This window comes from Burkholderia sp. GbtcB21 (genome assembly GCF_019091065.1).
Classification (GTDB): Bacteria; Pseudomonadota; Gammaproteobacteria; order Burkholderiales; family Burkholderiaceae; genus Burkholderia; species Burkholderia pyrrocinia_C.
On the sequence record NZ_JAGXKA010000001.1, the window covers coordinates 343,031 to 400,701 of the forward strand.

The window sequence follows — 57,671 nt, forward strand, 5'->3', positions numbered from 1 at the left end:
CTGCAATACAACCGGTATCGCTACTACGATCCCGCTACCGGAAGCTTTGTCAGCCAGGACCCGATTGGTCTCAAAGGAGGGCAAAACCCATACATGTATGCGCCGAACCCGTATTCATGGATCGATCCGCTTGGCACGGACTGCAAGAGCGATTTCAGAAAATGGGCACTGGAAAAGATCTGGACCGAAGCGAACCATCCGCTGCGGTTCCTTCTCGCGCGCGACGCGCAGGGAAACGAACTCAAGGCATTCACGCGGCCACCTTCACGTAAGCATGAGGACCTGATCAACTGGGCGAACGGTCCGACAATCGAAGCCGGTCACGTTACAAGCAAGCATTCCGGAGAGCCGGAACGCCTCGGGCTGCAAGATGCCTGGGAAAATCAAATGGACAACTGGTTCGGCGAAAAGCATGGTGTCATCGTGACTCGCCACGGCATCATCGAAATCGGCGGGGTTCCAGTCCATACGCGCTCGGCCGAGGAATGGGAATTGTACGGACATTTACCCACTGGCACGGTCGCAAATGCGCCGAAGAGCATCGGCTGGGCGCCGCCGTAATCGTGGGGTTGTGCAGCCTCCGTAATGCACGTCGCCACGACTATATTAGTTGACATAACGTGAATTATCGAATTTTTTGCTTGTAGTGGCTAGATTGAAATGTCCGCTTTTGGCTACATAGAAATGTCCGCTTTCGGGCCGCGTAAGCTGACCGGTCGCCGGGTATCCGGCGCCGGAGGCTGCGATGGCTGCAACGGAGCGGATCACGATGACGATGCGCGAGCTGGACCGATTCAAGGTCATTCAGGACGTCGCAGACGGCAAGCTCAAGCCTTGGCGTGCAGCGGAACGGCTGGAATTGACGACGCGGCAGATTCGCCGGCTGGTCGCCCGGCTTCGGGAATACGGCGCGGCGGATTTGGTATCGGGACACCGATCGAAGCCCGGCAATCGTCGGCTGGACCCAGGAGCCGCCGACCGGGCGCTGTCGATCATCCACGATCGCTACGCCGATTTTGGGCCGACGCTGGCCTGCGAGAAGCTCTGGGAATGTCACGGCATTCGGCTGGCCAAGGAGACGGTTAGGAAGCTGATGACGGAGGCAGGTTTATGGGTGCCGCGCCGGCAGCGACCGCCGAAGATTTATCTGCCGCAAGCGCGCCGGGCATGCCTGGGCGAATTGATCCAGATCGACGGCAACGACCATCGGTGGTTCGAGGAGCGGGCGCCAGCCTGCACGCTGCCGGTGTATGTGGACGACGCGACGAGCCGGCTGATGATGCTGCACCTCACGCAGACGGAATCGACCTTCAGCTACTTCGAAGCGACGCGCGCGTACATCGAACGGCACGGCAAACCTGGGGCGCCCGACAGCGACAAGCACAAGCGCGTTTCGCAGCCCGAGCTGCACCACCGCCATTCTCCGTTCATTGCCGCGTGCGGTCCCTGCCGGTTTCCCGGCGCCCATACCCCGCCCTTCACGCTCCGTCACCTCAGCCGACGAACGATCACCGCCGAGACCGCGACGACGGCCGAGATTGCTGCAGATAGCAGCAACACGTATCCGATCAGTCGCCAGAATTCTGCGACGCGCTGCTCCAGTATCCATGCGCGATAAGACGTCACGTTGCTCGCTGCGTCGGCATACGACGCGCGATAAACGAAAAGCGGCATGCACACGTCGTGCTCGGGTATCGGTGAAGTCAGCAATGATCCTGCCCGCAGCTGTCCCACGGACGCGCATTCCGCCGTATTCATTCCGTCAACGATTGCCGTGCTGATCGGGTGGTCGTAAATCGCGCCGATCCACGTAGCGGCACTCGACAGCAGTACGCAAAGACCGATGCCGGCAAGCCAGCGGCGCGGCATCGGAAAGCGGAAAGCGCGCCGGAGCGCGCTACCCACGCTGCTTCTCCTCGAAATACGGCTGACGTGCCGCGACGAGACGCAACTCGTCGAGCAACGCCGCGGCAGCACGCAACAGATCGTCGAGCGTGACGATGCCGACCAGTTGGCCCTCGTCGCCGACGACCGGAAGCCGGCGTATGCCATGCTGCCGCATGCGCTTTGCGAGCAGCCAGACATCTTCGTCGCCGTTTGCGATCGCGACGGGTTCCGACATGATGTCGCCGACGAACAGCGCACCCGCCTCCGCGTCCGGGCTCACCACGGCGAGCACGATGTCGCGGTCGGTCACCATGCCGACCGGCAGAAGGTGCCCTTCCCGTTCACGCACCACGACCAGATCGCCAGCGTGCGCATCGCGCATCCGTTCGGCTGCCTCGACGACCGTGATCGTTGCGAAACACGTGGCGACATCGCGAGTGCAGAGCATCGCAGCATTCATGTCATCTCCTGGTTGTCCCGGGCGACGCAAATCGTCACCGCGGCTCGGACATCCTTGACCGTCGATCAACGTCTGTCCTGCTCCTGACCGATCAAGCGATCGACAGTCGATCGACGACTTCGCGCACGCCCGGCGCCTGCCAGGCGGCATCGAACACAAGCTGCCGTTCGCTCAGCGAATCATGATCGTCGGCTCCTTTTCGCATCCGGTAAAACAACGTTAGGCGCAGTACCGCCGGCAAGAATTGATGCAGGTCAGTGTGAAAGCCCGTGCGAGCGCGCGGTAGATGTCGCGACCGGCGTCGCCCGACGCGCGGCCGTTACGGCCTCGCCGCGGCTTTGATCCGTCCGGCCCGGTTCAATGAGGCGCAGGACGATCCGGCGTCCGTGTGTCGACAGGCTGGCGTGCGCTTCCGCTATCGACGTCGTATCCAGCCGAACGAGACCACGCTCGGCCAGGCAGTAAAGATCGGCAGGGTCGCCCGGTCGGCACCGCGGCTCGCTCGCGAGAACCATCATGATCGCGATTTCATGGGGGCTCAACAGCCTGTCTGCATTCGTATCGGCAGGCCGTTCGCCATGAGGCGCGACAGATCCCGAGCGGGAAATGATCGGGTGATTGGCCGTGTCCTTGAAAGTCGAGGGCATGATGTGATCCGTATTGTGAACGTGAAGACGCAAACGGGACGAAACCGTGTCGACGTCGATCTTGACCGCCACGCACAACGCTCAATGTTCGCGCTTGTCGGCCAATCGTTCTTGATGCAGGTCAGCAATCGATCGAAGGTGATCGGGATGCACCCAAACTCCAGACGAAGCGCCTTCGCACGAACCTGAGTGTCACGTTGATCGCATGGCCCTGCTGGCGAGCAGGTCCGCGTGTCACCGTCGATAAAATCGAAAGTGCGAATGGAGGTGTTGTCTTACGAAAGCGGACAGCATGCGACGGATCCTGGCGCAGCACCTCGGATTGCCGTTCGCACCCTATCCTGACACTCGGCTGAATGCACTCGCCCTACGTCGGCGCGTATCAAACGACGCGCCCGCGCGGCGGATTCAGTACAGCAGAAACGCCGCCCGCGCTTGCGCGAACGCCGCCGTCTGCGTGTCGACGACCCGTTCGATGTCGTCGAGCGGCCGCCCCGCTTCCAGCATGTCGGCGACCTCGCGCGAACCGACCGACGCGCGAATCGCGTCGATACGGAACAGTCCGGGATACCGACGGTGCAAAACGAGTGCAAGTGCGAGCCCTATTTCGCCGGGTTTTGCCGCGCCGGGCAGTCGCGCAATGCGCACACAGTCGCACGGTACACCGCGATAAGGTCCTTCCGCCGGCACGAAGCGAACCGGCGCGAAGGTCGCGCCGAGCCGCATCGCACGAAGATCGTCGGCGAGTGCATGGCCGTCGATCCACGGCGCGCCAACCACGCCGAACGGCATCGCGGTGCCGCGCCCGACGCTGAGCGCCGCACCTTCGACGAGCCCCGTCTCGGGATACAGCGACAGCGCGCCGGTATCGCGCAGGTTCGGCGACGGCGGCACCCAGCCCAGCCCGGTGGCGTCGAAGCGCATCGCGCGCGCGTAGTGCGCCATCGGTACCACGGTGAGCGCGGCGCCGATTCGCAGCCGGTCATTGAACAGGCGCGCGAGTTCGCCGATCGTCATCCCGTGCTGAAGCGGCAGCGGGAAATAGCCGGTGAACGTGCGCGGCCCCGGATCCGCCACCGGGCCGCCGACGACGTCTGCGCCCAGCGGATTCGGACGGTCCAGCACGAGCACCGGACGATGCGCGGCAGCCGCCGCCTCGAGCGCATAACCAAGCGTGGCCAGGTAAGTGAAGAAGCGTACGCCGGCATCCTGCAGGTCGATCACCAGGACGTCGGCATCGGCGAGCAACTCGGGGGCGATCCGGCGGTGGCTGCCGTAGAGGCTGTGAACCGTCACGCCGGTCGCGGCATCGATCGTGTCGCCGAACGTTTCGTCCACGTCGGTGCCGAGCCCGTGCTCGGGCGCGAACAGCGCAACGAGCCGTGCGCCCGGCGCGTGCGCGAGCAGGTCGGCGGTGCGCGTGCCGAACCGGTCGAAGCCGCTGCGATTCGTGATCAGCGCAATGCGCTTGCCGGCCACGGCCGCGAATCCGTCCGCCGCGAGCACGTCGATGCCGGCCAGCACCGGTCCGTGCGATGCCGGCAGCCGGCCGCTACGGGCGACGGCCTCGGCCATCGTCGGTGCGCGCGCGGCGATCTGCGGCAACGTCGAGGGCCCCGCCCCGCTCGATACGATGCCGAGCACCTGCTCGCGCAACGGCGCGGCGGTGCCGGTTTCATCGGGATACAGCCGGCTCGTCAGCACGACCGCGAAGCGACGCGTCACCGGATCGATCCACAGGGCGGTGCCCGTGTAGCCGAGATGCTGCAGCGCGCCGACCGCGGGCAGCCGGTAGCGGTTCGCGACGAGCGGCGCCGCGACTGCCCAGCCGGTCGTGCGCAGGTCGCCTTCGGCATCGAGCGTGGCCGGCGTCTCGAGCGTCGTGATGCTGGCGCGGCTCAGCACGCGTGCCGAGCCGAGTGTGCCGCCGTTCAGCAGCATGCGTGCGAAGCGCGCGAGATCGTCCGCGCTCGCGAACAGGCCCGCGTTGCCCGCCACGCCGCCCATCGCGGCGGCGATCGGGTCGTGCACCCGGCCCCTGATCAGGCGGCCATCCCGGACGACCGTGGGCGCGACGCGCGCCAGCAACGACGCAGGCGGCCGAAACGCCGTGCTCGCCATGCCGAGCGGCGCGAATATGTGCATCGCGCACCACGCGTCGAGCGGCCGTCGCGACACGCGCTCGACGATCTGGCCGAGCACTACGTAGTTGACGTCGCTGTACCGTACGCGCGCGCCGGGCCGCGCATCGGGCGCCATCGCGACGATGTCGGCCAGCACCGCCGCGCGGCTGCGCAGCGCGCGAGACGACGACACGCCGGGCGGCAGCCCGGACGTATGCGCGAGCAACTGCCGAAGCGTGATGTCCGCCTTGCCGCGCGCGGCGAACGCAGGCCAGTAGTGTGCGGCCGGAGTATCGAGATCGAGCTCCCCGCGCTCCGCGAGCTGCATGACGGCGACGGCCGTCGCCACGGGCTTCGTCAGCGACGCGAGATCGAAAACGGTATCGGCCGTCATCGCTTCGACGGCCGTGCCCGTCACACGAAAGCCGCGGGCCACACGTACGCGCACACCGTCCGCATCGCCCGTCACGACGACCGCGCCGGCTAGATGGCGATCGGCAATCTCGGCGGCAATGACTGCGTCGATCGCGGCGGCCGGCGGTAGCGCCGCGGCCGGGTCGACTTCCGCCCGCGCGCAGACGGGCGCCAGCGCGAGCAGCAGCGCGCCGGTCAGCGCGGCAGCGCAGCGGGATCGTAGCGATTGCGCGGATTCCACAGCATCCATCCGTCCGTGCCGGCCGCATCCGCGGCGTCGACCTGCGCGCGAATCTCATCCGCATCGAATTCCCGGTGGTCGAACGCGTAGTCGCGAAACGCCTGCAGCCAGGGCCGAAAGCGCACGCCGGCGAGCCCCGTGCGGTGCATCGCTTCGGTCAGCGAACGTTCGACGATCTCGCCCGGATGATCGGTGGGTTTGCGGCAGCCGGGCAAGCCCCATGTAAAGCCCGACGGGTACAGCATCGGCGAAATGTAGTCGACCACCCCGCCCAATGCGCCAAGCCGTTGCCCGATGTGCGTGTCGTCCTCGTTCCAGCACACGTAGCCGAAGATGTCGGCCGACACATAAACGTTGTACGGCCGCAGCCGCTCGCGCGCCCCCGCCAGGAATCCCGTGATCGCGGCCACGCGGTTCGCTTCCGTATTGGGCTCGCTGAAGCGCAGGTTGTTCGCATCGGGAAAGCGCAGGTAGTCGAACTGGATCTCGTCGAAACCCAGCTTCGCCGCCTCTTCCGCGACGTCGAAGTTGTGTGCCCACGCCGCCTGCACGGTCGGATCGATCCATCGCAAATGCTCGCGATCGCGCCAGATCCCGCCGGCCGCATCGCGCACCGCCCAGTCCGGGCGGGCAGCCGCGAGCGGATCGTCCTTGAACACGACGATGCGGGCGATCAGGTACAACCCGCGCGCATGAAACGTGCGGATCAGGCCCGCCAGGTCGGCGACGCGCGGTGCCGGATCGCTTGCCGCGCCGATCGCTTCGCGTGCCGCGCTGCGATAAGGGGTCATTCCGCGATCGCCCTTCACGTCGATCACGAACGCGTTGACTGCCGTGCGGCCCTGCAGCGCGAGCGCCGCGTCGCGCAGCGTACGGTCCGCGATGCCATAGGCGGACAGGTAGACCGCTTTCGGACGCACGGGTGTCATGCGAATCGTATGCGTGACCCCGGCCGCCGTCAGTTCGACTTCGGTTCGTGCATAGCCCGGCGCACGCACGCTCAAGCGTGTACCGGTCGTCTCGACTTCCAGTGAAAACGCTCCGTCGCCGTCCGCGGTTCGGCTCACGCCGGACGCATAGCCGATCGCACCGGCCAGCGGGTGCCCGTTCGTGGCATCGACGACCGTGATCGCCACCGGTGCCGCCTGCGCGGCGAAACCGGCGAGCAACAGCAGGACGCAGGCGATCAGGCGGTCAATCATGGCTTCCCCCGGCGGTTTGCAGCAATCCGTTCATGCATCGTGCGTCGCATGCATCCGTCATCAGATAACGCGGCAGTGCCATTGCCGGGTCCGTGAGCCGAACGGGACGCGCACCGAGCGTGAAGGCGGCGACATAACCTTCGCGAGCGGCCAGTTGGTCGGTTTCTTCATCGTGGACGCCGAATGGCCAGGCCAGCAGCCGGATCGGCTTGCCGGTTTCGGACTCGAGCCGTTCGCGGGAGCGGCTCAACTGGACGGACACGAAGCGCCGGTAGTCGTCCGCGGTGCGCCGGGCGCGTTCGGTGTGAAAATTCGGATGCCAGTACGTATGGGACTCGATGTCGACTCCGCCGGATCCGCCAAGCGCGCGCAGCTGGTCCCACGTCATCGCGTAGCTGGCGTTGGAGATTGCCGACGGATAGACGAACAGCGTGACCGGTATTGGGTGCCGGGCCAGCAACGGGCGCAGTATCTCGTAGACGGAACGGTGACCGTCGTCGACCGTGATCGCGACCGCCCGCGCCGGCACCGCATCCGTCTGGCCGCCATGCCAGCGCACCACGTCGGCGAGCGGCACGATGCGATAGCCGCTTGCCTCGATCGCATGCAGCTGGTTGCGGAATGTCTCGGTACGCACCGTCATCGAATCCAGGCGCTCCGCTGCAAACCGGTGATAGACGAGAATCAGCACGCGTTGCGGCGCCGGCACGACGGCGTCGGCCGACGCGGCCGGCAGCACGCACGACAGAACGAACAGACAGACGATCAAGCGTAAGACCATGGCGCACCTCGGGGAATCGCTGCCCTATTCTTCCCGATCGCGCCGCGCGCTCGCTGAGCCAGGTCAACAACCGTTCGCACGACGACGATACCGCGCACGTGCCTGGCGGCATCCGCGTCAGGTTGCTTCGGCAACCAGTTCGGCATGAATCCGCTCGACATCGGCGCGTGTGCAAAGCGCCGTGCCGGGATGCTTGACCGAAGCAGCCGATGCCGCCAGCGCGGGCGCAGCGTTGACGGCGGTCAAGCAATGCCGCAAAGGCGCCGGATTGCGCTCGATCAACGACGCGTGCCGGCAGGCCCTTACAGTGAATCATTCGCCGTCGCGGAGCCTCGCCATGGACGAGCAGTCGCTTTGCACCACCGTGTTCGCCGAACGCTATGCGCAGTCCGGCGAAACGTCCCACGCGGCCGTATTCCGGCGCGTCGCCCATGCGCTGTCGCTCGCCGAACCGGCGGAGCTTCGCATGCAGGCCGAGCGCGCGTTCTTTCTGAATCTGATGCGCGGGGCGATCGGCGCCGGCCGCATCCTCGCGAACGCAGGCGCGCAGACGGGCGGAACGATGATCAACTGCTTCGTCCATCCACTCGAGATTCCAGCCGAGATGCCCGTGCAGGCCATCGACGCAGCGCTCGAGCGCGCACTCGACGACGCACGGCACACGCTGCTGATGGGGGGCGGAATCGGCTACGACTTCTCGCCGGTGCCGCCCGCGGACGCTTACCAGCGACGTCTCTCATCCGAACAAGGCGTGTGCGCGGCAATCGACCGCTTCGATGCGATGTGCCGCGCGCTGCCGTTCACCGGTCCGCGCCGGGGCGCGCAAATGGGTGTGCTGCGATGCGATCATCCGGACCTGGTCGCGTTCGTTACGGCCAAGCGCGGACGATCGCGCTGGTCGACGTTCAATCTGTCGGTCGGCATCACGGACGCGTTCATGGAGGCGGTCGCGTACGACCGGCCGTGGGCGCTCGTCCATGATGCGCCGCGCTATTGCGCGTCCGGCGCACCGTCCCGGCAGCCGGACGGGCGTTACCTTTACGCGACGGTTCCGGCCCGTACGCTGTGGCATGAGATCGTCAACGCCGCGCGCGACAGCGCCGAGCCCGGACTGCTGTTCCTCGATACGATCCGCGACGCGAATCCGCTGCGCGAACACGAGCGGATCGACGCGACGAACCCGTGCGGCGAGCAGCCGCTGCCGTCCCATGGCAGCTGTGTGCTGGGGCCGATCGACCTGTCGCGCTTCGTTCACCACCCGTTCGGTGTCGACGGCAAGCCGCGCTTCGACTTCGCGACGCTCGCCGACGCGGTGCGTATCCAGGTACGCATGCTCGACGATGTGCTCGACCTCACCGCGTGGCCGCTCGCCGCGCACGAGCATGAGGCGCACCGGAAGCGGCGCATCGGTGTCGGCGTAACGGGGCTTGGCGATGCGCTGACGATGCTGCGGCTGCGCTATGACAGCGCCGAAGCGCGCGCGTTTGCGCGCGGTATCGCGCTGACGATGCGCGAGCATGCGTTTGCCGCATCGGCCGCGCTTGCCGCCGAGCGCGGCGCGTTTCCGGCCTACGATCCGGCCGCCTATCTGGCCGGCCCCGCAAACCGCATGCTCCTGCCGCTGAAGGTGCATCACGCGATCGCACGGCACGGGCTGCGCAACAGCCATCTGCTGTCGTTCGCGCCGGCCGGCAGCGTGAGTCTCGCGTTTTGCGACAACTGTTCGAACGGGATCGAACCGGCCGTCGGCTGGACGCAGCGTCGAATGGTCCGCACCACGGACGGACGCGTCCGTCCGTTTCGTGTCGAGAATCACGCTTACCGGCTGTTTCGCGAACTGCATGGCGACAATGTCCGGCTGCCCGACTATTTCGTCACCGCGGCGGATATCGCACCGGCCGATCATGTCGCGATGCTCGCTGCGCTGCAGCCCTGCGTCGACGCCGGCATCTCGAAGACCGTGACGATGCCCGGCCAGTGTTCGCTTTCCCAGGTCGACGAACTGTTCTTTCTGGCGTGGCGCGAGCGGCTCAAGGGGATCACGGTGTTCCGGCCCGATCCGAAGCTCGCGTCGGTCGTCACCGATGACGCCGCGCAACAGCGCGACGGCGCCGTCTGTATCAACTGCTGAACGACACGATTGCCGGCCGGAAGCGTTCGGCAGTTCGGCACGAAGCGGGCAACCGTTCAGACGGGAGCGCCCGTTGTCGCCGCCGATTCTGCTTCCGCGGGCCGGCCCGGCTCGTCGGCATCGTCCGGCCCCGCAATGAGCGCCGTCAGCATGTCGTGATCGATCGACTCATGCAGCAACAGGCACTGGGCAATCCGTTCGAGCGCGTCGCGGTGCTCGCCGAGCGTTGCCGCGACCCGCACGTGCGCATCCTCGAGCAGCGCACGCACCTCCTCGTCGATCAGTTGCGCCGTGTGTTCGCTGCAACGGCCGTCGCCCGGCGTCCATGCGCCGGGCACCCGGCCCTGCGACGCAGCGTCGTCGAACGTCGACAGGCCGATCTTGTCGCTCATCCCGTACTGCATGACCATGTGCCGGGCGAGCGCGGTCGCCCGCTCGAGATCGTTCTGCGCGCCGGTCGACACGTCGCCGAACGCGATTTCCTCGGCCACCCGCCCGCCGAGCAATACGTCGAGCCGGTCGAGCAATTCGCTCCTGCGCAGCACGTAGCGATCCTCGGTCGGCACCTGCTGCGTATAGCCGAGTGCCGCGATGCCGCGCGGGATGATCGACACCTTCTTCACCGGATCGCAGTGCGCGCGGCTTTGCGCGACGAGCGCGTGGCCCGACTCGTGGTACGCAATGGTGCGCTTCTCCTGCTCGTTCATCACGCGGCTCTTGCGCTCCATGCCCGTCATCGCGCGATCGATCGCCTCGTCGAAGTCGGCCATCCCGATCGCCGGTTTGCCGAGTTCGGCCGCATGCAGCGCGGCCTCGTTGACGACATTCGCGAGATCGGCACCGACAAATCCCGGCGTGCGCGATGCCAGCTCGGCCAGATCGACTTCGGGGGCAAGCTTCACGCGCTTCGTGTGCACGGCCAGAATCTGCTTGCGTCCGTTCAGGTCCGGTCGGTCGATCGCGATGTGGCGGTCGAAACGTCCGGGGCGCAGCAGCGCGGGATCCAGGATCTCCGGCCGGTTGGTCGCGGCCATGATGATGACGCCGGAATTCGCCTGAAAGCCGTCCATCTCGACGAGCAACTGGTTCAGCGTCTGCTCGCGCTCGTCGTTGCCGGACATCAAGCCGACGCCGCGCGCCTTGCCGAGCGCATCGAGTTCGTCGATGAACACGATGCACGGCGCCTTTTGCTGCGCCTGTTCGAACAGATCGCGCACGCGAGCCGCGCCGACGCCGACGAACATCTCGACGAATGCCGAGCCGCTGATCGAGAAAAACGGCACCGCCGCCTCGCCGGCGACCGCGCGCGCGAGCAGCGTCTTGCCGGTGCCGGGCGCCCCGACGATCAGCACGCCCTTCGGAATCTTGCCGCCGAGCCGCTGATAGCGTTCGGGTTCGCGCAGGAACGCGACGATCTGCTGCAACTCGGCCTTCGCCTCGTCGATGCCCGCAATGTCGCTGAACGTGATGCCGGTTTCCTGCTGCACATAGACGCGTGCCCGGCTTTTTCCCATGCCGCTCAGGTCCCTTACCCCGCCCGGCCTGCGCATCATGAAGTTCCACACCAGTACGAAAGCGATCACCGGAAACGCCCACGTTGCAAGCGTCTCGATCCAGCTCGAATCCGGCATCCCGCGATAGCGGATGCCGGCGGCCGTCAGCGTGGCGACCAGGCGGTCGTCGGCTACCCGGCTCGTCGTGAAGCGCCACGGCGGTCCGGCCTTTTTCACGGCAATCGCGTCGGAGGCCGGCAGCATCGGGCCGGCTTCGGGCATGCGCAGTGCGCCCGAGATCGACGACTGACCGATGTCCAGATCGTCGACGAGACGCGCGTCGACCAGGCGGTGAAAGTCGCTGTACGAAATCGACGTCGCCTCCGGCTGACGCATCAGCAATTGAACCGCAATCAGTACGCCGAAGGCGATCGGGATCAGCAGCGCGGAATAGTCGATTGTTTTCTTCATTGCATTGATCCTGCACGACGGGCGCAGGCCAGGTCATGCATCGTCACGTGTCCATTGCGCGCGCAGCATGTCCTCGCTGTCGCGATAGTTGAGCGCGAGATTGCCGTGATGCGCATGCAGCAATGCTTCGCCCAGGCGCCGCACCATATGCATGCCCGTCGTCCGGATGACGAGCGTATCGCGGGATTTCTCGATTTCCATGATGCGTTCGAGCGCATGTTCGCTCGTCTCCAGATCCGCCTGATGCTCGAGCAGTTCGAGGATCGCCGACCGGTGCGCGCGCACGTAATCGCCATGCAATACCAGTTCGCCCGCCGGTGCGTTTTCCCGCATGCGCTTGCAGGCCGGGCATTCGAGTTGCCGCCGGTCGAGCGGAGTCGCGTACCAGGTCCAGCGGCCCTCGTCGCAGACGGCGCCGCAGCCTTCGCAGATCCTGTCGCCCTTCGGCCGCTTCGGATCGCGATAACTGTCCTTCGTATGCGGCGGCATGCGCTGGTCGCGGCGCAGGTAGTTTCGACCGGGGCCGGAATTTGAACGGTTCATTGCTGTTTCTCCCTGTAGTGGGCAGTACGAGCAAGCCGGTCAGGCAACGGTGAGCCGGTCGACGACTTCGCGAACACCCCTGACCGACCCTGCCGCGCCGCACGCGGCACGCCTTTCCGCCAGCGACGCGACCGTGCCCGTCAATGTGACGATGCCGTCGACCGCATCGATCGAAATCCCCGCGGATTCACGCTGTGCGCGTCGCGCGAGCGCTTCGGCAATCCGCGCGCCGACGTCCGGCACCGTATGGTCGGCACGCACCTGGATGCGGTTCGCCACGCCGACGACGCCGATCATCCGGCTCACCATCGCTTCCGCCGCACGGCTCTGGAACGCGTGATCCACTTCGCCGTCGAGCGTCACGCAGCCGTGATCAACCTCGACGCGAATCTTGTGATCGCGCAACGCGTCCTGCCAGCCGAGCGCGAACGTGATCGCGATCGCCAGCTCCTGATCGGCGCAGGCGTTCTCCGGCGGTGCAACGTTCAGTTCGAGTACCAGCGCACGCGCGTCCGCGACATGCAGCGCCGTTTTCTGCGCCTCGAGTTTCTGGGCCCAGCTGTCGACCGTGCCGCGCAATGTGACGATCCGGTCGCGGACGTCGACGTCGATCTGGCGCGCATCGATCGCCGGATTCCAGAAAAGCGCCTGCTCGACATCCTGCTTGAGTGCTGCATCGGACTTCATCGCGGTCTCCCGTCGGCCCGTGTCGATCGCGAGTCTTGCAATCGGATCCGTGCCGCACCGCATTCAGCATCGCGCATGGCGGCTCGGGCAGCTTGACGAGGATCAATCAACAGCGGGCGGCGGGCGTGCGACGGCTGAATTTGTCCGTTGATATGGATCGGTGCGCCAAACAATCGCGACACCGGATTCCACGAAAGCCGTGGCAACCGGAACGCTTCGCAAATTCCTCTTACGGTATCGGTGTTATCCAAGATGCTGCACGGCATCGCCGCAGGCATTGAGCCAGGTCAACGGGTTCACCGCCGCGCCGCTGTAGGAAACGTCCTACAACCCTTCCGCATCACCTACCTCATCTTCAATGCCGGCTGATTTCCCTGGCGCTGCACGGCATCCATACTTCCCATCAAGAACAACGAACACACGTGCCTCCCGGCGCAAAGGCAGCATCACCGTCGAGACCGGTGCATCGGTCTCCTGGCCCGTCCGGTGGGGTTCTCCCTTCACGAAGGCGGCAGACGCCAAGGCCGCCGGCAATACAGTCAGCGCGATCCTGCCCGACAGCAATTCGCCGCTGCCCCACGAATTGGAGCCGATCATGGAGAGCCATGCCAATGTCTCGACGACCATGCCGTTGCATCCGTTACGCCCGTTCATCCCGCTGCGTCCCGTCGAGCCGGCGGACCAGCCGAAGCGCGCCACGTCCCGCTGCTCGACGTGCACGTTGCGTACCGTCTGCATGCCGCCCGATCTTTCGCCTGACGATTTCGCGCGTCTCGACGCAATGATCTGCACGACGCGTCACGTCAGGCGCGGCGAAACGCTGTTTCGCGCGGGCGATGCGTTCAACAGCATCTATGCGGTGAGAACCGGTTCGTTCAAGACCACCATGATGCATCGCGACGGCGACGAGCAGATCACCGGCTTCCCGATCGTCGGCGAATCGCTCGGGCTCGACGGCGTGCACACCGGGCACCACAACGGCGACGCGATCGCACTCGAGGACAGCACGGTCTGCATCATTCCGTTCGGCCAGCTCGAGCAGATGTGCCGCGAAGTACGGTCGATGCAACATCACGTGTACCAGATGATGAGCGGCGAAATCGTCCGCGAATCCGCGCTGATGCTGCTGCTCGGCACGATGACCGCCGAGCAGCGCGTGGCCGAATTCCTGCTGAACCTTTCCACGCGCTTCAAGGCACGCGGCTACTCGGCCGCGGAATTCGTGTTGCGGATGACGCGCGACGAGATCGGAGAATATCTCGGGATGAAGCTCGAAACGGTCAGCCGCATGCTGTCGAAGTTCCAGCACAAGGGGCTCGTCGCGGCGCACGGCAAGCAGATTCGCATCGTCGATTCGGACGGTCTCGGGAAAGTCTGACCTCGCTGCGGGTGCGTCGCACGCAGGCTCCGGGGGCTCTCGGACCTCTGCACACTGGACATCCGACAGGCTCGCGCATGAGCGTTCCCGTTCAGCCGACGAGCCAGGCTTGGTCGGACCTTGCCCGGATCGCCGACCATGTAAAGCGCTTTCGAGTCAGGTCGATCGGCTGCGTCGTGCGTGCGCCGCCGACGGTCGCACGACGCCACTCGAAGCATGCCGCTACCCGTCGAATGCGGCACATCTTGCGACGACGCAGCCGCCGGAGACTCATTGGCCGTGGCCGCCCAGGTTCCGGATCACCTCCTCATAGCCAATTTCCTCCGAATCGGCGTTGCATCGGTTGGCATGGGCAAAGGCGCCGACCACGAGCGTTCCATTGACATGCGCAGCGTCATCGGAATTTTTGAAACCATCTTCCGAGTCGAACGCGCGTTGTCGCAGCTGTTCATACTCATTTCGATTGCTGCAACCGAACGTCACGCGCCGGCATTGGCCGCCGTCGTTCCAGTCCACGTAATACATCGCATCGCGCCGCTTGATGCGATCACCGGGTTTCAGTGTGCGCTCGTAGACGCGCGCGACGGAATCGCTCGCTTCCTCGTCGCGGCACGTCATGTCGAGCCGGTCGTAGAAGTCGTGCGCCTTCACGTGCGAGGTCAACTGCATGCGAACCTTCTTGTCGTGGCTGACGCCCTCGGTCATGCGCTGCACGGCCTCGTTCAGGATCTCGATTCCCATCCCCTTTTTTCGCGCGTCCGGCGCCACGCACAGCACATGCAGTTCGACTTGCTTGGCGATGTCGGTCGCGTTCTTCCGTGACTCGTCCGTTCCGAAGGTCTCGTAAGCGAATACGCCGACCGGCTTCGCCTTGTCATACGGCGTCGCGCCGTTCGCGCCGGTATCCTTGCAAAGGTATCTGGCCAGATCGGGTTGCGTCGACCTCGATTCGACGAAGAGGCGGGCGCCTTCGCTTTGCCGCGTTTTCGGGTTGCGGTGGAGCGGGTAATAGTTGCCATACAGCCAGTAATCGTCGGCGTAGGCCCAGTACGGCTGGCACATCCTGTTGACGATCGCGTCGACGCCGCCGTTGCTTTCCAGACGATGCAGATTCTTTCCCCATGTGGTGTTCAACTGTTTGCCCGTCTTCACGGCGACAGACTGGCATTCGATTTCCGCCGATGCGTGCCGAGGCATGGCCGCGCTCGCCACTGTCACCGCCACCGCAATCAGCACGCCCTGCATCGATACGCACTTACCCCAGATTCGCGTCTTCATGATGTTGCCCTCCGTTGGTTGGTCAGTCGTTGCGCCATGCCGCACGCTCACAGGCACATCGCCTTCTTAGCGATCGCCCATCGGTGCATCCGGTCTTCGAGTCCATTGACACCGCCGTTGATGCGTCTCGTCAGCGACACGAAATCGCCCGAGTCGGCGATCAGGTTGCAGCCGTGCCGTTCCCACCACCAGGCCGCCGAACGCGCGGCCAGCGGTTCCCGTTCGAGGAGTTCGGGCTGGCGCTCGAGATCGGCACCGAGTGCGTTGCCGCATTCGCGGTAGTTCGCGCGCCCGGTGATCTGGATGAGCCCGCGTCCGAGGAAGCGCCTGCCATCGCCCGCCTGGACGTTGCCGAGTTCGGCGGCCTTGCGCGACGGCGGTTCATAGGCGCGCTGTGCAGTTGTCGGCCCCCACAGCTCGCGCGTGAGCGTGAAGCCGAGCGTCTCGTGGCCGGTTTGCGCGACGAAGGCCGCGATACGCCCGGGGGTCGAGATGCCGAATTCGGCCATCGCGGCGGCAAGTGCCGGATACCAGCGTTGCGCGAGCACGGCGGATACGGCGGCGGCGGACTGGAATTCATCGGATGTCATCGCGTTCTCCTTGCGAGGCATGGGCGAGCGAGGCCGCGGCGGATGCGCTCGGCGGTAATGAAACGGTCGAGGCAGTCAACGCGGCTGCGTCGTCCACCTGCGAGCGCGTCGGGCTGCGCGGCGAAGGCGGAACGTTGCGATGCGCGGCCGGCCCGGTTCGCTGCGCTTGCGCGTCGATCGCGGCGACGATCGCGCGCAGCGGCTCCGGCTTGACGCTGACTTCGCCTGCGAACGGACGATCGACGGCAAGCACGAAGAAGAACGCGAGTCCGAGCGTGAGCGCCCAGCTCGCGACGAGCGCGATGTTGAAGCGCGTGCCCGGAAGGATGTAAAGGAGCAGAAACGACACGACACTCGCGAGCAGCACCACGCCCCACAGCGTGGCCGGCATCGCGACGTCGAGCGTCAGCAGGCGCTGTTCGCGATGCTTTGCCATCTCGTTGACGCGTGCGAGCACCTCGCCGAGCAGCACGCGCTGCCTTTCGCTGCGCGGCTCGATCCGGTTGGCCATGTCGAACAGGCGATCGAAGCGGGCCGCCGTCTGCGCATCCGCACTCGCGTGCTGCTGCATCGTCGGCCACTCGTAACGGACGACACCGTCGAGATAGGCGCGCAGCGCGCCCGAGGCGGCGTCGGCGACCGGATCGCCGAATGCGGCGAGATCGCGCGACAGCTCGCCGGCCGCGGTCGCTTCCGCGTCGACGGTGCGCTCCGCGCTGTTGTACGCGTCCCACACGCTGATCGCCGAAAACGCGACGAGCAGCGAGTTGATCGTCGTGATGACCGACACCATCGTGAGCGCCATCGCTCGCTGCTCGGGATGCAGGTCGACCGGCGCGATGCGGCGGAACAGCGCGTAGCCGGCCAGTGCGGCCGCGACGGTCGCGGTCACGATGAAGAGCCCCATCAGCCATGACGGCCAGTTGTAAAGAAAGAGCATGGTCATTCCCCGATTGCGTTTGCGCCGTCCTGGCGGCCCGTGCGCGGCGCGTCTGCCGACAGCATCGCGCGTGTGAATTCGGCGAGCCGCTGCTTGACCGCATCGGCCGGCATCCCCGTTTCGAGCGATTGCTGAAGCCGCAGCAGATCCGCCGCGAGTTCGCTTTGCCATTGCACGCGCTCGGTCGCCGCATGGGCGCGATGCGCTTCGAAGGTCGCTTGCGCGGCGGCCGCGGTGTCGCCGCGCACGAGCGTCTCGAGCGTTTCGACGAGCCGGTGCAGCAGCCGATGCACGGCGGTCGCCGAGAAACCGCCGAGCATCGCAAGCGCCGGCTTGCCGAAGCTGCGCGTGCTTGCGCCGTCGTACAGGTGCGGCGGCAGCAGCTCGACGAGAATCAGGCCGGCGATCACGCCGAGAATCAGCCGCGCGCCGTACGACGCGTCGTACTTCGGGTCGTATGTCGAATTCGCGACGTAGCGATGAGCCTGGAACAGCGTGGCGAATGACGCGCCGAGCCCGGCGCAGAACATCAGGAACAGCGCATTCCACAGCAGCCGGGTGCCGTGCGAATCGAGAAACCCCTGATCGATGTTCGCGACCGACACTTCCGGCGACAGCGACGTCGCAATCACCGCGACCAGAAACGTCGCGGCGGAGAGCGTCAGCGCGCGGATCAGCGGTACCGGGCCGAGCCACGCGAAGCGCGAGCGGACGCGCAGTTCGCCGTCGAGCAGCGTGACCGCCTGCGGCGTCGCGGGCGCGATCGCGACCGCGAGCCGGCGATGAATCGCGGCAAGCGCATACGATGCGCCGTGCACGGACGACGCATCGTCCGCCGCGGATTCAGCCGCGGCGCGCGACGCCGCGACCATCAGCATCGACAGCTGCGCGATCAGATCGGGCGCCACCGCGATGCCGTGCTGCAATGCGTAGCGCGCCATCGCATTGCATTCGATTTGCAACTGCCCGATCAGATCGCGCCTCGATGCGGCCGTGTTCGTACCATCCGCTTCGGGCGGTGCGTCCGCCGTTGTCCGGGACCATGAACGATGCGTGCGCATGACGGTTCTCCACGAGGTCGGCGGGCAACGCGCGCTACAGCCGCACTTCGTCGCCGCAATTGCCGCCCGGCGTCAGGACCAGCATGCCGCCCTTGTCGCGATACACGAATACGTCGGACCAGTCGCGCAGCCGGTAGCGCACTTCCGCGAGACGTCCGTCGGGCGTGCACAGGAACTGGACCGCCTTGTCCGCGCCGAGGAAGAAATCGTGCAGTTGCGCGTTCTTCAGCTCGTCGAGCCGCACCACCTTGTTGTCGTGCTCGTTCAGGTAGCGGCCGAGATTCGTGAGGCCCACCGCACGCGCCATCGCGGCAAGCTCGGCGGCGTAGCCGGCGGGCGCGTAACCCGTGCAGCTCCCGTAGCGGTTCCAGTGCTGCTGGAATGCATCGGCACTCGCGGGCGCGATATACGGCGCGGCATCGCCGGGCAACGTGTCGGCCGGAACCGCCGCCGTATCGCAATCGCGCCGCGGCGTATACAGGCCGATCGCCGTGATCCGGATCGGTGTGCCGTCGGCGGCCTGGCGCGCGGACGGCGGCTGGCCGGTCGTGCATGTCTGCGCGCCGTCGCCGCCGACGCACGAGCCGAGCTTCCAGGACAGCGACAGCGTCCAGTCCTGCGCGTGTGCGCCGGCGCAGGTCAGAATCAGGCTGGCGGCGCAGGCCGCCCGGGTGATGCGCAACAGGGTCGACATGTCGAATTTCTCCTTGTGTGTGGTGACGTGCGCCGGCCGACGGAATCGGCCGGCGATCGGCGATCGGCGATCGGCGATCGGCGGTCGGCCGGCGCGGTTCGCGCGCGGTCAGCGGGCCGCCTGCTGCAACAGCTGGCGAAGGTTCTGGATGCGTGGCAGGCCGGCGCCGAAGCGATTCGCGACGTCGTATTGCACGATCGGCGTGCAGATCATCCGGATCAGCTGAAACAGCGCGGCGACGCGCTCCGGCCGGCGCGGCCCGAGATGGCTGACGATCTGCGGATCGCTCAACAGCAGCGCCGCGAGCCCCGTGATGTGCGGCGCCGCCATCGACGTGCCGGATTCGGCATTGAACGCCGACCCCGGCACGGTCGACACGACGCCGACGCCCGGCCCGCACACGCCGATTTGCGGACCGTGGCACGAGAACGTCGGCGCGAAGAGGCCGTCGGGCGTCGCGGCCTGCGCGACGATCTGCGTTTGCTCCCACGTGTTGCCGGGCAGCTCGCGCTGCAGCCCCAGCGCCGATACCGCGAGCACGTACGGCGACGAGGCCGGGTACTGGACCGGGCCGCCCGAATTGCCGGCCGCGACAATGCATGCGACGCCGGACTGCACGGCCTCCATCAGCTTCTGCTCGACGGCGAGCGACGCCTGCGGCGCGCCAAGGCTCAGGTTCACGACGTCGATGTCGTGGTCGATGCAATAGTCGAGCGCCTGGATCAGCGTACTGAACTGGCCGCCGGGAAAGATCTTCAGCACATGGATCTCTGCGTCGGGCACGAAGCCGCGCATCGCCATCTGCGCGTCGGCGGCCTGCGGACTGATTCGCGCGGCGATCACGCCCGCGCAATGCGATCCATGGCCGATCACGTCGTCCTTCCAGGTATCCGGGTTCTGGTCGTTGGTCAGATCGGCGCCGCGCAGGATATGGTTCAACAGCGGATGCGACGCGTCCGCCCCCGAATCCACGATCGCGACGCGAACGCCGCGCCCCGTCGCCGTGGCAGGAAGCTCGTCGAGGCCCATCAGGCGCTGCCCCCACCCGAGCGGCGCACGCGGCGGCACGTTCGGGTTCGGCTGGGACAACGGCGTGAGCCGCACCACGTTCGCCTGATCGCTCGACAGCAGCGGCGCCGGCAAATAGACATTCCAGTACGTGTGGGGCGGCCGCACCGCCAGCGACTGGAGCGGACCGGGCGCCATCTGCGCGACGGTCAGCGTCGTTTCGCCTCGCGCGTCGGTGGTGCCGCTCACCGGAAAGCCGTCGCCCGCGAGCGTCACCGGCACGCCGGGCTCGGGCTGGTCGTTCGCTCCCAGCACGCGGATCGTCACCGGGCGCAAGATCATCGACGCGATGGCCGCCTGCGGACGAAGCTCGGCGCCGGACTCCTGTTGCGGCTTTTTCCCATAGCCGAGCGGATGATCCTCCTCGACGATCATTCCCGGCGGCGCCGTCGCCTGCAGCACTTGCGCGTTCGCGGGATCCATCTTGACGACATACGTGTCGGTCGCTTCGTCCGGCCTCGCCGACATCATCTGCGCGTTCTTGTGGCTGTTGATCACGCGCACGACCTCGACGCCGGGGAGCCGGCCGACCGCATTGTCGAGGTCGTGAGCCGACATCGGCGTCACGGCCGCCTGACGTGCGAGCACGCCACGCCGAGGCGCGATCAGATACTGGCGCTTGCCGCTCGTCACGTGGACCGCTTCGTCGGCCGTATCGGGCGGCGTGACGTCCGATGCGGCAGCCGCGCTGTCCGTCGGCATGGCTGCCGCCTTCGCGGCGGCGGGCTTCTTGTCCTTGTCCATCGCAATCTCCTTCGCGGCGCGGCAATCGCGACGCGTCGCGGGGTTAGTCGGTCGAAATTGACGGACGCGCATCCCGACGCGATCGGATCGTTGCGCGACGGGCGTCCGTCGGGTGCGCCACCGCGCGGTCACGCACGGTGGCGCAGGTCTTCAGTTGCAGCGGTCAGTGGAATGCCGGCTGGACAGGCATGACGGAGAACGGCAGAAAGCCGCCGAGTTGTCCGGCGACGGAGCCGACGGTGGGTGCGACCGACTTCAGGATGTCGCCGAACACGCCTTGCGGTGCGAACGCTGCTTGCGGCTGCACCGAGAACGGCAGCAGGCCACCGAGCTGTCCGGCGACGGTGCCGACGGTCGGTGCGACCGACTTCAGGATGTCGCCGAACACGCCCTGCGGTGCGAACGCTGCTTGCGGCTGAACGGCAAACGGCAGCAGGCTGCCAAGTTGGCCGAGCAGTTCGCCGATCATCGGCGCCGCGGTGCCGACGATGGCCCCGCCCACGCCCTGCGGCGCGAACGCTGCCTGCGGCTGCACCGAGAACGGCAGCAGGCCGCCGAGTTGTCCAGCGACGGTGCCGACGGTCGGTGCGACCGACTTCAGGATGTCGCCGAATACCCCTTGCGGCGCGAGCGCAGCCTGGGGCTGCGCAGCAAACGGCAGCAGACCGCCGAGTCGGCCGAGCAGCTCGCCGATCATCGGCGCCGCGGTGCCGACGATGGCCCCGCCCACGCCCTGCGGCGCGAACGCTGCCTGCGGCTGCACCGAGAACGGCAGCAGGCCGCCGAGCTGACCGGCGACGGTGCCGACGGTCGGTGCGACCGACTTCAGGATGTCGCCGAATACCCCTTGCGGCGCGAACGCTGCCTGGGGCTGCGCAGCAAACGGCAGCAGACCGCCGAGTCGGCCGAGCAACTCGCCGATCATCGGCGCGGCGGTGCCGACGATGGCCCCGCCCACGCCTTGCGGCGCGAACGCAGCCTGCGGCTGCACCGAGAACGGCAGCAGGCCGCCGAGCTGACCGGCGACGGTGCCGACGGTGGGTGCGACCGACTTCAGGATGTCGCCGAACACCCCTTGCGGTGCGAACGCCGCCTGCGGTTGAGCGGCAAACGGCAGCAGGCCGCCGAGTCGGCCGAGCAGCTCGCCGATCATCGGCGCCGCGGTGCCGACGATGGCCCCGCCCACGCCCTGCGGCGCGAACGCACCTTGCGCCACGGTCGACGCGTAAGCCGGAATGTGTCCCGTGACCGTGTGCGGTACCCCCGGCAATGCATGGTGTACATGAGTCATTTTCAAGTCCTTGATCGAGAGGAAAGAGACGGCGCACAAGCCGCAGGCGGTGCAGCGTGCGCGCCGTTCACATGCCGGCCGGCGATGCTTCCATCGACTCAGGACGCGTGCGTCGAAGCAAACATCGGAGGAATCGGCAGGTCAATTCTGCGAGGCAGGTCCTGCCGGCTCCATTCGGCAAATGCGGTATGTGTCGTCGTCATTGCGAGCCGGGCGGCGGAACCGAAAATGGTTCGGTGAGCCAGCCGGAAAGCACGGCCGTATGGAGCAGCGCGCAGATATTGGTAGAAGCCGTCTTCCCGAGAAGATGCGAGCGATGCTTGCGGGCGGTCTGGTCACTGATGCCCAGTGCACGGGCGACCTGCTTGTCGCTCATGCCGTCCGCGAGCAGTTTCAGTACCTCGCGTTCGCGCGGCGAGAACGGGTCGGCACGACGCGGGGCGCCGTTTTTTTGAGCACGTCAGGAAAGAGAATGAAATAGCGAATGGTCAGTTGCGCGGATTTCCGGACGCCGAATTTGTTGAGCAGATTTTCACGATGCTTGCGCGCGGTTGATACGGAAAAGACCAGTTCGGCCGCGATTTCACGGTCGGTCAGGCCTTTCGCAACCAGACCCAACACGACCATCTCGCGTGTAGTGAGTTTCAAGATGGATTCCCCGTTGACCCTTGAAAGGGCATCCCCTTTTCGTCACGGGAGCGGTGGTCTCCTTTGAATTTTCATGACAACCTCACCGGCGACCGGACTTCTCCCCTTACACACGCGACATGCAAAGGTGGATGCGCTTGAGACTGCAGTGATATTTCCGGTCGACCATTTATGAAACGAATTTGCCGCGAGTATTCATGTCGCTGCGGCGGTCGCAGCAACACTGCTCGCATTATTTGAATTCGGGCGATCGGAACGATGCATCATACGCCCGCCATTCGGCTTTGCATGATGATTGATATTACTGATTGAATTGACTCAATCGACGTGCATTAAATTGCTAATTCACAGGTGAATTTTTATTTTTGTTTATAATTCTCTGAATTCGACACAAATGAGAAATTCTCGGTTATTTAATTACAAAACGACGAAATCGAATTAGACGATCGAAAGCAACCTGGTCGATGATTTGCGCTGAGCGTCTTCGTCCTTCCGAGCCGATCGTTGCCCGCGCCCGCCACGGGGGCGCCCGAAAGCGGGCGCATCCACGATCAACTTCCCGGAAGAGGTGAAATCATGCGGTCGGCTTGCGATGGCATGCAACGTCGACGCTGCATAGCAGCGTCTCCTGGCAAACCGGGCTGTTGCGCGCCTCGCCCGAGATGATCGCAACAGATTGAGGTGAACTGACGTGCAACAGGCGACCACCCGATAAACTCGCTATTCCGCGGGCGGTTCACCTTCACTACGCGTAGAAATATAAAAGAAACACAGTTTCGTCTCGCAGATTTCCCGACGGAAATCTCGATCGCCACTGCCAACACGCAGTTCCCGGCTACGTCACCACACCCACCTGCCAGGGCACGAACTCGTTCTGCCCATAACCGTGCAACTCGCTTTTCGAATATCCGCCCGATGCGCAGTCGAGCATGCTCCTGAAAATGTCGTCGCCTAGCCTGGCGACCGTCGTCGTGCCGTCGATCACGCCGCCGCAATTGATGTCGATGTCCTCTTCCTGACGCTCCCACAACGCGGTGTTCGTCGCAAGCTTCAGCGACGGCGCCGGCGCGCAGCCGTAGGCGGATCCGCGCCCGGTCGTGAAGCAGATCAGGTTCGCGCCCGACGCAACCTGCCCCGTCGCGGACATCGGATCGTAGCCGGGTGAATCCATGAAAACCAGGCCGTGCGTATCGATTCGCTGCGCGTACTCGAACACGTCGACGAGGTTCGTGGTGCCCGCTTTCGCGATCGCGCCCAGCGATTTCTCGAGGATCGTCGTGAGTCCGCCCGCCTTGTTGCCGGCCGACGGATTATTGTCCAGCGCGGCGCCGTTGCGCGCGCAATAGCCTTCCCACCACGCGATTCGCGCGAGCAGCTTCTCGCCGACCTCGCGGCTGACGGCGCGCCGGGTAAGCAGATGCTCGGCGCCGTAGACTTCCGGCGTCTCGGAGAGTATCGCGGTGCCGCCCTGGCGTACCAGGCGGTCGACCGCCGCACCCAGCGCGGGATTCGCGGAGATGCCCGAATATCCGTCGGAGCCGCCGCACTGCAGCCCGACCACGAGATGCGATGCCGGCACCGCGACACGCGTCGTGCGGTTCGCGTCCGCGAGCATGTCCGTGACCATCGCGATGCCGCGCTCGATCGTCTTGCGCGTGCCGCCGCTTTCCTGAATCGTGAAATGCTGCAAGCGTGCGGCATCCGCGTGCCCGCCTTCGCGAAGTACATCGCCGATCTGATTGGTCTCGCACCCCAGGCCGATGAACAACACCGAATGGAAGTTCGGATGCGCGGCGTAGCCGGCCAGCGTTCGGCGAAGAATCGCGATCCCGTCGCCGCGCGAGTCGATTCCGCAGCCGAGCCCGTGCGTGAGCGCGATCACCCCGTCGATGTTCGGATAACCGGCCAGGGCCTGCGGGTGCACATCGCGCCGGAAATGGTCGGCGATCGCGCGGGCTACCGTCGCGGAACAATTCACACTCGTCAGTATGCCGATGTAATTGCGCGTCGCGATCCGTCCGTCAGCCCGGCGAATGCCCATGAAGGTCGCCGGTGTATCGTCGAACAGCGTCGGACTCGCGGCCACGCCGAATTCATGCTCGCGCGCGAACTCGGCCATGCCGAGATTGTGCATGTGCACGTGCTGGCCGCGCACGATCGCTTCGCGCGCGACGCCGATGATCTGGTTGTAGCGCCTGATCGGCTCGCCTTTCGCGATGTCGCGCGTCGCGATCTTGTGACCGGGCGGAATCAGGCCGGCGACGACGAGCGCCTCGGATGCGATCCGGGCGCCAGATACGAGCTGGCGCGTCGCGATCACGACATCGTCGTTCGGATGCAGTCGGATCGCGACCTGTTCGGTGGCGGAGGTAGTCATGATGATGATCCTGGATGGGTCGTGGGGGTGGCGCCGGCGAAGGCTATCGATGCGTGCCGACCTGCGCGCCGCCATGCGTGCCTTCGGCCGTCGCGTGCCCCATGCCGCGCAGCGAACGCAGCAGCAGCACGCTGACGAAGCACAACGCGGCGACCACCACGAAGCCGGCGCGCGAATCGTGCGACGCCGCGTCCGCGAACGCCTTGATCTGAGGCGACACGAAGCCGCCGAGATTGCCGATCGACACGATGAACGCGATGCCGCTCGCCGCGCCCGTCCCGCCGAGATAGCGTGTCGGCAGGCACCAGAACACCGGCTGGCATGCGACAAGACCGGGAATCGCGATGCAGAATGCGAGCAGGGTCAGCACCGGCGTATTGATCACGGACAGCGACGCGAACGCGAGGATCCCGACCGTCAGCATGCCTGCCGCGACCTGCAGATGATTGTCGCGACGATCTGCGAAGCGGGTCGCGACGATCATCGCGCCGATCGTGCACAACCAGGGAATCGTCAGCAGCAGGCCGATCTTTCCATCGATCTGGGAGCCCATCGTCGCGGCGAATTTCGACGGCAGGTAGAACGCGAGCGGCGCATTGCCGATCTGGATGCAGAAGTACGCGGCAATGAACGTCAGCACGCGGCGGTCCTTCAGCACGCCGAACACGGCCGTCGACAGATGCCGGGGCTTAGCGCGCTCCTCGGCGGCGAGCGTGTCGCTCAGCGCCCGCTTCTCGTCCTCGGTCAGCCAGCGCGCGTCTTTCGGCCGGCTCGTCAGGTAGAAGAACGCGATCACGCCGACCACGGTCGCCATCAGGCCCTCGACCAGGTACATCCATTGCCAGTTCCGCAAGCCGAACATGTCATGCATCTGCAACAGGAAGCCCGACAGCGGATTGCCGATCAGCATCGCGATCGGCACGCCGAAGTAAAAGAGCCCGAGCGCACGGGCGCGCCCCTTCGCCGGAAACCAGTAGGTCAGGTACAGGATGATCCCGGGAAAGAACCCGGCCTCCGCCGCACCGAGCAGGAAACGGATCCAGTAGAACTGCGTCGGCGTGTGGGCAAACATCATCGATGCCGACACGAAGCCCCACGTCACCATGATTCGGCTCATCCATACGCGGGCGCCGATGCGGTTCATGATGAGGTTACTCGGCACCTCGAACAACGCGTAGCCGATGAAGAAGATACCGGCGCCGAATGCGAACGCCGCGTCGCTCAGGCCCGTATCGGCCTGATAGGCGATCTTTGCGAAACCGACGTTCGCGCGGTCGATAAACGCCAGCGCGTACATCAGCGTCAGGAACGGCAGGAGCCGGATCGCGGCCTTCCTGACCGCGCCGGCGAGGTGCTGCGACTGTTGAGGATCATGGTTCATCGTTGTCTCCGGGATTGTTCTCGTCGTGGGGCCGGTCGCTCACGCCCGCCATTCGGGCCCGTTCGGGTAGGCAAATGCATCGAGCGACGCCGCCTTCATCGTGACGCCGTAACCGGGTGCCTCCTGCGGCATGTAGCGCCCGCGGCGAATCACGATCGGCGCCTCGAAATGCTCGTGCAGGTGATCGACGTATTCGAGCACGCGCCGATCCAGCGAGCCCGACACCGCGATGTAGTCGAACAGCACGATGTTCTGCGAGTACTGGCACAGGCCGACGCCCCCGCCGTGCGGGCACACCGGCACCCCGAACTTCGCAGCCATCAGGACGACGGCAAGCACTTCGTTCAACCCGCCGAGCCGTGCGGGATCGAGTTGGCAGAAGTCGAGCGCGCCCGCCTGGAAGAACTGCTTGAACATCACGCGGTTGTGCGCGTGCTCGCCGGTCGCGACGCCGATCGGCCCGATTCGCTGCCGGATCGCCGCGTGACCGAGAATGTCGTCCGGGCTGGTCGGTTCCTCGATCCACCAAGGGTCGAACTGCGCGAGCACGCGCATGTTCGCGACGGCCTCGTCGACGCCCCAGTTCTGGTTCGCATCCATCATCAGCTTGCGCTCCCAGCCGAGTTCCTCGCGCAGGATCCGCGCGCGCCGCACGTCCTGCTCGAGATCCGCGCCGACCTTCTGCTTCAGGTGGGTCCACCCGTCCGCGACCGCCTCGCGCGCGAGCATGCGCATCTTGTCCTCCGGGTAGCCGAGCCAGCCGGCCGCGGTCGTGTAGCCGGGGTAGCCGTGCTCGCGCATCTCCCGTTCGCGCAGCGCCTTGCCCGGCGCCGCCCGGCGCAGCATCGCGACGGCTTCCTCGCGGGTCAGCACGTCGTCGATGTACGTGAAGTCGACGCAACTCACGAGCTGTTCGGGCGTCATGTCGACGAGAAACTTCCAGACCGGTTTGCCGGCCGTTTTCGCCCACAGGTCCCAGATCGCATTGATCAGCGCGGCCGTCGCGAGATGCACCACGCCCTTCTCGGGACCGACCCAGCGAAGCTGGCAATCGCCCGCGACCATCTCATGCCAGTACGCGCCGAAGTCCGCCGTGATCTCCTCGAGCGAGCGGCCGATCACGAACAGCTTCGCAAGCGACTTCACCGCATCGACGCACAGTTCGTTGCCGCGGCCGATCGTGAAGGTCAGGCCGTGGCCGTCGATACCGTTGCGCGCATCGGTGACGAGCGTCACGTAGGTCGCCGAGTAGTCCGAATTACCGTTCATCGCGTCGGAGCCGTCCATGCTCTTCGACGTCGGAAAGCGAATGTCACGTACCTTCACATCGATAATGCGTGTCGTCATTGCTGCTTGTCTCCTTGTCGTTTCATCTTGTCTTGCCTTGTCGCCGCGCCCGGACGCCCCTGCAACGAGCCCGTGCCGCTGCGGCCGTTCAGCCAAGCGCCGCAATCAGGCGCGGCTGCCCGATCGGCAACTTCAGCGCGCGCGCCATTTCGAGCACCGGGCGCAGGCGTCGCAGCTTCTTCATGTCGTGATTGCCGGCAATGTCGGCCAGCCGGTGCGCGAGGAATGGATTCGCGAACCGGTCACGTACCTCGTCCAGATACGACAGCGCCGCGTCGCGCTCGCCGAGCGCGGCGAACACCGGCATCACCTCGTCGTTCCACACCGCTTCGAGCGGTTCGCGGTATGCGGGATCGTCCATCGCCGCACCGACCGTCATGTCCGCCGCACCGCCGAGCGTGAGCCATTGCTGCGCGAGCATCGTGTGTCCAAGATTGAGCAGCAGCAGTTTCAGGCGCTCGTAGCGCTCGAGATCGTCGGTCGCGACGATGTCGGGGTGTTCGCACGGCAGCGTCATCCCGGCCGTGCGCCGAACCGCCCACAGCGCATACGGCTCGGCAATCGCGCCGACCGGATGGATCGGCTCCGACACGATGCGGTCGACGAGGGAATTGACCCACACGCAGCCGCCGATCAGGTAATCGACGAATGCCGCGTCCGCGCGCCAGCCCCGCGCGACGCCGACCACCAGGTCGCGCAGCGTGTCGCCGTTGCGCGCGACGAGCTCGCACGGCAGCAGCGTGACGGGCTCGCCGCCCGCCCGGAAGCGCTCGTGCAGGAGCACCGCAAGCTTCGCCGCGAAGCCGCGCGGCGTGCGGCGCCCGTCGAGCAGGTCCGGGCCGTCGTCGTCGAACAGCGCATAACCGCTGTCGCCGGTGTTCGATACGATCACCCGGACGTCGTGCGCCATGCGCTCTCGCAACAGCGCCCAGTCCTCGCTCGCATGCAGCGCTTCCGTGATCGCCACGCACTCGACCTGCCGGTCGATCGTCTCGCCGTGCCGCCTGCCGCGGATTCTCACCGGATAGCGTCCGGCGGCACGCAGCGCATCGATGCGCGCGCGGCTCTCGGCGCTCGACGTCGTCTGCACGACCGTCACCGCACCGAGCGCGCGGCCGACAGCCAGCGCTTCGGACATGAACAGGTCGACATGCGCCTGCAGGAAGCGGCTGGTACCGAATTGAAGGATCGGATTGCCCATCGGTTTGCCGTCCGCGCTCAGCATTCGACGAGCGCCTTGATCACGCCGGCGTCCGGTTCGAGCAGCTCCGCGAAGCGGTCGGGCAGATCGGCCAGGCTCAGCGCGTGCGTCTTCAGCGCATCGGTCGGAACCTGGCCGGCACGCATTGCGGCGAGCACCGTTTCGAAGTCCACCGGCGTCGCGTTGCGGCTCGCGAGCAGCGTCGTTTCGCGTTTGTGGAATTCCGGGTCCGAGAACGAGATGCGCCCTTTCACGAGCGAGATCAGCACGTACTTGCCGCCGTGCGCGACGAAGTCGAGGCCGCGCTCCATCGCCGCGAGATTGCCGGTGGCATCGAACACGACGTCGAAAAACTCATCGTCGGTGAGCGCTGCGAGACGCCGCGCGTCCGCGCCCTCCCCCGTCGTATCGAGCCGCACGGCGGCGTGCGCACCCAGCGCCGTCTCGCAAACCGCGAGCCGGTCTGCGCGACCGTCGAGCACGCAAACCCGCGCGCCGCGCAGCGTCGCGAAAATCAGCGCAGCCATGCCGATCGGACCGGCGCCGACAACCAGCACGCGCTGCCCGGAGCGGACGTCGGCACGCGCCACGGCGTGTGCGCCGATCGCGAGGAATTCGATCATCGCGGCCTGATCGAGCGTGACGCCGTTCGCGTCGAACACGAATGCCTGCGGGACGGCGAGGTATTCGGCCATGCCGCCGTCCGCGTGCACGCCCAGCACCTGGATTCGTGTGCAGCAGTTCGTCTTGCCCGCCCGGCACGCGATACACGTGCCGCATGACAGGTACGGCATCACGTAGACCTGGTCGCCGGCCTTGACGCGCGCGCCCACCGGGGCGCTCTCGACGATGCCGGCCAGTTCGTGCCCCATCACGCGCGGATAGGCGAGATACGGCTGGTTGCCGGTGAAAATGTGCATGTCGGTACCGCATACGCCGACCCGCTTCACGCGAATCAGCACATCGTCGGGCCCCGCGGCCGGCATCGGACGCTCGGCAACAACGAGGCGGCCGGGTTCTTCGCAAATGACTGTTCTCATCGGGATCTCGATAACGTATGAAAAGAAGACGGTGTTGATGCAAATTGGCCTGACCAGACGAAGGCTATTGGCCTGACCATTTGCGGTCAAGCCAATTTGGTCAAATCCATGGAAAACACCTAGATCGCGATGTTGCCGAGAAAACCCATGACAAGCCTTATTCCACCGTTATATAAGGCGATTACCGGTAAACGCCAAGCAGCGAGCGATGCCGTCTCGGGACGTTCTGGTAAGGCCAATTCGAAGCCGAGTGCGAACCACTCCGACACCGCTCTCCCAAACGCTTGACAAATTGGTCAGGCCATCCAAAGTGCAGTAGACTCATCGCTCCGGAACACATGTGCGCGGTCCGCCGCGAGGGGGAGCATTGCTGGGCCAGTTCAATCAGGTGGATACCCGCCGTCTCTATCAGCGCATCGCCGACCAGATTCGCTCTCTGATCGAGGAAGGGCGCTTTGCCGACGGAGAACGCCTGCCGCCCGAGCGGGATCTCGCGCAACAGCTTGGGGTTTCGCGGCCGTCCGTTCGGGAGGCGCTCATTGCGCTGGAGATCGAAGGCATCGTCGAAGTCCGGATGGGGGCCGGCGTGTTTGTGTGTGCCGTCGCGAAGGCCGCGGCCGCGCCGGCGGCATCGCTTGGCGAAAACCCGATCGAACTGATGAATGCCCGTGCGGCGCTGGAAGGCAGCGTGATCGAGCTGGCCTGCGCCCGCGCGACGCCCGAACTGCTGGCACCCGTACGTCGCGCCGTGGAAGCGATGCGATCCGCGATTGCGGAAGGCCGTTCTCCGCTTCAGCACGATCGTGAACTTCACGTGGCAATTGCCGCGATGACGGGCAATTCCGTTCTGGTCCGACTGGTGGGCGAGCTCTTCGATGGGCGCCACAGTCCGATCTCGTCACGCGTCAGCGCACGCGCGGAAAGCAGGCAAACGTGGGCCAAGGCATTCGAGGAACATGAATCGATCCTTCACGCGCTCGAGAATGGCGAAGTGCTGATGGCACAGGCAGCCATGCGGACACATCTTTACGCGTCGCAACGACGCTGGCTGGAGCAGGAGCGCAACTGACCCACCCCGGCGCCGGTGAACGATTCGCACTGTCAGGATGGATCCGCTTTCACGTGATGCTGCGCCCCGCGCAGCCCGCGGCGGCGCGGGGCTGACGAAAATACCAACGCCCTGCTGCGACAGTGCTTCCCCAAAGGCACTGACATCAGCGGCGAGACGCTCAACCAGGAAGTGCTGTCGCTGGCCATCGCCGGCGAGGTCGCCGCGCTGGCCTCCGAGCAACACGGCGACACGCCCGCGCCCTTTCCCGACACGCTGCTGGACCTGGTCGACGGCTGGAGCCGGCACACGCGAGGCAGCGGCACATCGTTGCCGGCGCTGGAGCAGCAACTGCTGGAAGATGCAGTGCGGCGCGCCAACGGCAACCTGTCGTCAACGGCGCGCACGCTCGGCATCACCCGCGCGCAACTGGCTTATCGTCTGCAGCGGCGGGCGGGCGAGTCCGCCAAGGGCTGACGTGCCGTCGGCGATCTGCCGGGCGATGCTCCGCCGCCATCACCCGAGCACCACGGACTGATCCGGTGCTTGCCTCCATACTCCGGCAAGCACCGCCCGAACGCGCCGCCATCCATCACCCGACGATCACCTGCTGCCCGGGAGCGATCTCGCCCGGATTGCTCGCCAGATTCCGGTTGAGCTGCAGGATTTCGTTGAGCGCGACGTTGATCCGCTGACCGTCCGACATCCGCTGCTGTTGATCGGCCGGCACGTGGGCCGCGGCCAGCAGCGATCCTTCGTGACGTTCGGCAATCGTCCACAACGAATCGCCCGCGACCACATTCACGGTCAGCGGCGTGGCACTTGGCGAACTCGACGGAGGCTGCGCCGGTTGCGACGGTGTCGCGGATGCACTCGGCTGGGCAGACGCCGGTGCCGACGGCGTCGCGGAAGCACTCGGCTGGGCCGGCGCCGTCGTCGCGCCGGCCGACGGCGTGGGCGACGCGCCCGGCGTCGGTGTGCCGGCGTTCGGACCGGCCGGCGGCTGGTTCTGCTGGTCCGGCGCCATCGCCGACGTGACGAGATTAATCCCCTGCATGACGCCGAAGATCGCCACCGGCGCCAGCGCGATGCCGGTCGGCAAGCGCTCCAGCCACGGCGTCGCATTCGGGAAATGCGAATGCAGGCGCCCGGCGCCGAGCAGCATGCCGGACATCGTCGTCAGCGTGCCGGTGGTCGGATCGCCCGTCATCGCGGTATGAATGCCGCTCGCGATGCTCATGGCCGAGGTCAGGTAGTCGCCGGTCGCACTCACGGTGCGCGCCAGCTGGCTGCGATTGTCCGCATTCACGCCGCGCAGGCTGCCCTTGTAGACGATGCCGGTATAGAGCCCACTGAAGATGCCGCCCACGGCCTGCCCGCCGGCCAGCCAGTCGCCCTTTGCGATCGCCCGAGCCGCGTTCATCGTGATCGAGCCGCCGTAACCGCCGAGCGCGAGCACGCGGCCGACCCGGCCCACCGAGTGCCGCGGGCTGCCGTGGTGCAGCAGCTTCAGCGACGTGCCGCCCACCACGCCCTGCATCTGCGCGAGCATGTCGGCGGCGATTGCCTTGGTGTGCGTCACCGTGTCGTCGAACGACAGCACGCCGTCATCGTTGAGCGCGCGCAGTTGCGCGGCCTTGGCCTTGCCTTCGTGCGCGATCTGCACGAGTTGCGCGCCGCGCCCATCCACGTCGAAGCCGTTCGCCTTCAGTTGCGTCTGCAACCCGCGCACGAGCCGGTCGACCACCCGGTCGAACACGCGCGGGTCGCCGTTCTTCAGGCTCGCGACCGCGCCATGATGCAGCGCCTGGAACACGCGACCGACCCGCAGCCCCGCATACAGCGAATTCGACGCGGTGCGAAGCGACTCCCTGCCCAGCGTGACGAGCGCGAACGCCCCGGCGCCGCCGGTCGCGGTGGCCACCGCGATGTCGCCGGCAATCCGCTGCGGCGACGGCGGCGGCGTCTGGTTGCCGAGCGGCTCGTCATGCACCCGCAGCGCATGCAGTTCCGCCTGCGCACGCTTCTCGTCGGGAATCTTCACCTTGGCGAGTTGCGCGGCTTCCCGACGGCTCGCACCGATCGGCTTCGTGCCGTCGTTGATCAGCGCGGGATCGTGCACGACCGCACGCCAGTGGTCGAGCGGGTCCGCCGCGGCCGGCCGCGCGCTGGTGGTCACCCGGTCGGGCACGCCGGCGCCGTACTGTTCCAGCCAGCGCCCGCCGAACGTGCGCGCGCCCCGTTCCGTCTCGTTGCGCGGCGGATTGCCGTCGGCTTCCCATAGCGGCATCGCATGCTCGATCGTCGCCTTGCGCGCCTGGTTCAGCCACACGGTCGTGTTGCCTTCGTAGAGCTGCTGACGCAGCGCGGCCACGTCGGCGGGCGTCATCCCGTGCGCCGCGCCGATCCGCTCGACTTCCGCGAACAGCAGCTGATGCTGGTTCGCCAGCGTCTGCCGGTCGACCCGCTCGAACACGCGCGTCAGCGCGTCGGCACCGTGCAGGCGTCCGATCATGTCGGGCCGGTTGCGGTATTCGACGATCAGCTTCGCGAGCGCGCCGGTGAGATCGTGGTTGCCGATGAAGTCCGCGCCGTGCGTGCCGTACGACAGGCCCATGTGCACCCACTCGAGCCCGTTGCGTTCGAGCACCGCGCGCAGCAGCTTTTCATGGCCGGCGCCCGGCACCGACTCCGGCACCGCGTCCCAGCCGTGGAACGTGACCATCACGTTCGGCGCCGCGACGCCCGGATTCGCGTTGGCCCAGCGTTCGAGCGCCGTAAACATCCGCACATAGTCGTGATAGGTGTCGTTGGTGCCCGACTGGAACCGGTAGTCGGCGCCGGATACGAGCGCGCGCGACGGCGCGGTCTCGAGCCGGATCGCGAAACCCGAGCGCGCGGCCTCGTCGAGCCAGCGATGCAGATGCGCGAGATCGTCGAGCGGGAGCGCCTTGCCGTCCGTGCCGGGCGCGGGATGGATCATTCCGTTCTCGCCGTCGAACACGGCGTTTTTCTGGTCGCCGAGCGCATCCACCGCGCGCAGGAAATCCGGATCGTGCGCCTTGCCGAGCGCCGCCGCGAGCGAATGCGGATCGACCACGAGCGTGACGACCGGCATCACGCCGCCGTGCCGCTCGACCTGCTTCGTCATCAGCGCCGGATCGTCGCTCAGCGAGAACGAACGCGCCATCGGCACCATGCGGTCCTGCAACTGCGCGTTCGAGCGCGTGAAGATCTGCCGGATGCGCTTGTCGGCGACCGTCGCCGCGCCGAACCGGCGCGTGCGCTGTCTGCCCGGCACCGGCAGGAAGCGCGACGACGACGTCGACACGTCGCGTGCGACATACAGCTTGTTGAGCAGCGTCCGCCACATGCCCACGTCGACCATCACGGCCTGCGGCTCGCCCTTCAGCACCAGATCCTCCGTGTTGCCGGCGCGCTGCGCCTGCTTGTTGAAGGCCTCGACCTGCTCGTGCGTGGGGAAGTACTGCTCGGGTTTGGCCGCGCCGTTGCGCAAGTTGAACTCGACGACCGTGGTCGACGACAGCCCCGGCTGGTACGGCTCGATCGCCAGCGTCTCCAGCGCCGCGCCGTTGCGGGAGAAGCCGCTCCGCCGCAGGCGCTGCAATTCGCCGCGCACTTCGTTGTAGCCGAGCCGCGTGCGCGCCGCGAGCGCGCGGAACGGCGCGGACTGGCGGCCGCGCGCCTCCGCGTCACGCAGTTGCCCGAGCAGCGCCTGCTCGCGCGCCTCGAGCGCCGCGACGCGCGTCGGCCGCGCGGCCTTCAGGAATTCGCGCGGCGACAGTTGCGTGAGCAGGAAATGCATGTCCGCGCCGAACCGGTCGGTGCCGATCGGCATTTCGTCGAGCGCGACACCGTTGCGGCTCGCGTTGTTCGCATCGCGGACGTTGTCGAACCAGCGCATCTCGCCGTTACGCTCGGCGATCACGCCGCGCGGGTCGCCGAGCGCTTCCGCCACCGGGCCGTCGGTCTCGAACACGTAGATCACGTGCTGGCTGCCGCTCACCGAGCCGTTCCGGATCGCGGTCAGCAGGTGCGGCACGCTGTTGCCGCTGAAGTCGACCGCGTTGAACGCGGACTGGTCGGACGGCAACAGATGCGGATCGACGAGCGGCGAGCGCGACGCGGTGTCGCCCCCGCCCTGCTCCGCGTCCGCGCGCACCAGCGGCCGGCGGGTCGGCACGATCGACTGGAACGTGTCGCCCGCCGTGCGGCGCGGCTTCGTGTCGGTATCGGGCTCCTTCGCCGGCCGAAAGCCGCCGATCCGGTCGACGGTCTCGGGCTTGACGTCGCTGGCCACGAAGCGGATGCCGCGCCGAGGCGAGCGTCCGACCGGAATGCCGCCCCTGCGCCGCCGCCGGAACACCGCGCGCAGATCCTGTTCGGGAATCTCGGTGTCGGCGAGCGGCGCCTTCTCGTAGTACTTCCATTCGTGAGCCGCGTTGCGCTCCGCGTAGCCGAGCACTTTGCCCGTCTCGTCGTCGATCACGTGGATCCAGCGACGGTCGCCTTCGACCGCGCGCACGGCCTGACGCGGCCGCTTGAAGCGCGGCGCGTCCTGCAGCTTCGCGATGTCGGCGGCCAGCTCGCCATCGACTTGTCGGTTCGATGCCGCTACCGGCCACGACGATTTGCCGTCCGGCGTCTTGATCGTCGACGGGCCGCCGAAGTGCATCAGTTCGTCGTGCGCAACCGGCGACACATAGAAGTCGTAGCTGCGGCGCGTATTGCGCCCCTTGCTGCCGGCATTCGTCAGCGCCTTCTTGAGCGCGTTCGGCACGCGCTTGCCGTCCAGCATCCGCACCGGACCGAGCGCGCCGTTCGCGTCGGTCTCGAGCACCGCGACGACGGTCGGCGGCGCATGTTCGGCGTCCGCGGCGGGCCGCGCGGCATGCACGGCGACCAGCACGTGCGCGTTGGGGCCGAGCCGGCGCGCGAGCCCGTCGAGGGTCGGCGCATGCGCGCCGTCGACGCGCGTCAGCGTGCGCCGCTCCAGGCTGTCGAGCCATGCGGCGGCGCTTGCCTGGGCTTCGGCCGCCGCGGCCACCGTGGCACCCTCCGGCACGGCGGGCGCGCCCGCATGACCGGCTGCCGCGGCTGGCGTCGGCGCGCCGGACGGATCGCCGGCAGGCCCCGTGAGCCGGCTGGCCGCCGGCCCCGCCGGTCCGATCATCGGCCAGGTCGGGCTGCCGTCGGCCGCGCCGACCGCGCGCGTTCCGCCGGCATGCACGGCCGCATAGCCTTCCGGCAATCCGGAGCGATCCACGCCGACGAGCCGGTACGACACGTCGCCGGTTGCCGCGTCGCGGGTCCGCACGACATACATGTCGACGCCGGCCGGTTTGAACAGCTCGCCGCCGGGCGTGGTGACCCGCAGCGCGCTTGCCGGATCGTGGCCGAGCGTCGACAGCAGCACGACATCGGCCGGTGCGGCAGCGTCGACCGCGGCCAGATTCGCCGTCGCGCTGGCCGCGACGCGTTCCTGCGCGGTCAGGTCGCCGCGTGCGAACGCGGTTTCGTCGGGCAGCGCGTCGACCGGCACGTACGCGTAGTCGCTTGCCGCGCCGCGCGCCGCATCGAGTGCGCGCCCCAGTTCGTCGTGCCCGACGAGCCGCGTACCTTCAGCCAACGCAGGCCGCGCTTCGCTTCCCGCGTGGCTCGACGCATGCGCGGCACCCGCCGCCGCGTCGGGCACCGTGCCGCTGAACCGGAACCAGCCGTCCTCGGGATCGAGCGCACCGAAATCGGTGCCTTCGCCGAGCACGACGCTGCCGTCGCGCGTCACGAACTCGACGCGCAGGTTCGTCAGCCCGGCCTCGTCGAACGCCTGCATCACGCCGTCGATCACGCGGGTGGGCTCAGGTCCGTCGAGGAAACCGCTCGGCCAGTGCTGGCTCACGGTGCCGCCGGCGCGCGTCACGCGCGCGGCGTCGCCGATCACGCCCGGCCGGTCGGCCAGCGCGCCGCGGAACGCATGATCGAGCGTGACCGATTCGAACGTATCGTCCGGAATCGGCGTGAAATCGTAGTCCGGATCGGCGAACGTCGGATCGGGGACGCGCGGCACGGTCGGGCGCACCGGTCCGTCGGCCATCGGCCGCGCCGCCGTACGTGCCGTTGCCGGCGACGGCGCCGCGTCCGGCGCGGCGGGCAATGCCGGGCGGCCCGCGCGTGCGGGCTCGCCGCGGAACACCCGCATCGCGAGACGATCCTTGTCGACCTGGCCGGTCGGCCGCGTCCCGCGCACGGTGGCGGAACCGTCGCGCTCGACGAGCAGGATGTCCGGCGGCGCCCAGACCGACGTCGGCCGCCCGGTCAGCTCGGACAGGCGCTGCGCGAGCGCCTGGGCAAACGTCGCGCTCGCGGCCCGCACCTGACCGGGCGCGATGCGCAGCGGATCGTGCTTGCTCGAGCCGCCATAGCAGGAATACAGCGTCACGTCCTGGTCCGGCTCGAGAAGCGGCGCGACGCGCTCGGCCACCTCGTCCGGCGTGAGATGCCGCCCGTCCGGGCCCAGCATCGCGTCGGCGGAAATCCCGTGGCCGAACACCACGTGATGGCCGGGCGGCGACATCAGTCCGCGCGCGCCGATCGCATGCAGCGGATCGTCGGCAGGCATCAGCAGCGTGTCGGCCGGGCGCAGGAATTCGGGATGCTGTGTCGCGTCGACTCCGGTCACGTCTTCGAAGCCGGGCTGCAGCACCGTCTGGCCATGAACCGTCGTCGTGACGACGCCGTCGTTGACGACCTTGCGGTCCGTATAGACGCGGCTGTTCTTCGGATAAATCTTCTGCGGGATGCCCGACAGGCCGTCGTCCGCGTCGGCTTCGGCGGCCTGCTCGGTGCGCGCGGCCCATTCGTCGGCGGTGAAGATCTGTCCCGGCCCGACCTCGACGAGCGGGGTCGGCACATAAACGGGCGGCTCGCCCGCGTCCGGTTCGGGCGCAAGACGCGGATGCGCGGGCCCGCGCGGCGTCGGCCCAGGCGCGGGCCGCCCGGCCTCCTCCGGCATGCCGGCGTTGCCGCGCCGCCCGCTGTCCGCTTCCGGATCGATCTGCGCTTCGATCGGGCGCACCGGTTCGACCGGTGCGTCGCCGTGCGTAGCCGCGCCCCGCACAGGCTCGCCCCGCCGCGCGAACACCATCGGCGGGTCGGTCGCATCGGGCGTCTCCGGGATATGCAGATAGAGCCGCGTCGACACGTCGGGATCGTGTGCCGGCACGACGATGTCGTCGCTGTTCGGATGCAGGAACAGCGCGCCGGTGCCGCGCACCGAGTTGGACGCGATCGACGCGATCACGGGCACCTGCAGCTCGTAAGCGAGCTCCTGCGCGAACGGGTAGCCGCCGGAACCGAGATAGCAGCCCGTCAGCAGCACGCCGTTGCCCTCCGTATAGGTGGGATCCTCGAGTAGCTTGCGGGCAAATTCCCGCGGCGACATCGTGCTGCCGCCTTGCGTGACGGCGGCCGAGCTTTCCCAGCTCACGTCGCGCGGCTTCGTGCCGTGCGATTCGGCGATGTCGAAACCCGACACCTTCAGGAACTGCCGCGCGGTCGCGTGGCCGAGCAGGTTCACGACGCTCGAGCCCGGCACCGGCCGCAGTTCCAGCGGATTGATGCGCACCGGCTGCGCGCGGCCCGGCGAGAACTTGCCGTTCACGTCGGGTTCGATCTGGAAGCGCGCGAGCCGGCGGTTCGGGTTGGGGATCGCGCGCCGCCACCCGGCCGCGTCGTCGTCGCCGAGCCGGCCGAATACCGGTGCCTGGATCAGGTCCGCGAATTCCTGCAGCAACTGGGGATCGGCGCCGCTGTGCGGCCCCTCCAACGCGACCGGCACGCCCGGCGTATAGCCTTTCCACGCCAGATCCTCCAGCGCGTGCGTCATCTCGAGCGCGCTCGCCGAGCGGCCGCTGCGCGGATTGACGATCGCCCCGCGCCGCGTCAGCACGCGCCACACGTACACGCCGAGCGGCACGCGCACGTCGCCCGAGCTATCGCCGCCGCCCCAGCCGTTCGACACCGGGCGCAGCGCCACGTTGCTCCAGTTGACCGGATGCGCGCCCTGGTCGATGACCGCCAAGGCCGGCGAGAAACGGTAGGTGCGCGGCGCATGCTGCACCGAATGGTCGGGCACCCCCGCATAGTTGGGCGCGCCGGGTTCCACCACGATGCCGCCCGCATAGCCCGACGCGGGGCTGCCGTCGTTGCGATAGCGCGGCGATCGCCACGCGACGAAGCCGCTCGCGCCGTAGACGTCCACCCCCAGCACGTTCGCCAGCAATTGCGCGAGCGAAGTCACCCGCGTGCCCGCGCCGCATGCATAAAGGATCACCGGCGATTTGCCGTCCCAGCCGCTCTGACGCACCATTTCCGCGAGATCGTCGGCGCTCATCGCCTTGCCGGTCGCGCTCGCGAACGCATCGGCCCACGCGTGCGCATACACCGCGAAATAGCCGGGCGGCACCGGCATCAGCGGCCGTTCACCGGCCGGCAGCTGGTTCTCGGGCTGCTGCGGATGGTCCGAATAGATCGCGAGATCGGCTTCGCGGCGCGGATACGCGCCCCACTGCGTTTCTCTCAGTCCGTGCGGCGCGTTGATCACGTCGATGCGCCGGCCGTCCTCGCTGCGGATCAGCGGCTTGGCCGGATCGAACCCGCGCGGATACACCACCTGCAGCGTACGGTCGTACGCGTCGTTCATCGACAGCACGAACGCATTGCCGGCGTCGTTGAGCCCGACGTGGCCGACAACCGCCTCGGGCGGCACCGTGCCGTCCGCAGCGAGCGCGCTGCTGTCGACCAGCGCGATCCGGTAGCGGCCGGCCGCCACGCCTTCGCCGCCGACCATCAGCGCGTCGTAATAGGCCGTATAGCGGGTCACGCCGATCGTGCCTTCGTCGTCGGGCGACGCGGCCGCGCGGGCCGCCGCATCGTCGGCCGCGCGGGCGCGGCGCGCATCCGCCTTCGCCACTTGCATGTCGTCCCACAGATTGCCCCGTTCGGTGGCGGGCAGCCCGTCTTCCTCCGGCACGCGCACGTTGCCTGCCGCGTCCTCCAGCGCGTATACGTAGTACTCGACATGCTCGAGACGGTTGCCGCTCTCGAGGATCGACCCGACCACGCTGCTCAGGATCTCCGGATCGGCGGCGACATGCGCGGGAATCGCCCACGACGTGGGGCGCGCCACCGTCCCCGGCGCACCGGCCTCGGTCGGCGCCGCCTCATCGCCCGCCAGCGCGCCGGCGACCGCCGGCGTCACCGCGCCGTCGCCCGCTTCGGCGTCGGGCGCGAGCCGCAGCAGCGTCACGTCGCCGTCTTCCGGCGTGCCCTGGGTGCGGCGCGCGCGCAGCCACGCGGAGAATCTGGACCGCAAGCCGGTTTCGGCCGGCGCGACCGGCTCGCCGTTGTCGGCCGGTTCGCCGAAACTGCGTGCCTGCTGCTCGGCGTGCTGCCACGGGTTGCCGATCTCGCCCACCGCGAGACGCTGGTTCACCAGTCCGCTGGTGAGCATCGTGTGCACGACATCGATCGTCGTCGGCCGCGGCGCCGGCGGCGCGGGCGTCTTCGTGATCGCGCGAATCGGCCGTTCCATCAGCGCGTGTGAACCGAGGCCCATCTGCGCGACGCCGACGCCGAGGTTCAGCAGCTGCTGCGCGCGATCGGAATCGGACATCGCGTCCCAGTTCTTGATCAGCGACGCGCCCTGGTCGACCATCTGGTAGCCGCCGATCGCGCCGCCCGAGAGGTTGAACACCTGCGACGTGCGGCCCGTCGTCTGCGCAAGCGACTGGAACGCGTCGGCTTCCTGCGCGAAGCGGCCCAGGCCGGCCGTTTCGACCGTGGCGCCCTCGCCGCGCGACGCAATCGTGAGGATGTCCGACATCTTCCCGGTCGTGCGCAGCAGCGACGACGCCTCCGCGAGCGACTTCGCCGCCACGCCGAGCCCGCCGCCTGCGATGCCCGCGCCGCTGCCGATCAGGCTGATCCAGTCGCCGCGCGCCTGCGCATTGCCGAAGCCGGTCGACTGGCCGTGATCGCTCAGGTTCTTCAGGTCGCCGATCGCAGCCGGCACGCCGACCGCCATCCCCGCGCCGACCGCGGTCCAGGCCGCGCCGAGCAGCACGCCGCCGACCGGCGCGCCGATTCCGCTCGCGACCAGCACGACGCCGCCGGCCGCCGCGAGAATGCCGGTGCCGATCTCGAGAATGTGTTCGGCGTGCTGGTACCACTCCGTCTTGTGCGCGTCGATCGGTTCGTATTGCCCGAGATCGACGGGCGACCCATCGAGCTTCAGGTTCTTCGGCACGTACAGCTTGCCGTCGTCGGACAGCGCATTGTTGTGCTGGTAGTCGTCGACGGTGTCGTACTTCCAGCCGCGATCGTCGATCAGCTTGTACTGGTCCGGATGCCCGTCGACCTGCACCTTGAACAGCGCGCTCGGCGCGGTGCCCGTGCTCTTCGACACGTAGTAGATCGGCACCAGCGACACGACCGCGTGATCGCCGCCGACTTTCCGGATCTGGTCGACGACGGTCTGGATCATCTTCGTCGCGGCCGAATTCTGCGCGTACAGCGACTTGCTGTTCACCGCCGTGCCGTTCAGCAACTGTCCGTTGCCGACGATCATCTGCTCGAGCAGCGCCATCGACGGCACGTCTTTCGCGTCGGTCGGCACCGCGCCCGGGTCGTCGGGCTGTATCCCGAGCCCCGCGCCGACGAAGTTCGTGAGCTGGTCGGAACCGACCGTGAACGTCCGGGACTGGCCGTCGAAGTTCTTCTGGAAGTCGTTGAAGTACGCCTTCAGCTGCTTGTCCGGATCGGACTTGAACAGGTTGTAGCTGGCCGTCGCGGCCTGCTTGTTCTGGTTGCTCTGCGCGTGCTCGGTGCCTTGCTGGTAGCGGAGCTGGAAGTCGTTCGCGAAACCCGAGCGGAACCGGTCGTCGTTCTGCATCTTCGACAGCAGCGCCTTCGACAGCGAAGGATCGACGCCGGACGAAAGCGCCTGGCGCACGCCGTCGAACCCGTATCCCGTGTCGCTGCCGCGCAGCGTGTAGATCATCGTCTTCGCGTTGCCGTTGGCGTCGAGCAGCCAGCTCGCGACGTCGTCCTCGCGATGCACGGGCTCGCCGTTCGCGGTCGGCTGCTGGTCGGCCAGCCCGACCGCCTTGCTGAGCCCCTTGTAGAACTCGGTGCCGTCCCCGTAAGGCTGAGGCGTGCCCGTGTTCGACTGCGTCCACTTGTTGCCGAAATCCTTCTTCACGGTGTCGAGCACGACGCCCGCGAATTCGGGCGGCGCATTGGCGAGGATGTCCTGCATCCATTTGCCGGCCTTGTCGGCATTCATCCTGCCGTCGTAACGCGCCTGCATGCTTGCCTGGTCCGTCGCCTTCGAATCGGGCTTCTGCATCAGCGGATCGATCTGCGAATGGATGAAGTTCGCGTCGAAATGCGGCTGGCCGGCCTGCGTCCACAGCGTCTGGCGCTCGTCCAGCGAGAACGATGCGTCCATGTTGGTCTTCAGCACCTGGAGCGCGGCGCCGGGGTTGCTGCCCGGGTTCTGCATCAGCTGCGAGACCTGCTGCTTCGTGTACTGCAGCCGCACGTCGGGCGCCGCCGCGAGCAGCAGCTGGATCTTCTGGTACCCGGGCCCCGGCGACTTCGGGTCGACCTTCCCCATCGCATACTGGAACACGCCCTGCTGGTCGATCTGATCCTTCAGCGTCTTGGCCGCGGCCGGATCCTTCACGTTTTCCGGGTTCACCTCGATGCCCGTCAGCTTGACGAACGCCTCCGCGAGCGGATTCCGCTTCGCCAGGTCCTTCTCCTGGGTCGACAGCTTCGGGTCGTTCGGATCGACGGTCTGGCCCGTGTCCTGCAGCAGCGCAAAGGTGACCGGATCGGACTGCGCGAGCTGCTTCATCTGCGGCGACAGCGACGGATCGTCGGGATTGATCGTCGCGATCGTGCGTTGGAGCTGGCTTTGCTCGCCGAATGCGTCGACGAGGCCGGTGTACCACATGCCGTCGTGGTTCTGCTTCACGGACGCGACGGCCTGTTTCTGCTCGTCGGCCGTCACGTAGGTCAGCGCGGTGTCGTCGCCGCCCGTCACCACCTTGTCGTACTGGCTCTGTGCCTGCGACATCTCCCGCGTGATGTCGGCCTCGTCGGCACGGCGCAATCCGCCCGGCTCCTTCTGCCACGCCGCGTAGTCTGCCTTCGCGTCGTTCAGGCGCAGCGTCGCGGCCGACACGCTGTATTCGTGGCGCAGTGCGGTCGTCAGCGCCGTGTAGGCGGTGTCGCTGTTCGCATCGGCCGCGCTGGCTGCCTGACGCAACTGCGCACCGGTTTCGGGGTCGGCGCGCCGGACGCCGCCCGGCAGCGCGTTGTACTGCTTCACGTCGGCATACGCGTCCTGGTCGTGCTGCACCGCCAGCGCGAACTGGAATGCCTTCTCGTTGGTCGCCCGCTGGGGCGCCGATTCCGCCGTGACCGCCTTCTGCGCGTCGTCGAGCACCTCGCCGAGCACGGGATCCTTCGGCGACGCGTTGCGCAGATCCGATGCGACGCCCGCGATCGCCTTGTTCGTGTCGCCGCCGCCGTCCGCGGCAACGCGCATCTGGTTCTCGACGGCCGCCTGCACCGCGCCCCAAGCGCTTTCGGCCTTCTTGACCTGGTTGTCGAGGTCGGCTTGCGACGCGCCCTGGTCGTTCAGGCGCTTGAGCGCCGCCATCTCCGCCTGCGCCAGCTGGAGCAGGCGCTGGGTCTCGGCCTGCGCCGCGGCGAGGGCCTTCTGTTCGGGGGTCTGGGCCGGAGGAGCGCCGGCGGCGCCGTTGTTGTTCGTCCCGTTATTGTTCGTCGGGTTGTTGTCGTTCTGCGGCTGCGGCACGTCGACCGGTCCGCCCCCTCCCACTGCCATCAACACCATGTCCGTTCTCCCGCGGCATGCGTGACGTACCGGGCAAGCGGCAGGCCGCCACGCGCAATGGTCCATTGTGCCGAACCAACAACGCGCAAAAAGTCGCGAATTACGTAGTCGCCGGCCCGATTACGCCGGCACCGGGAAACGTGCGCTACGAATGTGGCGCGGGCAACGGCCGTTGCTTGCCGATACCGGATCGGCGCAGCACGAACGGTAAATTTTTCCGTTGCCTCCGGCCGTGTCGTCCAGCCAATTCTCATTGGCCTGGCGAAAGCCGCGGCGGCCGCACTGAAACCGAAACGCGCCGCCGACGCCGCGACGCACTTCCTCCTGCACCACACGCGCCCCGCTCCCGACTGAATCCCCGACGCCGACGCGCCGCGATTCCGCTCGATTTCGCAGAGGACCTTTCCTGTGCAACGCCTTAATCGACCGTCGCACGATCTCCAATAATGGCCGCTCGATCCGCCGGCCACCGTGCCGGGCAAACGATAAAAACTCCTATGCATTCCTACCAGATGAACAAGCATGCCGGCGCGCGCGTCGCGGGGACCGTGATCGCCGCATGCGTGACCGGCTTCGCGCCGGCCATCGTGCACGCACAGAGCAGCGTGACGCTGTACGGCCTGATCGACACGTCGATCACCTACTCGACCAACCAGCGCACGCAGGGCGCCGGCTCGCCCGGCAGCGGCAGCGTCGCGATGACGAGCGGCGCACTGAACGCGTCGCGCTGGGGGCTGCGCGGCCGCGAGGATCTCGGCGGCGGCATGGCCGCGGTCTTCACGCTAGAAAACGGCTTCTCGGGCACCACCGGCAAGCTGTCGCAGAAAGGCGTCGACATGTTCGGCCGCCAGGCATGGCTCGGCGTGAGCTCGAAGACGGCCGGCACGCTGACGTTCGGCCGCCAGTACGACCTGATCCTCGACTTCGTGACGCCGCTCGGCGCGTCCGGCCCCGGCTGGGGCGGCAACCTCGCGGTCCATCCGTACGACAACGACGATTCGAACCGCAACCTTCGCATCAACAACGCGGTGAAATACACGAGCCCGACGTACCGCGGGCTGACGTTCGGCGCGATGTTCGGCTTCTCGAACACGGCCGGCCAGTTCTCCAACAACGCGGCATGGAGCGCGGGGCTGTCGTATGCGAACGGGCCGCTGAAGCTCGGCGCCGGCTACCTGAAGATCAGCCGCGACCGCAATTCGCCGAACCCGGACGGTGCGCTGAGCACGGTCGACGGGTCGGCGACGATCACGGGCGGCAACCAGCAGATCTGGGCCGCGGCCGGCCGTTATGCGTTCGGGCCGCATTCGGTCGGCGCCGCGTGGTCGCACTCGACCACCGACGGCGTGACGGGCGTGCTCCAGGGCAGCAATATCGCGCCGCTGAAAGGCGAATCGCTCGTGTTCGACAACTTCACGGTCGACGGGCGCTTCTTCGTCACGCGCGCGTTGAGCCTCGCCGCCGCGTACACGTACACGATGGGCCGCTTCGACACGCGCACGGGCCAGACGCGCCCGAAATGGAACCAGGTCGTCGCGCAGGCCGACTATGCGCTGTCGAAGCGCACGGATGCGTATCTCGAAGGCGTGTACCAGAGCGTGAGCGGCGGCAACGGCAATCCCGCGTTCAACGCGACCGTCTGGACGCTGACGCCTTCGGCGAACAGCAACCAGGTCGTCGTCGCGCTGGGGCTGCGGCACAAGTTCTGACGACGCGGCGCTTCGCCGCTGCACTGTCCGGTCGATTGCGTACGGAACGCGTTTCGAGCTCCGCTCGATCATGGTGACCGGTGCAGAAAGGGCCGCGCCCGCGCGCGGCCTTTTCGCTGTGTCAGCGTGTACCGCGTGGTGCCGGCGGGAGCAAGAATGCGTCCCCGACTGTCGCGTCCGCGCAAAAAATGCGGAGAAACTGGTCGCGTTGTGACATTTTTCCTACTCTGTTTGCAGCGACGCCGTGATTCGGTGTTCCGGTCACAACACTCTTTCATATGGCGCACCACCGGCTTACGGACATGCATCGCGTCGACGGAGCCGGACCTTTCGCGCCGTTGCAGCCGGATACGTACGTGCCGATGGCACGCACCACGCTTTCAACGCAGTCAACCGCTGGAGACGAACGATGAGCAAAACGAACCGATTTGCGGTCCTGGCCGCCGTCGCACTGCTGGCCGGTTGCCACCACGCGGCGAAAACACCCGAGAATGCCGGCATGGCGCCGACGCCCTCGAGCGAAGCCGTCGCAACGGTGACGGCCGACGATCTCGACAATCCGAACAGCCCGCTCGCGAAACGCAGCATCTATTTCGATTTCGACGCGTATTCCGTGAAGCCTGAATTCCAGTCGCTGCTGCAGGCGCACGCCGACTACCTGCGCGGCCATCCGGCCCGGCGCGTGCTGATCCAGGGCAACACCGACGAACGCGGGACGTCCGAATACAACCTCGCGCTCGGCCAGCGCCGCTCGCAAGCCGTGTTGAGCGCGCTGGAAACGCTCGGCGTGCCGGGCACGCAACTCGAGGCCGTCAGCCTCGGCAAGGAAAAGCCGGTCGCGCTCGGCCACGACGAGGATTCGTGGGCGCAGAACCGCCGCGCCGATCTCGTCTATCGTTGACCGGACGCCGCCGCGACGGCGGCATCCGCGTAAAGGAAAGCGTGGCAGGCCGCCGGCCGCGGACGCGGCCGAGCGGTGCCGTTCGGCTCGCCGGGCTCATGCGCGTCACCGTTCACGCACTCGATACGCGGCGCGTCGCGCTCAACGCCGGCGTTCGAGCCGCCGATGCAGCCAGTGCGACATCACGGCCGACGTGACGAACGAATCGAGTATGGCGATCATGTTGATGCCGCCGATTTCATCGTCGTTCAGCAGGCGGCTCTGTAGCAGCACATAACAGATCATCGAGCAGGTGCCCACGACGATCCCCAGCAATACGAACCAGCGCCGCCGGATCCGCGTGCCGATCGCGCCCATGATGCCGCCCGCGACCGTCGCCGGCAGGAAATAGCCGAACAGGAACGACGCGAAGAAGATCATCGGCACCATGCCGGCGCTGACTTTCAGCACGTCCCATGACGGGCCGTCGATCAACGTCCACGCGATCAGCATCACGCCCGGCCAGACGAGCGCCGCGACCAGCGGGCCGCCGACGGCAAATGACAGGCAGCCGAGCACGATGGGCCGGGACGGACGCGACGGTTCACGCGGCGGGCTCTCGAGAGTTGCATTCATGGTTTTTGTATTTTGTAGTCGGAATCGGAATGGCGGCGTGCCGGAGTGTACCAAGGCACCGCGCAGCGGATCCGATCCGGCACCATCGCGCGCGACGATACGCAAAAAGCATGGAATAAACGGCCCGCCCGAGACGTTTCGTCATCGCGCAGACGCACGGTTCACGCGAACCGGCCTGTCCTGCGGCCTGCGCGCTGCAAGGAGATTGCAATGAAATCGACAACGTTGGCCGCGGCGTTGATCGCGGCGCTGATGCTTGTGCTGTCGGCGGGATGTACGCAGCCGGGCAGCGGCACTTCGCAAGGACCGGGCATGAGCCGGTACGGCGGCGGCTCGGGAGGCAGCGGTGGCGGAGGCGGTGGTGGAGGTGGCGGCGGCTACTGAAGAACCGCCTCGAAAAGTCGGACGATGCATCGCACGCGAGGACCGGAAACCGGCCGCATCGCGCGCGACGCCCCGCCCTGCGGCGTGACCCGGACTTAACGCATCGCCTTCACGTCGGCCGGCGTGACGCTCGCGGGCTGACCGCCCCACGTCGCGCGCAGGTAGTTCGCGAGCTGGGCGAGTTCGTCATCGCTCAGCGTGCGCGCGAAACCCGGCATCGGCTGCAGGTTTTCGAAGCCGGCAAATTTCTGCTCGTCGATGCCGTCGAGCATCGCGACCAGCAGGTTGCGCGGATCGCCCTGGCGCACCGTCGAGTTGCCGTTCATCGGCACTGCAACGTGCGGCTTGCCTTCGCCGTTGAAGCCGTGACAGCCCGCGCACACCGCGAGATACACCGAGCGGCCGGCCGCGAGCTGCGCGGCGTCGGCCGACACCGGCTTCACGGGCTGCGGCGCGGGCGGCGTATCGCCGAGCAGGTACACGGACAGCGCGCGCAGGTCATCCTTCGTCAGGTATTGCGCGCTCAGGTGCACGACCGGATACATCTCGCCGAACGCCGAGCCTTGCGGCGCGATGCCGACGCCGAAGAACGCCTGCAGGTCGGTACCCGTCCAGCCACGCGCGGCGAGGCCGGCCGGCGTGATGTCCGGCGCGGCCACGCGGCCGAGCGCGGCGCCCGCGAACGGCTTCGCGCCGTCGAGCTGGCCCGTGAACGTGCGCGGCGTGTGGCATTCCGCGCAGTGGCCGAGCGCGCCCGCGAGATAACGGCCGCGCTGCCAGTCGGCGGATTGCCCGGCCGACGCGTCCGGCAGGCTGTCCTTCAGGAACAACAGATCCCACACGGCCATGCCGAAGCGCAGGTTGTACGGGAACTTCAGCTCGTGCGCGCGGTTCTCCTGCGCGACCGGCCTGACCGTCATCAGGTACGCGTACATCGCGTCGGTATCGGCACGCGTGAGCTGCCGGTACGACGTGTACGGCATCGACGGATACAGCCGCTTGGACGGCGCCTTGCCGTCGTGCAGCGCGGCGTAGAAGTCGTCCGCGCTCCAGCTGCCGATCCCGTGATCCTTGTCGGGCGTAATGTTCGAGCCATAGAACGTGCCGTACGGCGAATCGAGCTTCGCGCCGCCGGCGAACGGCGCGCCGTCCTTCGCGGTGTGGCACGCCGCGCAGTCGGCGGCCTTGACGAGATAACGGCCGCGCGCGACCGGGTCGGCACCGGGCGCGCCGGTAGCCGCGTTCGAGGCCGGCGCGTCATGGCCGCCGCAGGCGGCGAGCAGCAGCGCGCAGGCCGCCGCGAGCGCGGGCAGGCCCGCGGCCCGCGCGACACGATGGGCGAATGTGCGTTTCATGCGGCGTCCTTCACGAGTCCCGGCGTCGTCAGCACCACGTCCTTCACGGCTTCGTAGTAGCGGACGTAGCCCGTGCAGCGGCAGATGTGCGCGTCGAGCGCGTCGGTGATCGTGCGTTCGACGTCGGCCTTCGCGACCGGCTCGCGCTTCAGGCGCTCGATCAGCACGGTTGCCGCGTTGACGAAGCCCGGCGTGCAGTAGCCGCACTGGAAGCTGAAGTGCTCGAGGAACTTCTGCTGGATCGGCGACAGCTCGACCACTTCGCCCGCGTCGTTGCGCTTCGCGTGGCCTTCGATCGTGCGGATCGAGCGGCCGTGGAAGAAGTGCGCGCCGGTAATGCAGGTGCGCATTTCCTCGCTCGTGCCGTCCGGCTTGTCGACGATCACGACGCATGCGTGGCAGATGCCCTGCCCGCAACCGAGCCGCGAACCGGTGAGGCCTGCATACTCGTGCAGGAACTCGATCATCATCAGCCCTTCGGGCACCTGCATCGGGCCGACGGACTTGCCGTTGATGTTGACCGACAGCGGCTTCTGCTGGAACCGGACGAGCGGACGCTCGACGGCGGCCGGAGCTGCGGCCGGCGCGGATGCCGGCACGGCCGAAGCCGCGCTCGGCGCGGACACGCCAGTCGCAGCCGCGCTGGCGCTCGCGGCCGAAGCCGCGGTTTGGGCGGTCGTCATGCGAGCACCTCCTGAATCTTTTGCGGGGTCACCGGCAGGTCGGTGAAACGATGGCCGATCGCGTGCGCGATGCCGTTCACGATCGCGCCGACGACGGGGATCATCACCACTTCGGCGACGCCCTTCGGCGGATCGGTCTCGGACAGCGGCGGCAGGATGTCGCCCGTCTGCGACCACACGGCGACGTCGGATGCGCGCGGCAACGGGTAGCGGTTGAAGTTCCACGTGCCGTTGCCGGGGCCGTCCTCATAGAGCGGCAGATATTCATGCAGCGCATGGCCGATGCCCATCGCGAGACCGCCCTGCAACTGGCCCGACACGAGCTGCGGCGAAATCTGGTTGCCGCATTCCATGATCGAGTGGTGCGTGAGCAGTTCGACCTTGCCGGTCGCTTCGTGCACGGCCAGCTCGACGAGCGTGCCGACGGCCGTGTAGTACGTGACGGCCGCGTTGTTGCGGCTCGTCGGCGGGATGAACACGCGCTTGCGGTCCAGCACGCGGTAGCCGTTCGCGGTCGGCGGCAGCGTGCCGTGCATCGCGGTCGCGCCGGCCGGTGCGGCGGTGCCCGGCACCGGGCCGCTGCCGTCGCCCGTCTTCGGCGCACCGACGCGCAGCGACAGCCCGTCGATCGGCAAACGTTCGACCGTGCCGCCCACTTCGAACTCGGCGTCGGTCCATTGCCAGCGGTTGAACACGTGCACGACGGCGCCGGTCGGCAGGCCGAGCGCATGCGCCTGCTTCGCGAGCTGCTCGAACGTCAGCGGCTCGAGGCCGTCGGCGGTCAGCTTGCCGTCGACCCAGCGCGCGTCCTCGATGCGGATCGTGTACGGCGCGGCCTGGCCGCCGCCGAGGCCGCGCGTCCAGATCGACATCGCGGCCGGCCACAGCCCGTAGCGGAACACCGCGCGCGCGGCTTCGCGCGTGCTGTGCGTGAAGTAGTACGCCGAATTCGTCGCGCTCGACGGCGACGCATAGTTCGGCGACCAGCGCGGGTTCGCGCTCAGCCGATCCTGGTCGGCCTGCGACATGATGTAAGGATCGCCGCTCGTCTCGACCGGCAGGTCCGGCCACTCGGTCACGGCAACGCGCACGTCGGTCGCCGGACGGCCGAGCCATTTCGCAACCGCGACGGCCTGCGACGTCGACATGCCCGTGCCGATCTCGGCAGCCGTGTGCTGCAGCGACACCTTGCCGTGCTCGTCGAACTCGACCTTCGCGAACGACGCTTCCGCGCCCGTGCCGAAATCCTTCTGCACGCACGCGAAGCCGACGCCGTAGCGCTTGCCCGGGTTCGCGGCCTCGAATTCGGCCTTGCGCATGGCGCGGCGCGTCCACAGCGGATGCTGCTTCGCACGCTCCAGCACTTCGTCGACGCGCAGCGCGCCGGCCGGAATCGCACCCTGCGTGTTCTTCATCCCCGAACGCAGCGCGTTGCGCAGCCGGAAATCGATCGGGTCGAGGTTCAGTTGCGCGGCGATCTCGTCGACCGCCATCTCGGTCGCGGCCATGCTCTGCAGCGTGCCGTAGCCGCGCGCGGAACCGGCGTCGATCGCGCGCGACGCGATCGCCACGGCCGCGAGGTCGCTCTTCGGGAAGTAGTAGATCGATTGCGCGGCCGTCGCGCCGACCATCGCCACCGACGGCGAGAAGTTCGAGCGCCCGCCGCCGTTCGCCTCGAAGTCGCCCTTGAACGACTGCAGCAGGCCGGTGTTGCGGTCGACCGCGATCCGGTAGTGCATCCTGAACGCGTGACGCTTCAGCGACGTCTGGAACTGCTCGTAGCGATCGTTCGCGAAACGCACCGGGCGGCCGTCCGCGTACAGCGCGCAGACGAGCCCGTAGAACGGCACGTTGAAGTGATCCTTCGAACCGTAGCCGACCGTGTAGCACGGATGCACGAACAGCTTCTTCACCGGGAAGCGGGTTTTCGCGACCATCGCGGCCGCGCTCTCGGCCACTTCGAGCGGCGACTGCGTCGGCACGACGAGGTGCAGCGACTGCGTCGCGGCGTCGTACCAGCAGTTCGCGTTGTCGGGTTCGAGCGCGGCCGTGTCGACCGACTGCGTGTTGTACTCGCGATCGAACACGAGCCAGTCGGCCGTCGGATGGTCGAGTTCGGCGGCGATCTGCGCGGCGAGGAACATGCCCTGCTCGTCGAGCTTGCCGTGCTCCTTGCCGTCCGGCCATACCGGCAGGTGCTTGCGCATCATGCTCGGGAAGATCGGCGCATCCTTAAGGCTCGAATAGACGTCGTCGTCGTAGGCCGTCTTGCCGCCCACGCGCACATACCGGAAGGTGCCCCACGGATCGCGCTCGAGCGGGCCCGTGACCGCGCCGTAGCGGATCACGTCGTCGCGGAACTTGAGCGCGTTCTTCGCGAAGCGGAAGCGCGCGAAGTCGTGATAGATCAGGATCGCGACCGCATGGCCGAGATACGCGGGCGTCTTGCCGGCCGGCAACAGCATGTCGTCGCCGTAGAACGCCGGGAACGCAACGCCGTCGCGCGCGAGATCGTCGGCCGTGACCACGCGGTCCGGTTTCAGGTCGTCGCCGAGCAGCGACAGGTCGAAGCCTTCGTAGGTGCGGTCGGCCTGCGTGACACGCAGGATCAGCGCATGCGACTGCTGCTGCGGCCAGTGCGGCATGTCGGCCGCGCGGACGTCGCGGGCGAACACTTTCGAGCCCGTGACCTTCGCGATGCCGTCGATGCGGAATTGGGGGATGCCGGTGACGCTATCCCATTTGACGGGGGTGAGGAGTTTTTCTTCGAAGAGCGCCGCGAATGCGCGGCTGCCCAGCGGCGCGACATACACTGCGACGCCCGCCAGTACGCTGGCTTTCAGAAAACCCCGCCGTGACAGGCCGTGGTTTTTCATGTGGGGAGAACCTCCTGATGCGGCTCGATCGGCGATCGGGTGTCGCGGCGTTCGGAGCGGCGCGCATTCTGGCATTGTTTTTGATATATCGCCTATAGTATTTCCCGCATGAAATACTTATTGGATTTCTTATAACGGGATTCGGCCGAGGTGCGGCGCGTGGTCGCGGGGTGCGTTTGCATGGCGCGCATCGGCTTCGGCCAGCATCGATACCGGCCGGCAGGCAAGCTCGCCACGCATCGCGGCCGGTCTCCGGCCGACCGCCGGATATCGTTTCGTCGGCAACGATGCCGCCTCCGTGCCGTCGAATGCGCAGGGCTTTCGCACGCGTGGCTTGCGACTGGCCGCCGCCGCGGTGTCCGGTGCCGGCGATGTGCGCCTGCCATACGCCAGGACGCTCCGCGCCGCGCATGTTTCATGGTAATGTCGCGCGTATCCGGCTTGCCGGTGCCTCCGCCACGTGCCGTGCGGGCGCCGCCAGCCATCGCGACTCGTGTCGAGGTCAAAAACCATGGCAGTCAGGGCATCCATCCTGAACTCCGTTCTCGCCACACCCTCCTCCGGCAACCACCATGTCACGGCGGCGTTGCGCCCGTCGATGCTGGTCACGCTGTTCGAAGATATTCGCCCGATGGCGATGTCCGGGCTCGCGAGCGGCTTCGTCGCGGTCGTCGCGCTGATCCGGCTGCAGCAGCTCTGGTGCCTCGCGTGGCTGATCATCGACGTCGGCCTGCTCGCCGCCCGGCTCGCGATCGCGCGTGCCTACACGGTGCGCCGCGACGCCGGCGACGATCGCGCCGAATACTGGGCGAGGCGCTATGCGCCCGTGTCGCTCGCCGCATGCTTCGTGCTCGGCGTCGGCGTGATGGGTTGCGTGGACGCCGTCGACGTCGAGCTCGGCACGTTGTCGGTGATGGTCGCGGGCGGCGTGTTCGGCGGGATCGCATCGCGCAATTCGGCGCTGCCGCGGCTCGCGATGACACAGGTCACGCTCGGCGTGCTGCCGATCGCCCTCGGCGCGATGCTGGCGGACCGGCCGGGCGCGTGGCTGCTGCTGCCGCCGCTCGCGATCTATCTCGCGGCCATGCGCACGGTCGTCCAGCGCCATTACCGCGTGCTCGTCGCGCTGATCGCCGCGCGCCAGCGCAACGCCGAACTCGTCGCGCACTTCGACGCCGCACTCACCTACATGCCGCACGGCCTGTGCATGATCGACAGCGAGACCCGCGTGATCGTCGCGAACCGCCGCACCGCGCAGCTGTTCGGCTCGCCGCGCGAGATCATGCTCGATACGCCGCTGGCCGACGTCGTCGCGGCGCTCGGCACGAACGCCATGTGCGATCCCGGCGGCGCCGGTCTCGCCGCGCAGTGCGACGTCTGGCTGACCCGCGACGAACCGGAGCCGTTCGACATCGCGCTCGCCGACGGCCGCCAGCTCGAACTGACGCGCCACCGCGTGCCGGACGGCAACGCAGTGGTCATCGTCGAGGACGTCACCACGCGCCGCCAGACCGAGCAGCACATCCGGCATCTCGCGCGGCACGACGCGTTGACGGGTTTGCCGAACCGCCACGAACTGCATGCCCAGCTCAAGCGGATGCTTTCGCACCGGCCGCACATGCCGGGCCCGTCGCTCGCCGTCATGTATCTCGACCTCGACGGCTTCAAGGCGATCAACGACCGCTTCGGCCATCAGGCCGGCGACGAGGTGCTGACGCAGGTCGCCGAGCGGCTCGGCAAGACGCTGCCGCCCGGCGAGCTTGCGGCGCGCATCGGCGGCGACGAATTCGTCGTCGCGATCGACGACACGACGATGCACGCGTGCTCGCTCCTCGCCGCGCGCATCATCCGGCAGATCTCGGCACCGTATACGCTGTCGATCGGCAAGATCGTCAGCCTCGGGATCAGCATCGGCATCGCGCTCGACGACGGGCACAGCTCCCCCGACGAACTGATCCGCCAGGCCGACAGCGCGCTGTACGACGCGAAATCGGCCGGCAAGGGCATCTACCGCTTCTATTCGAACGGCAGCCGCCGCGTGGCGCCGGCCACCGCCAGCTGACCTGACGGCACGCGCGGCCCGCTCATCGTCGTTTCCGCTACCGGCCGCATCCTCCCGGCGATTCAATTCCGAAACGCTTTGCGTGTTCGCACGTCGCGCCGCGCGCTCGCGTGTCACGTGACGTGTTCCGTAACATCGCCGCTCGCCACCCGTTACGTTGACCGCAGAAGCCTGCACGATCGATGCAGCGGACGCCATTTCGTGGTTGGCATTCTTATTGCTCCTTGATGGGGAAAGAACATTTCAGGGAGCCCAACATGAATACCGTCGAAGTCCTCGCCAGAACCGAAACGATCGACGAACAAACCGTGATCGACGGCGCGTCCCTGATCCGGCGGCTCGTTTTCGAGCGCCGCACGCCCGCCCGTGAAGCCGCGTGCGTCGACAATCCGCCGCTGACGCTGTACGGCGCGTTTCACCAGGGCGTCACCGATTACGGCGCGCGGCGCGCGAATCCGTATCGCGCCGGCAGCCGTTTCTGGGCATTGTGGGAAGAAGGACGTCTCGAAGCTGAAACATCGGGTCGCTGAGCCGGCCGCGCGCGCCGGCCCTGCTGCGGCAAGGGATCGGCGCGAAATTTGACGCACGAATGCGGCCGGGCCACGCGGCCGCATGCGTTCACCGATGCAACATCGCGCGCGGTTTCGCGTATCGGCAGGCCGGCTCGCCCATGCGCATCCATGCGCATCCGCTCGCATGCCGGTTGACGGCAGTCGGCGTTGTACGCTCCCCGCGCGCCGCGTGGCGGTCGTTTCCCGATAAGATGGCAGATTCCGTTCATCGAACGATGCCGCCATGACCGCCTCTTCCTCACAGCGAAACCCCATCCACTGCGAAATCGATCTCGATGCGCAAGGCAAGCACGCGGGCTACCTGCGGCTGCCGCATTCCGTGCACCGCTCGGCGTACGGCTGGCTGCCGATCCCGATCGCGTCGATCCGCAACGGCGACGGCCCGGTCGCGCTCGTGATGGCCGGCAACCACGGCGACGAATACGAAGGCCAGATCATCGTGTCGCAGCTGATGCGCGAGATCGAACCCGAGATGGTCAGCGGGCAGCTGATCCTGCTGCCGATGGCGAATTTCCCCGCGGCAGACGCGGGCCTGCGCGTGTCGCCGCTCGACGAAGGCAACCTGAACCGCAGTTTCCCCGGCGATCCGACCGGCACGCCGACGCAGATGATCGCCCACTACATCGAGCACGCGCTGCTGTCGCGTGCGCAGTATCTGGTCGACCTGCATTCGGGCGGCAGTTCGCTGCTGTACCAGGGCGGCAACATGCTCGCGATCGATCCGCTCGACGCGGACGAAGCCGCGAAGCTCAACGGGCTGCTGGTCGCGTTCGGCTTGCCGAATGCGCTGCTGCACGCGCCGAACCCCGTGCATTCGGCATCGGCCGCGCGCCGCCAAGGCGCGATCTCGATCGTGACCGAACTGGGCGGCGCGGGCATGGCCGATCCGTCGCTGATCCGGCTCGGCCGCCACGGGCTGCTGCACTACCTCGGTTATATCGGCCTGCTGCGCGGCGCGCTCATGCCCGACGCGCCGCCGACCGTCACGCGCTTTTTGCGCGTCGACGGCGACCGCCACTTCGTCTACGCATACGAGCGCGGGCTGTACGAGCCGCTCGTCGAACTCGGCGACCAGGTGAAGGCCGGGCAGCCGGCCGCGTGGGTGCATTTCCCCGATACGCCGCTGCGCGAACCGATGCTGCACCGGTTCAACGGCGACGGCGAAGTGGTGTGCAAGCGCGTGCCCGCGCAGGTGCGGCGCGGCGATTGCCTGTTTCAGCTGGCGGAGCTGTCGGCTGCGCCGAGCGTTGGCCATTAGGCCAGTTCCGGATTCATCCCCTTTCCGTGCAGTCTGTCATTCATGGCGGACGGCACACGTGCGTCATTAACCAACTTGACAAATTAACCCTTTTGGTTATGATCGCAAATGGAAAAGAATTCGGCTCATTGCAAGCTGTCCCGGATCAAAACGCTCATCGAGAACGGCAAGGTGCGTTTGACCGCGAGCGCGGTATTCGGCGCCCGGCAACTCGGTTTTACGGAACGGGAGGCAGTCGGTGTCGTCATGTCGCTGACAGCCGCCGATTTCTACAAGAGCATGACGACGTATGCCGACCATACGATCTGGCAAGACGTCTATCAACGTCGCACAGTCCATGGCGACGTGTACCTGAAACTGACAGTGATCGACGACGTGCTGATCGTGTCTTTCAAGGAGCGGTGAAAATGAAGTGCCCTGCCTGCGGTGCCGCCAAGCTGGTCCGCGATACACGAGATATCCCCTATACGTACAAGGGTCGATCGACGGTCGTCCGCGATATCACCGGTGATTTCTGCCCGGCCTGCGGAGAGTCGGTCCTCGACCTCGACGAGGCGACCCGTCTCGGCGACGCGATCACCGAGTTCAACAAACAGGTGAACTCGACCATCGTCGACCCGAAGTACATTGCGAAGGTACGCAAGAAGCTGATGCTGGACCAGCGCGAGGCGGCCGAGATATTCGGTGGCGGTGTCAACGCGTTCTCCCGCTACGAAACCGGCAAGACGAACCCGCCGCTCGCCCTTGTGAAACTGTTCAAGATACTGGATCGCCATCCGGATCTGCTTGCCGAAGTGCGGGCCGCATAGGTTCGCGCCATTCGGCATTGCGCATGCGTGAAGCACGAGCTTCAACGCATGCGCTTTCCACCCCCACCCCACTCCCGCTGCAAGCCTTCTGACGCCTGCCGCGAAATCCTTATCGAAATTGCTTCGTTCGCCTTTGCCGGCCGCGCCGCTAACGTGTTCGAAACGGCGGCGGCCCGTCGCATGCATCGCAGGATGCGCATCGGCCGCCGTCATCACGACAACCGCGCCGCGATAACGGAACAGACCGGACGGGCCATGTGCCCGCACCCCAAAAGGAACGTCCGCATCGCGCGCCCTTCGCGATGCCCATGGCCACGAACGACCGCCTCATCGAC

43 protein-coding genes and 2 pseudogenes (2 of these 45 running past the window's edge) are annotated in these 57,671 nt (G+C 67.1%); 15 read left to right on the forward strand and 30 right to left on the reverse strand.

Annotated features, from left to right (window positions below; translation table 11 throughout):
* Together KVT39_RS01475 and KVT39_RS01480 are read left to right on the forward strand one after the other, a co-directional pair.
* Window positions 1–561, forward strand: partial view of an RHS repeat-associated core domain-containing protein gene (locus KVT39_RS01475; protein ID WP_217587242.1) — the 3' end only. It extends 3,999 nt beyond the left edge of the window; 561 of the gene's 4,560 nt are visible here — the last part of the coding sequence; the start codon falls outside the window, past its left edge; its stop codon occupies window positions 559–561.
* Window positions 562–745: 184 nt separating this feature from the next.
* A pseudogene (locus KVT39_RS01480) lies at window positions 746–1,381 on the forward strand (helix-turn-helix domain-containing protein); the annotation flags it as partial.
* 516 nt (window positions 1,382–1,897) lie between these two features.
* On the opposite strand, the gene KVT39_RS01485 reads toward KVT39_RS01480, so the two are convergent.
* From KVT39_RS01485 to KVT39_RS37825, 7 genes are all read right to left on the reverse strand, one after another.
* Window positions 1,898–2,347 (reverse strand): CBS domain-containing protein, encoded by a 450-nt coding sequence (locus KVT39_RS01485; protein ID WP_217587928.1) that lies wholly within the window; start codon window positions 2,345–2,347, stop codon window positions 1,898–1,900.
* Window positions 2,348–2,438: 91 nt separating this feature from the next.
* The gene (locus KVT39_RS37820) at window positions 2,439–2,588 is read right to left on the reverse strand and encodes a hypothetical protein (RefSeq protein ID WP_243712269.1); all 150 of its coding nucleotides are present in this window, start codon (window positions 2,586–2,588) and stop codon (window positions 2,439–2,441) included.
* A 13-nt stretch (window positions 2,589–2,601) separates the two neighbouring features.
* Window positions 2,602–3,066 carry a hypothetical protein gene (locus tag KVT39_RS01495; protein ID WP_217587251.1) on the reverse strand — a complete coding sequence of 155 codons (465 nt, stop codon included), beginning with the start codon at window positions 3,064–3,066 and terminating at the stop codon, window positions 2,602–2,604.
* A 336-nt stretch (window positions 3,067–3,402) separates the two neighbouring features.
* Window positions 3,403–5,772 carry an exo-beta-N-acetylmuramidase NamZ domain-containing protein gene (locus KVT39_RS01500; protein WP_368858901.1) on the reverse strand — a complete coding sequence of 790 codons (2,370 nt, stop codon included), beginning with the start codon at window positions 5,770–5,772 and terminating at the stop codon, window positions 3,403–3,405.
* A complete protein-coding gene (locus tag KVT39_RS01505; RefSeq protein ID WP_131946815.1) occupies window positions 5,727–6,974 on the reverse strand; it encodes a putative glycoside hydrolase in 1,248 nt (415 codons plus the stop codon). The genes KVT39_RS01500 and KVT39_RS01505 overlap by 46 nt, the downstream gene beginning before the upstream one ends.
* Window positions 6,967–7,755 (reverse strand): polysaccharide deacetylase family protein, encoded by a 789-nt coding sequence (locus tag KVT39_RS01510; protein ID WP_131946816.1) that lies wholly within the window; start codon window positions 7,753–7,755, stop codon window positions 6,967–6,969. The genes KVT39_RS01505 and KVT39_RS01510 overlap by 8 nt, the downstream gene beginning before the upstream one ends.
* 117 nt (window positions 7,756–7,872) lie before the next feature.
* The gene (locus KVT39_RS37825) at window positions 7,873–8,037 is read right to left on the reverse strand and encodes a hypothetical protein (protein ID WP_243712270.1); all 165 of its coding nucleotides are present in this window, start codon (window positions 8,035–8,037) and stop codon (window positions 7,873–7,875) included.
* 55 nt (window positions 8,038–8,092) lie between these two features.
* On the opposite strand from KVT39_RS37825, the gene KVT39_RS01520 reads away from it, so the two are divergent.
* Complete coding sequence (locus KVT39_RS01520; RefSeq protein ID WP_217587267.1) at window positions 8,093–9,886, forward strand: adenosylcobalamin-dependent ribonucleoside-diphosphate reductase; 1,794 nt, start codon at window positions 8,093–8,095, stop codon at window positions 9,884–9,886.
* A 56-nt stretch (window positions 9,887–9,942) separates the two neighbouring features.
* Here KVT39_RS01520 and ftsH read toward each other — a convergent pair whose 3' ends face one another.
* From ftsH to KVT39_RS01540, 4 genes are all read right to left on the reverse strand, one after another.
* Window positions 9,943–11,850 carry an ATP-dependent zinc metalloprotease FtsH gene (ftsH, locus tag KVT39_RS01525; RefSeq protein ID WP_217587276.1) on the reverse strand — a complete coding sequence of 636 codons (1,908 nt, stop codon included), beginning with the start codon at window positions 11,848–11,850 and terminating at the stop codon, window positions 9,943–9,945.
* Window positions 11,851–11,883: 33 nt separating this feature from the next.
* Entirely contained in the window at window positions 11,884–12,393 is a 510-nt protein-coding gene (locus KVT39_RS01530; protein ID WP_034179483.1) for a BCAM0308 family protein, read from the reverse strand.
* 39 nt (window positions 12,394–12,432) lie between these two features.
* Complete coding sequence (locus KVT39_RS01535; RefSeq protein ID WP_034179482.1) at window positions 12,433–13,080, reverse strand: BON domain-containing protein; 648 nt, start codon at window positions 13,078–13,080, stop codon at window positions 12,433–12,435.
* Between the two features lie 324 nt (window positions 13,081–13,404).
* Window positions 13,405–13,818: a hypothetical protein gene (locus KVT39_RS01540; RefSeq protein WP_235212454.1), complete on the reverse strand. Its 414-nt coding sequence runs from the start codon at window positions 13,816–13,818 to the stop codon at window positions 13,405–13,407.
* Here KVT39_RS01540 and fnr point away from each other — a divergent pair.
* On the forward strand, window positions 13,706–14,458 hold the full coding sequence (gene fnr / locus KVT39_RS01545) for a fumarate/nitrate reduction transcriptional regulator Fnr (protein ID WP_254640331.1): 753 nt from the start codon (window positions 13,706–13,708) through the stop codon (window positions 14,456–14,458). The two genes, KVT39_RS01540 and fnr, sit on opposite strands and share 113 nt — an antisense overlap.
* A gap of 270 nt (window positions 14,459–14,728) precedes the next feature.
* Here the strand turns inward: fnr and KVT39_RS01550 are convergent, their stop codons facing one another.
* The 14 genes from KVT39_RS01550 to KVT39_RS01615 form a co-directional block, all read right to left on the reverse strand.
* Window positions 14,729–15,736, reverse strand: coding sequence for a GNAT family N-acetyltransferase (locus KVT39_RS01550; protein WP_175750355.1), 1,008 nt, complete (start codon window positions 15,734–15,736; stop codon window positions 14,729–14,731).
* A 47-nt stretch (window positions 15,737–15,783) separates the two neighbouring features.
* Window positions 15,784–16,326: a glycoside hydrolase family 19 protein gene (locus tag KVT39_RS01555; RefSeq protein ID WP_034179480.1), complete on the reverse strand. Its 543-nt coding sequence runs from the start codon at window positions 16,324–16,326 to the stop codon at window positions 15,784–15,786.
* Window positions 16,313–17,272 (reverse strand): DUF4239 domain-containing protein, encoded by a 960-nt coding sequence (locus KVT39_RS01560; protein WP_243712271.1) that lies wholly within the window; start codon window positions 17,270–17,272, stop codon window positions 16,313–16,315. The genes KVT39_RS01555 and KVT39_RS01560 overlap by 14 nt, the downstream gene beginning before the upstream one ends.
* Window positions 17,269–18,327 (reverse strand): hypothetical protein, encoded by a 1,059-nt coding sequence (locus KVT39_RS01565; RefSeq protein ID WP_235212435.1) that lies wholly within the window; start codon window positions 18,325–18,327, stop codon window positions 17,269–17,271. The genes KVT39_RS01560 and KVT39_RS01565 overlap by 4 nt, the downstream gene beginning before the upstream one ends.
* A 34-nt stretch (window positions 18,328–18,361) precedes the next feature.
* Complete coding sequence (locus KVT39_RS01570; RefSeq protein WP_217587287.1) at window positions 18,362–19,021, reverse strand: hypothetical protein; 660 nt, start codon at window positions 19,019–19,021, stop codon at window positions 18,362–18,364.
* Between the two features lie 108 nt (window positions 19,022–19,129).
* Window positions 19,130–20,833 (reverse strand): S8 family serine peptidase, encoded by a 1,704-nt coding sequence (locus KVT39_RS01575; protein WP_217587290.1) that lies wholly within the window; start codon window positions 20,831–20,833, stop codon window positions 19,130–19,132.
* 163 nt (window positions 20,834–20,996) lie between these two features.
* Window positions 20,997–22,124 carry a hypothetical protein gene (locus tag KVT39_RS37830; protein ID WP_254640301.1) on the reverse strand — a complete coding sequence of 376 codons (1,128 nt, stop codon included), beginning with the start codon at window positions 22,122–22,124 and terminating at the stop codon, window positions 20,997–20,999.
* Window positions 22,125–22,323: 199 nt separating this feature from the next.
* Window positions 22,324–22,500, reverse strand: a complete 177-nt coding sequence (locus KVT39_RS01585) for a hypothetical protein (protein WP_235212434.1) — start codon at window positions 22,498–22,500, stop codon at window positions 22,324–22,326.
* A 17-nt stretch (window positions 22,501–22,517) separates the two neighbouring features.
* Entirely contained in the window at window positions 22,518–22,772 is a 255-nt protein-coding gene (locus tag KVT39_RS01590) for a response regulator transcription factor (protein ID WP_217587292.1), read from the reverse strand.
* Window positions 22,773–23,607: 835 nt separating this feature from the next.
* A complete protein-coding gene (locus KVT39_RS01595) occupies window positions 23,608–25,149 on the reverse strand; it encodes a UxaA family hydrolase (RefSeq protein WP_217587294.1) in 1,542 nt (513 codons plus the stop codon).
* 43 nt (window positions 25,150–25,192) lie between these two features.
* Window positions 25,193–26,530: an MFS transporter gene (locus KVT39_RS01600; protein ID WP_217587296.1), complete on the reverse strand. Its 1,338-nt coding sequence runs from the start codon at window positions 26,528–26,530 to the stop codon at window positions 25,193–25,195.
* 39 nt (window positions 26,531–26,569) lie between these two features.
* A complete protein-coding gene (locus tag KVT39_RS01605) occupies window positions 26,570–27,877 on the reverse strand; it encodes an enolase C-terminal domain-like protein (protein ID WP_131946115.1) in 1,308 nt (435 codons plus the stop codon).
* Between the two features lie 88 nt (window positions 27,878–27,965).
* Window positions 27,966–29,078 (reverse strand): D-mannonate oxidoreductase, encoded by a 1,113-nt coding sequence (locus KVT39_RS01610; protein ID WP_105392986.1) that lies wholly within the window; start codon window positions 29,076–29,078, stop codon window positions 27,966–27,968.
* Between the two features lie 17 nt (window positions 29,079–29,095).
* Window positions 29,096–30,118, reverse strand: a complete 1,023-nt coding sequence (locus KVT39_RS01615; protein ID WP_034179475.1) for a zinc-binding alcohol dehydrogenase family protein — start codon at window positions 30,116–30,118, stop codon at window positions 29,096–29,098.
* Window positions 30,119–30,485: 367 nt separating this feature from the next.
* Here KVT39_RS01615 and KVT39_RS01620 point away from each other — a divergent pair, with 367 nt between their 5' ends.
* Both KVT39_RS01620 and KVT39_RS01625 read left to right on the forward strand, forming a co-directional pair.
* Window positions 30,486–31,187 (forward strand): FadR/GntR family transcriptional regulator, encoded by a 702-nt coding sequence (locus tag KVT39_RS01620; protein WP_175750348.1) that lies wholly within the window; start codon window positions 30,486–30,488, stop codon window positions 31,185–31,187.
* 144 nt (window positions 31,188–31,331) lie between these two features.
* Window positions 31,332–31,643 (forward strand): annotated as a pseudogene (locus tag KVT39_RS01625) (helix-turn-helix domain-containing protein); the annotation flags it as partial.
* 115 nt (window positions 31,644–31,758) lie between these two features.
* Here KVT39_RS01625 and KVT39_RS01630 read toward each other — a convergent pair.
* A complete protein-coding gene (locus KVT39_RS01630) occupies window positions 31,759–44,112 on the reverse strand; it encodes an LWXIA domain-containing protein (RefSeq protein ID WP_217587298.1) in 12,354 nt (4,117 codons plus the stop codon).
* A 497-nt stretch (window positions 44,113–44,609) separates the two neighbouring features.
* Here KVT39_RS01630 and KVT39_RS01635 point away from each other — a divergent pair, with 497 nt between their 5' ends.
* Window positions 44,610–45,821 carry a porin gene (locus KVT39_RS01635; protein WP_217587300.1) on the forward strand — a complete coding sequence of 404 codons (1,212 nt, stop codon included), beginning with the start codon at window positions 44,610–44,612 and terminating at the stop codon, window positions 45,819–45,821.
* A gap of 409 nt (window positions 45,822–46,230) precedes the next feature.
* Window positions 46,231–46,722 (forward strand): peptidoglycan-associated lipoprotein Pal, encoded by a 492-nt coding sequence (pal, locus tag KVT39_RS01640; RefSeq protein WP_175747753.1) that lies wholly within the window; start codon window positions 46,231–46,233, stop codon window positions 46,720–46,722.
* Window positions 46,723–46,863: 141 nt separating this feature from the next.
* Here the strand turns inward: pal and KVT39_RS01645 are convergent, their stop codons facing one another.
* Window positions 46,864–47,337, reverse strand: coding sequence for a hypothetical protein (locus KVT39_RS01645; RefSeq protein ID WP_034180137.1), 474 nt, complete (start codon window positions 47,335–47,337; stop codon window positions 46,864–46,866).
* A gap of 210 nt (window positions 47,338–47,547) precedes the next feature.
* Between KVT39_RS01645 and KVT39_RS01650 the strand changes: the two genes are divergently transcribed.
* Window positions 47,548–47,721, forward strand: coding sequence for a hypothetical protein (locus KVT39_RS01650; RefSeq protein ID WP_217587302.1), 174 nt, complete (start codon window positions 47,548–47,550; stop codon window positions 47,719–47,721).
* A gap of 95 nt (window positions 47,722–47,816) precedes the next feature.
* On the opposite strand, the gene KVT39_RS01655 is transcribed toward KVT39_RS01650, so the two are convergent.
* The 3 genes from KVT39_RS01655 to KVT39_RS01665 are packed head-to-tail and all read right to left on the reverse strand — an operon-like array spanning window position 47,817 to window position 52,635.
* Entirely contained in the window at window positions 47,817–49,076 is a 1,260-nt protein-coding gene (locus KVT39_RS01655) for a cytochrome c (RefSeq protein WP_217587311.1), read from the reverse strand.
* On the reverse strand, window positions 49,073–49,759 hold the full coding sequence (locus tag KVT39_RS01660; protein WP_217587320.1) for a (2Fe-2S)-binding protein: 687 nt from the start codon (window positions 49,757–49,759) through the stop codon (window positions 49,073–49,075). The genes KVT39_RS01655 and KVT39_RS01660 overlap by 4 nt, the downstream gene beginning before the upstream one ends.
* Window positions 49,756–52,635, reverse strand: a complete 2,880-nt coding sequence (locus KVT39_RS01665; protein WP_217587330.1) for a xanthine dehydrogenase family protein molybdopterin-binding subunit — start codon at window positions 52,633–52,635, stop codon at window positions 49,756–49,758. The genes KVT39_RS01660 and KVT39_RS01665 overlap by 4 nt, the downstream gene beginning before the upstream one ends.
* A 511-nt stretch (window positions 52,636–53,146) precedes the next feature.
* On the opposite strand from KVT39_RS01665, the gene KVT39_RS01670 reads away from it, so the two are divergent.
* From KVT39_RS01670 to KVT39_RS01695, 6 genes are all read left to right on the forward strand, one after another.
* Window positions 53,147–54,697, forward strand: a complete 1,551-nt coding sequence (locus tag KVT39_RS01670) for a sensor domain-containing diguanylate cyclase (protein ID WP_217587346.1) — start codon at window positions 53,147–53,149, stop codon at window positions 54,695–54,697.
* 257 nt (window positions 54,698–54,954) lie between these two features.
* Window positions 54,955–55,227: a hypothetical protein gene (locus KVT39_RS01675; protein ID WP_217587930.1), complete on the forward strand. Its 273-nt coding sequence runs from the start codon at window positions 54,955–54,957 to the stop codon at window positions 55,225–55,227.
* A 265-nt stretch (window positions 55,228–55,492) separates the two neighbouring features.
* Window positions 55,493–56,527, forward strand: a complete 1,035-nt coding sequence (locus KVT39_RS01680; RefSeq protein WP_217587355.1) for a succinylglutamate desuccinylase/aspartoacylase family protein — start codon at window positions 55,493–55,495, stop codon at window positions 56,525–56,527.
* Window positions 56,528–56,635: 108 nt separating this feature from the next.
* Window positions 56,636–56,932 (forward strand): type II toxin-antitoxin system MqsR family toxin, encoded by a 297-nt coding sequence (locus tag KVT39_RS01685; RefSeq protein WP_034180144.1) that lies wholly within the window; start codon window positions 56,636–56,638, stop codon window positions 56,930–56,932.
* 2 nt (window positions 56,933–56,934) lie between these two features.
* Window positions 56,935–57,336, forward strand: a complete 402-nt coding sequence (locus KVT39_RS01690; RefSeq protein WP_034180145.1) for a type II toxin-antitoxin system MqsA family antitoxin — start codon at window positions 56,935–56,937, stop codon at window positions 57,334–57,336.
* A 308-nt stretch (window positions 57,337–57,644) separates the two neighbouring features.
* On the forward strand, window positions 57,645–57,671 hold the 5' portion of the coding sequence (locus tag KVT39_RS01695; protein ID WP_217587357.1) for a GNAT family N-acetyltransferase. 534 nt of this gene lie beyond the right edge of the window; 27 of the gene's 561 nt are visible here — the first part of the coding sequence; the start codon lies at window positions 57,645–57,647; the stop codon falls past the right edge of the window.

Excerpts from the sequence above, each read along its gene's own strand:
- KVT39_RS01485 (WP_217587928.1), bottom strand. The coding sequence starts at position 2,347 with ATGAATGCTGCGATGCTCTGCACTCGCGATGTCGCCACGTGTTTCGCA.
- KVT39_RS01505 (WP_131946815.1), bottom strand. The coding sequence starts at position 6,974 with ATGATTGACCGCCTGATCGCCTGCGTCCTGCTGTTGCTCGCCGGTTTC.
- KVT39_RS01510 (WP_131946816.1), bottom strand. The coding sequence starts at position 7,755 with ATGGTCTTACGCTTGATCGTCTGTCTGTTCGTTCTGTCGTGCGTGCTG.
- KVT39_RS01520 (WP_217587267.1), top strand. The coding sequence starts at position 8,093 with ATGGACGAGCAGTCGCTTTGCACCACCGTGTTCGCCGAACGCTATGCG.
- ftsH (WP_217587276.1), bottom strand. The coding sequence starts at position 11,850 with ATGAAGAAAACAATCGACTATTCCGCGCTGCTGATCCCGATCGCCTTC.
- KVT39_RS01530 (WP_034179483.1), bottom strand. The coding sequence starts at position 12,393 with ATGAACCGTTCAAATTCCGGCCCCGGTCGAAACTACCTGCGCCGCGAC.
- KVT39_RS01535 (WP_034179482.1), bottom strand. The coding sequence starts at position 13,080 with ATGAAGTCCGATGCAGCACTCAAGCAGGATGTCGAGCAGGCGCTTTTC.
- fnr (WP_254640331.1), top strand. The coding sequence starts at position 13,706 with ATGCCGTTGCATCCGTTACGCCCGTTCATCCCGCTGCGTCCCGTCGAG.
- KVT39_RS01540 (WP_235212454.1), bottom strand. The coding sequence starts at position 13,818 with ATGCAGACGGTACGCAACGTGCACGTCGAGCAGCGGGACGTGGCGCGC.
- KVT39_RS01550 (WP_175750355.1), bottom strand. The coding sequence starts at position 15,736 with ATGAAGACGCGAATCTGGGGTAAGTGCGTATCGATGCAGGGCGTGCTG.
- KVT39_RS01555 (WP_034179480.1), bottom strand. The coding sequence starts at position 16,326 with ATGACATCCGATGAATTCCAGTCCGCCGCCGCCGTATCCGCCGTGCTC.
- KVT39_RS01560 (WP_243712271.1), bottom strand. The coding sequence starts at position 17,272 with ATGACCATGCTCTTTCTTTACAACTGGCCGTCATGGCTGATGGGGCTC.
- KVT39_RS01565 (WP_235212435.1), bottom strand. The coding sequence starts at position 18,327 with ATGCGCACGCATCGTTCATGGTCCCGGACAACGGCGGACGCACCGCCC.
- KVT39_RS01570 (WP_217587287.1), bottom strand. The coding sequence starts at position 19,021 with ATGTCGACCCTGTTGCGCATCACCCGGGCGGCCTGCGCCGCCAGCCTG.
- KVT39_RS01575 (WP_217587290.1), bottom strand. The coding sequence starts at position 20,833 with ATGGACAAGGACAAGAAGCCCGCCGCCGCGAAGGCGGCAGCCATGCCG.
- KVT39_RS37830 (WP_254640301.1), bottom strand. The coding sequence starts at position 22,124 with ATGACTCATGTACACCATGCATTGCCGGGGGTACCGCACACGGTCACG.
- KVT39_RS01585 (WP_235212434.1), bottom strand. The coding sequence starts at position 22,500 with ATGAGCGACAAGCAGGTCGCCCGTGCACTGGGCATCAGTGACCAGACC.
- KVT39_RS01595 (WP_217587294.1), bottom strand. The coding sequence starts at position 25,149 with ATGACTACCTCCGCCACCGAACAGGTCGCGATCCGACTGCATCCGAAC.
- KVT39_RS01600 (WP_217587296.1), bottom strand. The coding sequence starts at position 26,530 with ATGAACCATGATCCTCAACAGTCGCAGCACCTCGCCGGCGCGGTCAGG.
- KVT39_RS01605 (WP_131946115.1), bottom strand. The coding sequence starts at position 27,877 with ATGACGACACGCATTATCGATGTGAAGGTACGTGACATTCGCTTTCCG.
- KVT39_RS01610 (WP_105392986.1), bottom strand. The coding sequence starts at position 29,078 with ATGGGCAATCCGATCCTTCAATTCGGTACCAGCCGCTTCCTGCAGGCG.
- KVT39_RS01615 (WP_034179475.1), bottom strand. The coding sequence starts at position 30,118 with ATGAGAACAGTCATTTGCGAAGAACCCGGCCGCCTCGTTGTTGCCGAG.
- KVT39_RS01630 (WP_217587298.1), bottom strand. The coding sequence starts at position 44,112 with ATGGTGTTGATGGCAGTGGGAGGGGGCGGACCGGTCGACGTGCCGCAG.
- KVT39_RS01635 (WP_217587300.1), top strand. The coding sequence starts at position 44,610 with ATGCATTCCTACCAGATGAACAAGCATGCCGGCGCGCGCGTCGCGGGG.
- pal (WP_175747753.1), top strand. The coding sequence starts at position 46,231 with ATGAGCAAAACGAACCGATTTGCGGTCCTGGCCGCCGTCGCACTGCTG.
- KVT39_RS01645 (WP_034180137.1), bottom strand. The coding sequence starts at position 47,337 with ATGAATGCAACTCTCGAGAGCCCGCCGCGTGAACCGTCGCGTCCGTCC.
- KVT39_RS01650 (WP_217587302.1), top strand. The coding sequence starts at position 47,548 with ATGAAATCGACAACGTTGGCCGCGGCGTTGATCGCGGCGCTGATGCTT.
- KVT39_RS01655 (WP_217587311.1), bottom strand. The coding sequence starts at position 49,076 with ATGAAACGCACATTCGCCCATCGTGTCGCGCGGGCCGCGGGCCTGCCC.
- KVT39_RS01660 (WP_217587320.1), bottom strand. The coding sequence starts at position 49,759 with ATGACGACCGCCCAAACCGCGGCTTCGGCCGCGAGCGCCAGCGCGGCT.
- KVT39_RS01665 (WP_217587330.1), bottom strand. The coding sequence starts at position 52,635 with ATGAAAAACCACGGCCTGTCACGGCGGGGTTTTCTGAAAGCCAGCGTA.
- KVT39_RS01670 (WP_217587346.1), top strand. The coding sequence starts at position 53,147 with ATGGCAGTCAGGGCATCCATCCTGAACTCCGTTCTCGCCACACCCTCC.
- KVT39_RS01675 (WP_217587930.1), top strand. The coding sequence starts at position 54,955 with ATGAATACCGTCGAAGTCCTCGCCAGAACCGAAACGATCGACGAACAA.
- KVT39_RS01680 (WP_217587355.1), top strand. The coding sequence starts at position 55,493 with ATGACCGCCTCTTCCTCACAGCGAAACCCCATCCACTGCGAAATCGAT.
- KVT39_RS01685 (WP_034180144.1), top strand. The coding sequence starts at position 56,636 with ATGGAAAAGAATTCGGCTCATTGCAAGCTGTCCCGGATCAAAACGCTC.
- KVT39_RS01690 (WP_034180145.1), top strand. The coding sequence starts at position 56,935 with ATGAAGTGCCCTGCCTGCGGTGCCGCCAAGCTGGTCCGCGATACACGA.